Source organism: Agrobacterium sp. 10MFCol1.1 (genome assembly GCF_000381165.1).
Taxonomy (GTDB): domain Bacteria; phylum Pseudomonadota; class Alphaproteobacteria; order Rhizobiales; family Rhizobiaceae; genus Agrobacterium; species Agrobacterium tumefaciens.
The window spans coordinates 115,344-172,183 of the sequence record NZ_KB906081.1 but is presented as its reverse complement, the minus strand read 5'-3'; the positions used below and the strand labels follow the sequence as shown (position 1 = coordinate 172,183).

Genomic DNA, 56,840 nt, shown 5'->3' with positions numbered 1-56,840 from the left:
ATATCAGTCACAAAAGCGTTTTCTTCCGCCGCCGGAACGCCAGCAAGTCGCCGTTTGGTGCGCGCGCAGAGCATGTCGATGCCGGCAAGCGTCATATTGTCACTCAGCGGTGCGCGTTCGGCAGCATTGATGGCGAATGCGAGCATGTTCATGGCGTGTCCTCATTCTTGCGTGGCCCCGGAAAGAAGGCGTTGACGCGGTTTTGCAGGGCGCGGAATTTCTCTCCGCGTGATTTCAGCATGTGTTCTTCGAGCGGGGGAATGCCGGAGACGTGGACGAGCAGCCAGTACATCATGGCTGGCGCAGCAAGCGACAACCATGACCACGGCTGCGCATGGATGGCCAACAACGGAAAGCCGCACCAGAAAAGCCACTCGAAAAAGTAGTTGGGATGACGCGAATAACGCCACAGACCAGTCTCGCAGACGCCGGTTTTGGCCTCCGGGGTTTTTCTGAACTGTGAAAGCTGTGCATCGGAGGTCGCTTCTCCAACAAGCGCACCAGCCGCGACGATCAACGCTATCGCATCGATAATGCTTGGAAGTGGCAGAGGATTGCTGGCGGCAAGATAGACGGCGAGAACCAGCACAAAGGCGGCAACGGCCTGAATCTGAAGAAAGGCGAATAGCCGCAACGAGGCATTGCTGCCCCATTCTTCTATAAGCTTCGCGTAACGTGGATCTTCGCCACCTCCCCTCGTCCGCATGCCGATGTGTCCCGCGAGCCGCAGCGACCACACCAATACGAGAAAGAGAACCGCTCCCCGGCGCCAGCTATCTCCATCGGAAAACAAGACGGCAACCACGCCGCCGACCCCGACACTCGCAGACCAGACGGTGTCGATCCAGCCACTCGATCCTGTGTAACGCTGCAACGCCCAGGCTGCCGCCATCAGAAGCGACATCAGCACGGCAAGGGCCACCACAACAGACATCAAAACCATTCCACTCACTGTATTCGAAGGACTTCAGACCAAGTTTCCAGTGGCAACTACGGGCGAGACGGCAAAAGAGTTTCAAGCGCCTGACAAAATTCTGAAAAATTTGCGCGCCGCTGAAACTTATCGATCCGCTCCTTCGTATCTGTCGCAGGCCGTAAAACTGAATTGTGAATGCAATAGCGAGGAACCATGTTCGATACCGAAGCCAAAAGAAAAGACAGCCGGCGAAACATCGCCGTGATCGGAACAGGCATTTCCGGTCTGTCTGCGGCCTGGCTTTTGTCGAAACGGCATGATGTCACGGTTTTCGAGGCTGCGGACCGCGTCGGCGGCCACAGCAACACCGTGACGTTCAAAACTGAACAGGGTGTGGTGTCTGTCGATACGGGGTTCATCGTCTATAATGAGGTGACGTATCCCAATCTGACGGCACTTTTCAAAACGCTGGGAGTGACGACCGCGGCATCCGACATGTCCTTTGCCGTTTCACTGGATGATGGCGGTTTCGAATATTCCGGCGGCTCTGGCTTTGGCCTTTTGGCGCAAAAGAGAAATGCCGTTAGACCGCGCTTCTGGGCAATGCTTGCCGACCTCTTGCGCTTTTATCGCAATGCCCCGCGCGATCTGCCGATGATGGGCGACATGTCGCTCGATGAGTATCTTTCTCAAAACAACTATGGCGACGCCTTTCGCAACGATCATCTTTACCCGATGGCAGCAGCCATCTGGTCTACCCCGGCCATGGAAGTCGGCCGTTACCCGGCAGCACATTTCGTGAAGTTCTGCAGCAATCACGGCCTGCTGTTGCTCCGCAACCGGCCCGTCTGGCGCACCGTTGTCGGCGGCAGCCGGGAATATGTGAAACGACTCACTGCGCCATTCGCCGATCGCATTCGGCTCTCGACACCTGTGACGCGCATCCACCGCCTGGCGGACGGGGTCGAGATCGCCAACACTAACGGCGAATTCGAACGGTTCGACGATGTGGTGATTGCCACACACGCAGATCAGGCGCTGGAGATGCTGACGGACGCGACGCAAGCCGAACGGCGCATTCTCGGCGCGTTTGGCTATACGAAAAACAGGGCGTTACTGCACACGGACAGCAGTTTCATGCCCCGCAGGCGCACCGCCTGGTCAAGCTGGAACTATGTGGCCGATACACGCATTGAAACGGGGCAGCCGAGCATCACCTACTGGATGAACAAGCTTCAGCCTCTGGGTGCAATCCCTGACACCTTCGTAACGCTGAACCCGACACGCGAACCGGAAAAGGGAAAAATCATCACCGAGGAAACTTACCACCATCCTGTTTTCGATGCCGGCACCGAGCAGATGAGGCAGGAACTGTGGGCCTTGCAGGGTTTGAGAAACACCTGGTTCTGCGGCGCCTATTTTGGCTCGGGTTTTCATGAAGACGGCATTCAGGCAGGGCTTGCCGTCGCCGAGGATCTGGGCGGCCTGTCGAGGCCCTGGAAGGTTACCGATGATAGCGGCCGGATCGTCCGTCTGAATTTGGCTTCGCGGAAAAGAACGATCAAACTCGTTGAGGCGATCCCATGACGTCTCATTTCTCCTCCGCGCTTTTTCCCGGACATGTCATGCATGCGCGCTTCAAGCCGAAAGCGCACCGGCTCGCCTATCGCATTTACTCGCTGCTTCTCGACCTTGATGAACTCGATGCGCTTGACCGTAAGCTGCGGCTGTTCTCCGTCGATCGTTTCAACCTGTTTTCCTTTCACCGCCGGGACCGCGGCGACGGGAGCAAGATGGAATTGCGCAACCAGATCGAAAACGCCATGACGGCCGCAGGCATGACCGTCGATGGTGGTCCGATCCGTCTGCTCACCATGCCGCGCATCCTTGGCTGGGCCTTCAATCCACTCAGCGTGTTTTTCTGCCACGGCCGGAACGGGTCTCTCAAAGCCATTCTCTGGGAAGTCGACAACACGTTCGGCGAGCGGCATTCCTATCTGATCCCGGTGGAGACAGAAGGTGCGGCCGAGATCGTCCAGCGCTGCGACAAGGCCTTCTATGTCTCGCCCTTCATGGACATGGATCTCCGTTATGTATTCCGGGTCATACCCCCCGGCGACAAGCTGAAGATCGTTATCGATACATTTGACGACGAGGGGCCAGTCCTGACTGCAAGGCATCTGGCGCGGCGTGTCGAGCTGACCGATGGCGCGCTGCTGAAGGCTTTTGTCACCATCCCCTTTCTTACCCTCAAGGTTGTTGCCGGCATCCATTGGGAAGCACTTAAAATATGGCGCAAGGGTGTGCGGTTAAGAAAACGACCGCGTCCACCTTCTGCCCCTGTCTCCTTCATTCACCCATCACCATCGCAAATCGAGGCCAAACTTCATGACCCCGTTTGACAATCTCAACGAACTATCGCTGGAAAACACGCAGATGCGGCAACGCACCGGTCCCGAAGGCTGGCTCATGGCCAAGCTCTTGAACAACGTCTCCAAAGGCAGACTGCGCGTCATGCTGCCCGGTGGCGGCGTGATTGAGAAATCCGGGGAACATGAGGGCACCGAGGCGACGCTTGTTCTCCATCGCTGGCGCGCGCTACGGCGGCTCATCCTCAATGGCGACATCGGTTTTGCCGAGGGTTACATCGAAGACGACTGGTCCACACCGGATCTGACCGCCCTGATCCGTTTTGCGGCACAGAACAACGACGCTTTCGGGGGATCGACGCGCGGTAGCCTGCCCATGCGCCTCATCAATCGCCTTGGCCACCGCCTGAACGCCAACACAAAGCGCGGCAGCCGCCGCAACATCGAGGCCCATTACGATCTCGGCAACGAATTCTACCGGCAATGGCTCGATTCCTCGATGCTCTATTCGTCGGCGATTTTCGACGATACGACGCCAACGCTTGAGGCGGCCCAACTCAAAAAACTCAACCGCATCGTCGACAAGCTGCAATTGAGCGGCGGTGAGAGCGTATTGGAGATTGGCTGCGGCTGGGGCGCGCTTGCAATCCACCTCGCGACCCAGGCGGATGCCAACGTTACCGGCCTTACCCTTTCGCCATCTCAGTTGAATTGGGCAAAGGCGGCAGCGGAGAAAACCGACAAGGCTGAGCATATCGATCTCAGGCTCGAGGACTACCGCGATGTCGAAGGCAAGTTCGACCGCATCGTTTCCGTCGAGATGTTCGAAGCGGTCGGTGAGGCCTATTGGCCGAGCTATTTCGAAACACTGAAACGCTGCCTGAAACCCGGCGGGCGCGCGGTGCTGCAAATCATCTCCATTGAACCTGCCCGGTTCGATAATTACCGGCGAAACGCGGACTTCATCCAGAAATACATCTTTCCGGGCGGCTTCCTGCCATCTGACGAAGCCCTTGAAAGAGCAATCGGCAGGGCGGGTCTGAGCCTCGCCGATACCGAGCTTTTCGGCCAGTCCTATGCCCGCACGCTGGCGGAATGGCGCCAGCGTTTCCATGCGCGCTGGCAGACAATCTCGCTGTTGGGTTTCGATGACCGCTTCAGGCGGCTCTGGGATTATTACCTCTGCTACTGCGAAGCCGGCTTTACCGAGGGCACCATCAATGTTGGCTTCTACACGATCGAGCACAAATAAGGCGGGCAACAACTGCGGAGAAAGACGATGAAAATCAATCCCTTGATAATCGCATCTGTCCTGGGTCCGATGCTTGCGGCCTCTGGTGCCGGAGCAGCCGACATCGACGGAAACTGGGCGCGCGGCGACGGCAACGCGAAAGTGCTAATCGCACCCTGCGGCGACAATATTTGCGCCACCAATACCTGGATCAAGCCGGGCACGCCCGAGGAAAAGACCGGTGACCGGCTGATCATGACCATAAAGCCAGATGAAACAGGCGTCTATTCGGGCACCGCCTTCGATCCGCAACGCGACAAATCCTACAAGATAACCGTGACGGTTGATGGCAACAGCATGACTACCAAGGGCTGCATTGTCGCTGGTCTCCTGTGCAAAGGCATTACCTGGGCCCGCATCAACTAGACTCTGGAAAGGACAAACCGATGAAGACCTATATCTCAGCCTACTTCTTCACCCTCATCGCCTTTCTGGTGATTGACTTCATCTGGCTAAGCACCATGGCGTCGCGGCTTTATCGCCCGGCGATCGGCGATCTTCTGGCTGAGAACTTCCGGCTGGCCCCGGCGATCATCTTTTATCTCATCTACGCGGCCGGACTGACCTTTCTTGCGGTTCGTCCAGCCCTCATATCAGGCCAGTGGACGACCGCGTTGGTTTATGGTGCAGCCGTCGGCTTCATGGCCTATGCCACATATGATCTCACCAATCAGGCAACGTTGAGAAGCTGGTCCACGACGTTGACCATCGCTGATCTTCTGTGGGGCACCTTCGTGTCCGCAGCCGCTGCCATCATCGGTTACCTCGTCACCGTACGGCTGGTCGGTCCACTGCAAAATCCGGCAGGTGTGTTATGACATCGACCATCCCTGCCGGCTGCTTCCACCCGGCCAAATTATGGCCGGGAAGACGTGAACTTCATTTCGCGCATGCCTTGCCTTCCCACAAAGGACAACCCTATATAGGAGGCGCAAGAAGGGATGTTCGAATGCAGGGTACAGAGATAGCAACGCTCATAAACCGCGTCGGCATGGGCGATCGCTCGGCATTCGTTTCCCTCTATCAAGCCACCAGCCCGAAGCTTTATGCGATCTGCCTGAAAATCCTGCGTGACAGGACCGAAGCCGAAGAAGCGCTTCAGGAAGTCTATATCAAGATCTGGCAACGAGCCCTCACATTTGCAGCAAGCGCCGGCACACCGTCGACGTGGCTCGCCGCAATCGCCCGAAACCATGCGATCGATACGATCAGGGCCCGCAAACCCGTGGGCGACGACATTGACGAAGCCTATGACCTTGCCGATGACAGCATCCGCAATCCGGAGCAGCAGGTCGTTCTCGCCGATGAGGGTCGCAGGATCGACAATTGCATGCAGGAACTTGAAACCGTTCATGCGCAGGCGGTGCGTCGGGCCTATATCGAAGGGCTGAGCTATATCGAACTCGCCAAGGAATTGCGGGTGCCACTCAACACGGTCAGAACCTGGTTGCGGCGAAGCCTTCTCAAACTCAGAGAGTGCATGCAGCGATGACAACGAGCGAAAACAGCGAGGGCATGCATTCGCGCGACGAAATCCTCGCTGGCGAATATGTGCTCGGCGTGCTGCCGTTTGAAAAGCGTCGTGAGGTCGAGCGGCGCATGCAGGACGACAGGGTCTTCGCGCAGCTGGTCCACCGTTGGGAAAGCGAATTTTCAGACTTCAACGTGGATTACGAAGAACAGGCGCCGAGTGCGGCCATTCTCGCCCGCATTGAAGAACGCCTGTTCGGCAGCAAGACCAGCAACGCCAATGGCAGCCTGTGGAGTTCCGCATCCTTCTGGCGATGGATATCGGTCGCCACGAGCGCGGCTGCCGTGGCAGCAATCGTTTACGCCGCATTTCCCGAAAAATGGCAGGGCACAGCTCCGCTGGTAGCAGAACTTTCGACAACGGACAGTCAGGTCAACCTGCTTGCATCCTATGATGCAGAGACCGGCAGGATGCACATTATACCGGTTGCGACCGGCAAGGCCGATGAGAAATCACTGGAATTGTGGCTTGTGATGGATGGCGGCAAGACCCGTTCGCTCGGTGTCTTCCAGCCCGGAACGAATGGCGATCTCATTATCCCGGCGGATATGCGTAACAACATTTCGGAAGGCACGACCTTCGCGATCAGCGTGGAACCCTTCGGTGGCTCACCAACTGGTCAGGCAACCGGCCCTGTTATCGCGATCGGCACCGCACGAAGGCAGCTTTAAGGCGTCACGCCTTCATGCGCTTTTGCCAACTGCTGAATCATGAGCTCAGTCCGCGCACCGTTTAGTGGTTGCGCAATCATCGAGCATTGCCAGCGCGTTCTTTATTGCGGCACCGGAGGCGGTATTGTCGAAAACGCACCAGGATTCGGCGGAAAGGCGTTTTTTAAACGAGAGGATTTCGGCGGCGCTGTAGTCGGAATAATAAATCCGGGGAGCGCCGTGCAGCCGGACATATTTGGGCGGCTCGGAAAAATCACTCGCCGGCCAGACCGGTGCAGGATCGGCCAGCACACGATCAATGGCAGAGCGTTGCAGAACCTCTTGCGCTGAATGCGTAGCCCAACTTGTGTGACGCGGTTCGAGTACCAGCATGCCGGGAAAGGTCTGACGCATAGAATCAAACGCGGCCTCCGCGTCGGAGGCATCAAATATGAGATTGGGTGGCAACTGGCACAATAAGGGTCCAAGCTTGCCATCCAGCGCCGCAAGTTCCCCAACGAATGCCTTGAAGACTTGTCCGATTTCCCGCAACCGGCGCTCATGCGTGAACTCGCGCGGCAGCTTCACGGCGAAGCGGAAGTCATCGGGCACCGAATTTGCCCAACGCTCGAACGTCGTTGGCCGGTGGTGGCGATAAAAGGTGGAGTTGATCTCGACGCCGTTGAATACGGCAGCATATCGGCTAAGCCCACTTCCCGTTTCGGGAAAACGGTGTGCCACAGTCTTGGGGATCGACCATCCAGCTGTTGCAATGACCGGCACTTTCACCTGCCCCCGAGGCTATCAAAGAGAAGGCCGGCATATGCCGACCTTCCCTGTTTCTAATGCTTAGCGTCTGTAACGCAGACGTTCCTGTTCGATTTCAGTGGGCTCATAAGGATCGAGCGTGTCGTCAAACCGTGACCAACCGTCTTCGGCATAGGCCGCGCGCCGCTTGTCCGGATCAACCCAGTTGGACTGGCGCAGGACTTCTTCGGCGTCCGTGTAAAGGCTGTCCTCGACCTTCGCGGTCACGAGCGTGCCACCCCGGCGAACGCCTTCTGCGTAAACATGGGCATGGTCTTCGGAAACGCCGGCGTCCGTCAGCGCGCCGATAAGGCCGCCGGCGGCGCCGCCTGCGACGGCACCGGCAACAGCGCCTGCCGCCGTCGCGGCAAGCCAGCCTGCCGCAACCACCGGTCCGACGCCGGGAATTGCCATGATGCCAAGGCCTGTCAACAGGCCGCCAACACCACCGACAGCAGCGCCGATGCCGGCACCCGTGCCTGCGCCTTCAGCAGCTTTTGAATCATTGCCATGGCGTTCGTCTGCATTGTTGGAAACAATGCTGATATCTTTAGACGGGACGCCGCGTTGTTCCAGTGCAGTAACGGCGGCGCTGGCATCGGAGTAGTCGTCGAAAAGTCCGGTAACGGTCTTCATAGGATTCTCCCAAAGATTGAATTAGTTAGCGACAATATTGCCCTGATAGTCGAGCGCCACGTTTACAGACTTGCCGTCCTTCGAGGCCTTGGCCTGCCACACACCCTTGTCGTCGAGCGTAAGACCGGTCACTTCGGCATATCCGGCGTCCATAAGGCGTTTATTCGCCTGTTCCTCGGTAAAGCTGTTTGCGCCTTCTACAGGCGAAGTCGCATTCTTGGTGTCCGGCGTGGCGACGGCAGGCTTGCTGCCATCTGTGGCTGGAGCGGTGGACGTCTGAGCGAAGGCGCCAAGGGTCGACGCGCCGAGAAGCGCGGCGGCTAAAAGAAGCTTTTTCATGATTTTTCCTCGTTGTAGCCTTCAGTGCAGGCTCGACAGGGAAACAACATGTCGGGCCTCATGGTTCCGCCAATCTGAAAATAGAATTTGCTGGCCTTGCCGTTCCATCATCGTCGAAACGCCACCGAACTATCTCTGCCGGATGAGGAACGTCCGCCTATTCAACCGGTTACTGGCATCGCTGTGATGCCACCGCGCACCGGAATGTGAATTCTTTTCCCGCAGCAGGAACATCGTCTCCACTCAGGGGTTGTCCAAGTACATCATTCAAAGTTGATCGGATTCCCACATGCCTGCGGAAACTACATTGCATGACCTGTTCCTCGATACGCTCAAGGACATCTGTCTCGCCGAACAACAAGTGCTGAAGGCTCTGCCAAAGACCGTGCGGGGACCCTTCCAAGCTCAGGCCGCCTTTTAGGGCGGCTTTTTCATTTCCGGGTCGAATAGGCCCCTTCAAATTTCAGGAGCCACACCATGGCCAAGACCACCTCCACATCACCAAGCGACAAGACCGAAACCGTAACGATCCATGACCAGAAGCTGGAGCGCGGTGCTGGCGGCGAGCTGCATCAGACGGCGGAAAACGACGCGCCGGTGCTGACGACCGCTCAAGGGGGGCCGGTCGCGGACGACCAGAATTCTCTAAGGGTCGGGCCGCGCGGTCCGCTCGTCGTTGATGATTTCCATTTCCGCGAAAAGATCTTCCATTTCGACCATGAGCGCATTCCCGAGCGCGTCGTGCATGCTCGCGGTTACGGCGCGCATGGCTTCTTCGAGACCTACGAGTCCTTCTCCGCATACACAAAGGCGGATTTCCTGCAGCGCGCCGGCGAAAAGACACCAGCCTTCGTCCGTTTCTCGACGGTTGCGGGCAACAAGGGCTCAGCCGACCTTGCGCGCGACGTGCGCGGTTTCGCAGTGAAGCTCTATACACAGGAAGGCAACTGGGATCTCGTCGGCAATAATATTCCTGTCTTCTTCATTCAGGACGCCATCAAGTTTCCCGACCTGATCCACGCCGCCAAGCAGGAACCTGACCGGGCTTTCCCGCAGGCGCAGACGGCCCATGACAATTTCTGGGACTTCATCAGCCTGACGCCGGAAAGCATGCACATGGTCATGTGGGCCATGTCGGATCGTACCATACCGCGGTCTTTCCGCTTTATGGAGGGTTTCGGCGTTCATACCTTCCGTCTGGTCAATGCCAAGGATGAATCGACCTTCGTCAAGTTCCACTGGAAGCCGAAGCTCGGGCTTCAATCGGTCGCCTGGAACGAGGCGGTCAAGATCAATGGCGCCGATCCCGATTTCCATCGCCGCGATCTGTGGCAGGCGATCCAGTCCGGCAACTTCCCGGAATGGGAATTGCAGGTGCAGCTCTTCGATCAGGAGTTTGCCGACAGCTTCGATTTCGACGTGCTCGATCCGACAAAGATCATCCCCGAGGAAATCCTGAAGCCGCAGCCGGTCGGACGACTGGTGCTCGACCGTATGCCTGACAACTTCTTTGCCGAGACCGAGCAGGTTGCGTTCATGACGCAGAACGTGCCGCCGGGTATCGACTTCAGCAATGATCCGCTGTTGCAGGGTCGCAACTTTTCCTATCTCGACACCCAGCTGAAACGCCTTGGCGGGCCAAACTTCACCCACCTGCCGATCAATGCACCGAAGTGTCCCTTCGCGCATTTCCAGCAGGATGGCCACATGGCCATGCGCAATCCTGTTGGCAGGGTGAATTACCAGCCGAACTCGTTCGGTGAAGGCCCGAGAGAGTCGCCGAGCCGGGGGTATCGTCATTTTCCGGCAGAAGAACAGGGGATCAAGGCGCGGCTGCGCCCCGAGAGCTTTGCCGACCACTACAGCCAGGCACGGCAATTCTACATCAGCCAGACCCCGCCAGAACAGCGTCACATCGCGGCAGCCCTGACATTTGAACTGAGCAAGGTGGAAACAGCCGTGATCCGCGAACGCATGGTGTCGCATCTCATGAACATCGACGAGACGCTGGCAAACACCGTCGCGCAGAAGCTAGGTTTCAAGTCCATGCCGAAGCCGGCGGATGCCGCCATGCCGACACGTCAGGATCTGGAACCCTCGCCGGCGCTCAGCATCGTCGAGCGTGGTCCGAAACGCTTCGAAGGCCGCAAGCTTGGTATACTCGTCACCGATGGTGTCGACGCCAAATTGCTGAACGGCCTGATGTCGGCGATTACCAAGGAAAAAGCCGTCTGCGAATTGATAGCCCCGAAGGTCGGTGGCGTCACCGCCTCAGACGGGAGCTGGATTGCGGCCCATCACATGATCGACGGCGGGTCATCGGTTCTCTTCGATGCGGTTGCACTGTTGACTTCTGCCGAGGGGATAGACGATCTGGTCAACGAGGCGACGGCGCGTGACTTCGTGGCCGATGCTTTCCAGCACTGCAAGTTCATCGGTTACGACCAGTCGGCGCTGCCATTGCTGGAAAAGGCCGGTATCGCAGGCGATCTTGACGAGGGCACGATTATCCTCCCAGGTGAGGAAGGCCTCGCTGGCTTCGTGTCGAACCTTGGCAATCTGCGTGTCTGGGGACGGGAACCTTCCGTAAAACTCGGCAAGGCTTCACCGCCAGTAAAGTGAAATCACAGGCGGGCGCGGCTACAATGCCGCGCCTTGATGACGCACGATCGCCCGCCCGAGGGCGTGAAAGCGTTTCAGCGTGAACAACATCAAGATGGCTCATAAAGGATGTACTGAATGAAGATTCGCGCCGGGTTCGATATTGCTTATGAATGCGAGAATGAGACGGCAATGCTGCTTGTTCTCAATCTCCACCCCAGCCGGCGCGCAGACCTGCTCACCGAACAGGTGCTGACCTTCGACAGGCCAATCGAGGCCTGGGGTTATATGGATATCTTCGGGAACGCCTGCAGCCGCATAACCGCACCGCCAGGTGTGACGACGATCTCGACGCGGTTCGACATATATGACGGCGGCCTGCCAGATCCCGTTCCTGAAAACGCTTTCCAGCACGATATCAAGGATTTACCAGACGATGTTCTAGTATTTCTGCTGGGCAGCCGTTACTGCGATACCGACCGCCTGGCGGATTTCGCCTGGAAAAACTTCTCGGCAACACCGCTCGGCTGGCCCCGTGTGCAGGCGATCCTCGATTTTGTGCATTCCCATATTGTCTTCAACTACGAGAAAGCCGATCCGCTCAGGACCGCATATGGCGGCTTCATCGACCGGAACGGGGTTTGCCGCGATTTCGCACATCTTGCGATCACACTCTGCCGTTGCATGAATATCCCCGCTCGCTATTGCACCGGCTATCTCGGTGATATCGGCGTGCCGAAAGACCCCAACCCGATGGATTTCAGCGCCTGGTTCGAAGTCTATCTCAGCGGCCGCTGGTATACGGTCGATGCCCGTCACAACAGGCCTCGCATCGGACGCATCTTGATGGCGACAGGACGAGATGCGACCGACGTCGCCCTGTCCACCGCCTTCGGGCCGGCTATCCTGAAGCGGTTCGAAGTCATTACGGAAGAACTGGCCGGATAGCGACGGGCAGCGTCAAGACGCTCAGGTCTCGCTCAACCTAGACCGACGCGACCTGAATGACCTCGGGAGCGGAGCCGTGTGTCGACTTGTTCTTACGGTGAAAGGCGATGAATTCATCGGTTGGAAGCGGCCCCCCTGTTGAAGTTCAGTCCCGGTGCGATTACGATGCGAAAACAAAGCGTTCCAGTTTGCCGAGCGTCTGCTGACCCAGTTCGATAGCCCCAAAACCCTTCGCGTCCTGGAACTCGGATTCCGTGCTGAACACCATGCCGAGCACGACCTTCGTCGCGCCGTCCTGATCCTCGAACGAAGCCCAGGCGTCGGCATGTTTCGGCCCGTTTTCGCCCCAGAGCAGCGTGTAGCCGATCCTCTCCTCAGGCCTGACCTCGATATATCGATGATGGTTCGGGAAGACAGTGCCGTCAGGTCCGATCATGTCGAACACCCACTCGCCGCCGGTTCGCAGATCGATCCTCTTCGTGCGACACGAAAACCCTTCCGGTCCCCACCATTGCGGCAGCGTCTCGGAATTCATCCAGGCCTTCCAGACGATGTTGCGCGGCGCCCTTATCGTTCGCTCCAGCACCATTGTTCGTCTGGCCACCTCGGCCAGATTGTTAAGACCGGCACCGAAGCCCTGCCGGTAACCCGCCTGCATATCCGCAGCCAATGAGGAAAGCTGCACGGTTACGACAACGCGACTGCCCTGCTCCGTCGCCGAAAAATCAGCGGTCACCAGCGCCGCAGACTGCGTCACGTCACCGGACGACACCACCTCGTAATTGACGCTGCGCAAGGCTGGCTGCAATTCCAGCCACCCGCATTCGGAGCGAATATCCGGCTGCCCATCGACCTTGCAGAGCGAAACTTCGCGTCCGCCAACTCTGGTATCGGCTTCCAGAAACTCCACGGTCACGGCGGGCGTGGGCGCTGCCCAGACAGCCCGCGCGGCAGGCGACGTCCACACTTGCCAGAGGACCGACAATGGAACAGCGACCACCCTTTCGAAGCTCAGTGTTGCAAAGCGGCCATCGCCAAGATGGGGTTCAGCACGGGTGCCGTCCTGATTGAGTTTCGACATCATTCCGTGCGCTCCTTCGCAGCCTGCATTGCAAATGCCTCCAACCGGTCGAGCCGGCTCTCCCAAATGGCCCGCTGTTCATCAAGCCAGGTTCGCACCGGCTCCAGAGCCTCGGGCACGATAGCGCAGGTGCGCACCCGCCCATCCTTTGAGGTGCGGATAAGCCCCGCCTCCTCCAGTACCGAAAGATGCCGCATCACGGTCGGCAGACGCAGCCCCGTGGGAGCGGACAATTCCATGACGCGGGCAGGCCCTTGCGCGAGCTTCGTCAGAACAGACCGGCGCGTCGGATCGGCCAGAGCCTGAAAGATCAGCGATAGTTCGGGCGAATGCTTAGTCATATTGCTAACTATCATGTAGTACGGCTCTAACGCAAGGGAAACTTCGTCGATTAGCTAAGTGTTCGTCCGTGAGCATTTGTTACCCGCCGCGCAAAAGAAAAACGCCGGAGCATTGCCCCGGCGTTTCATTTTTTAAGCCACCAGACCCTTGGTCAGTTCCAGCGCCTGCCGCTCGAATAGCCGGCGATAGATGCCGTCGTTCAGACGGATCAGCGCCTGGTGGTCGCCCTCTTCGACAATCTTGCCCTTGTCGAACACCAGCAGACGGTCAAGCGCCCGCACGGTGGAAAGCCGGTGCGCAATGACCAGCGTGGTGCGGCCATCCATCAGGCGTTCCATGGCCTCCTGGATCTGCACTTCGCTTTCGCTGTCGAGGCTCGATGTCGCCTCGTCCAGAATCAGCACCGGTGCATCTGCGAGGAAGGCACGGGCAATGGCGACACGCTGCCGCTCCCCGCCAGACAATTTCACGCCGCGCTCACCCACCATCGTCTCATAGCCCTTGGGAAGGGACTTGATGAAGTCATGGGCGCTTGCCTGCCTCGCCGCCTGCTCGATCTCACGCCGCGAGGCGCTCGGCCGGCCATAGGCGATATTTTCCGCCAGCGTGCGGTGGAACAGGATGGGTTCCTGCTGCACGATGGCGATCTGGCTGCGCAGGTTTGCCTGCCTGGCCTTGGCGATGTCCTGGCCGTCAATGCGGATCGAGCCGGAATTCACATCGTAAAGCCGCTGGATAAGCTTGACGAATGTCGTCTTTCCCGACCCCGAATGCCCGACCAGCCCCACACGCTCACCCGACCTGATGGTGACTGAAAAGTCCTCATAGAGCGGGCTGGGATGCGCGCCATATTGAAAAGTGACGTTGTCAAAAACGATTTCGCCCTTCTCTATCCTGATCGGCCTGGCATCCGGCCTGTCTTCGACACCCAAAGGCATCTTGTCGAGCAACACCAACTCTTCCATGTCGTTGACGGCACGTTGCAGATTACGGATGTGTTGACCGACATCACGCAGATAGCCCTGCAGGACGAAGAACATCGCCAGCACGAAGGTGATGTCGCCCGGCGTCGCCAGTCCCTGCTGCCACATGACAAGGCCTGTTCCCAGAATACCGGCCTGCATGGACACCATCATGAAGCCCTGGATCGTGCCGTTCAGCGTGCCGCGTTTCCATGTCCTTCGCGTACGGTTGTCCCATTTGGCCAGCACATGGCGCAACCGCGCCTCTTCGCGAGTCTCGGCGCCGAAAGCCTTGACCACCGAATTGCAGCTGACGGCATCCGCCAACGCGCCACCAAGCTTGGTATCCCAGGCGTTTGCAAGTCTTGCCGCCGGCGATACGAAGCCCATGGAGAGCAACACGGTGACGCCGACATAGATCAGCGACCCCGTGCCCACGATCAAGCCCATGATCGGCCAGTAACTACCCAGCACGACGGTGGCGCCCACCAGCATGACGATGGAGGGCAACAGGGCGATAAGAAGCACGTCATTGAGTGAATCAAGCGCCCACATGCCACGCGTGATCTTGCGAACCGTTGAACCGGCAAAGCTGTTGGCGTGCCAGTCGGTTGAGAACCGTTGCACCCGGTAGAAACCGTTATTCGCCACATCCGCCATGGTTTTCAGCGTCAGCCTGATGATGCCGTTAAACACGAACCAGCGCAGGACTACGCTGGTCAAGCCCAGCGCCACGACGACGACGAAGGCGCGCAGCGCCCGGTCAGCCCCGTTGCCGCCGGCAATGGCATCGACGATCTGGCCGGAGAAAACCGGCACCATGACTTCGGCCAGCGTGCTGGCAATCACCAGCACAACAATAAAGCCCACCAATGCCCGCCGGTGGGTCCAATGGTGGAAAACAAAGCCGAGCACATGGCGATAGGCATCGGCGCGGAAATCGAGCTTCTTGCGAGACATTTTAACCAGCACGGCGCCATGCGTTCGGCAACCGGTCCTCAAAAACGGAAGTTGGATGGCACAGCCCGGGCGGAAAACAAAAATTATCCCGTCAGATCAATCGGGCTATGAAGGAAAACAAAACCGGATGTGGGGCGCGCTCTGGGCGGGCCACGAATGGAAATGACCTAGTGTCGGTTCATTCCACGCGGGAGGAACTTGATGAATGATGATGTCATGCAACGCCTCCCTATGTTCGATCTGACGCGGTGAGAAATTTGTACCTGAGCTGTTCGCCGTTGCCAACCGGGTAATTGCAACCTTATGGCAAGTGATGCGAAAACGACACATCAGCTGGTGTGACGGCAACGAACGTGGCCGATGCCAATGAAAGCTTCGGCCACGGTTTTTGCGTGGTGGCGCTTCCCGCCGCACCCAGGCTCCGGTGCGCGGCGAGAACATATCTGGTCAATCCATCTGGACGTTTGCGTTCTTGACGACCGGTTCCCATTTGGCGATTTCGGCTGCAACGTGGCTTTTCAGCTCATCGGGCGAAGAGCCGACGATCTTGGCGCTGAATTCGGCCATGCGGGCCGCCACACCCGGATCGGCAAGCGCTTTCTTGGCCGCCGCATTCAGTGTGTCCACCACATCGGCCGGCGTGCCGGCAGGCGCAAACAGCGCGTTCCACGTGTAGGTTTCATAACCGGGTACGGTTTCGGCAATGGTCGGCAGATCCGGGAATGATGACGCCCGCTCGGCGGTCGTTACGCCAAGCGCCCGCAATGTGCCGGATTTGATGTGGCCGGACGACGACGGCAGATTGTCGAACATGATCGAAATCTGGTTGCCGAGAAGATCGTTGAGCGCGGGGCCGGCACCTTTATAGGGAACGTGCTGCATGCTCACACCGGTCATGCTCTTGAACAATTCCCCTGAAAGATGCAGCGGCGTGCCATTGCCGGACGAGGCATAGGCATATTTGTCCGGTTCGGCTTTCAGAAGCGCGATCAATTCCGCGACGCTGTTGACGTTCAGCTTCGGATTGACAACAAGCACATTGGGAACCACGACCAGAAGCGAGACCGGGGCAAAATCCTTTTGCGGATCATAAGGCTTTGTCTTGAGAATGAGCGGGTTCAAGGCATGGGTAGCAACGGTGCCCATCAGGATCGTGTAACCGTCAGGCTCTGCGCGTGCGACACGGTCGGCACCGAGATTGCCGCCAGCACCGGCAACATTTTCAACGACTATCTGGTGACCAAGCTCATCACCCATTTTCTGTGCGATGACGCGCGCAACCACGTCGGTTGAGCCACCTGCCGCGAAGGGAACGACCAGCGTAATCGTTCGATCAGGAAAACCCTGCGCGCTCGCCGTCAGTCCCATCATGCAAAACGAAGCAGCCGTAGCCGCAAGTTTCACCACCATACGCCGTTTCAAAGACCGGTAATTCATGAACCCTCCTGTAGAATGGCCTCCCCGCCATCAGCGCATAGTAGCTCAAATGGACCTGAGAGCAAGCAACCGGCATCGCAAACCATGCGGGAAGGCCACGCGACACGCCTGCCCTGCAACGCTTGGCGGAACCGCGCGTTATAGCGGGCACAAAGCATCGAAATACCGGGGGCAACATGGACGACAACGTAGACATTCCCAAGATCAACCGGCTCGTGTTGCAAAACCTTATAGCTGGCCTCAGCGACGGGTTGATCCTGCTCGAAAACGACGGAACGATAGCCTGGGCCAACAAGGCCGCCCTTCAGATGCACCGTATAGAAGCGATGCCTGAGCTTGGGGAGGATGCCGCTGCCTATCGGCGAAATTTCACGCTTCGATACCGCAACAACCACCTGCTTGACGAGGGGCAATATCCGCTTGAACGGCTTCTGGCGGGCGAGACCTTCGAAGATGTGACGGTAGAGATATCGCCAAGCGGCGATGAAGCGGAATGCTGGGTCCACACGGTGCGCGGGCTCGTTCTTGAAGATGCTGGCGCAAAACCGGATGTTCTGGTCCTGATCATCCGGGACGAAACGCCGCGTTTCGAGGCGGAGGCGCGCTTCGAGAGCGCCTTCAATGCCAATCCGGCGCCGGGACTGATATGCCGGCTGGAGGACAAGCGTTTCATCCGCGTCAATCAGGGTTTCCTTGAGATGACCGGGTTCAGCCGTGAAGAGATCATCGGCATCAGTGTCGAGGAACTCGGACTGTTTTCCGAGTGCGATACAGGCGAGGACGCCCTGAAAAAGCTGGAGGATGGCCGGCTCATCCGTCAGCGCGAGGCGCTCATTCCCATCCCCGGCGGCGACAGGCTGGTTATCGTGGCCGGCGAAACGATCGCCGTTGCCGAAGAACCCTGCATGCTGTTCACCTTCGCCGATCTGGACGGCCGCCGCAAAGCCCAGAACGCCCTGCGACAGAGCGAGGAGCGCTTCTTCAAGTCCTTTCGCCTGTCGCCTGTCCCGGCAGCGATTTCGAGGCTGGACGACTTCGTGCTGATGGAAGTCAATGACGCTTTTCTGGTCCTGTGCGGACGCAACGAGGCCGAAGTCGTGGGCAAGACGGCCAGCGAATTGCGGCTGTGGGAGGACGCGGGCGCGCGCCGCGATCTCGAAAAGCGGCTGAAGGACAACATCCCCATCCGCGATGAGAACATGCGCATGAATCTTTCCGGTGGCGGTTTGGCCGAATGCATCGTTTCCGCCGAACGCGCCGAGATCAACGATCAGCTCTGTGTCATCTGGGCGATACAGGACGTGACTGAGCGGCGTAGAACCGAGAACGAACTGATTGAAGCGATCGAAAGCGTCATGACCGATACATCGTGGTTCAGCCGGACGGTTGTCGAGCGGCTGGCGGGGCTGCGGCAGAACTCCCGCGGCACAACGTCTTCAGCCTCCCTCAAGGATCTCACCGAGCGCGAGGAGCAAATCCTGTCACTGATCTGCGATGGATGCAGCGACAAGGAAATGAGCGACAGGCTGAACCTGTCCAAGCATACGATCCGCAACCATATCGCCTCACTCTACGGCAAGATCGGTGTCAACCGCCGCACCGCCGCCGTGATCTGGGCACGCGAGCGCGGTTTTACCGGCCATAGGGAAAAATAACCGCAGCCGAACGCGAAAATAGGTCAGTTTGTACCAGTTCAACTAGTAGCTATTGCTCTGCAAACTGTGATTTTTCCGAACTACCTTACCATCATGCCGCTACCAACAGCGGCACCCTCTAACGATGGAAGGAGTTCGTCATGGACAATAACCGTATCGAAGGTATCGCCCGTCAAGCCAAGGGCACCATCAAGGAAGCAGCCGGCAAGATCACCGGCAACGACAAGCTTCAGGCAGAAGGCAAGGCCGAGAAACTGGCTGGCCAGGCGCAGGAGAAGCTCGGACAGGCAAAGGACGCCGTCAACAAAGTTCTCAAGTGAACCATCTATGTTCAAGGCAGGAGGTTTCACGATGATGCTCTCGTGCGATGCAAACCAGGTGTCAAGCTGCGATCCCCAGGAGATCAGCCTGTGCGCCGCGTTGCAAGCCGTGATCGCCTATGCGGACGGGCAGGAAAAAAGCTCGATCTCCGTCACCTCCGTGGAGGGCCGTATCGTGCTCTCCGGCGAGGTGGAAACACTCTCTGCCTTCGAACATGCGGTCATCATCGCAGAATGTTTCGCGTCGCGGCCCATCATCGCCGATCTGGCGATACGGCAGCGGCCTTGCACCTATCTGGAGACGCCGTCCCGGCGCATCCATCTAGCGAATAACAACAGGAGTGAAAAACAATGAAGACATTCGTTCTCGCAACCGCGATTGCAACCCTGGCCCTTGCCCCGATTGCTTCAGCCGAAACGAAGCACAATGCAAAGCGCCCCATGGAAACCGCGCAGAAGGAACGCGTCGGCACCCTGTCGTGCGAAATTGCCGGCGGCGTCGGCCTTGTGGTCGGCTCCAGCAAGAGCGTGGCCTGCGAGTTTCGCCAGCGCTCCGGCAAGACCGAGCGTTATACCGGCACGATCGGCAAGCTCGGTCTCGATATCGGCGTAACCGGCAAGACCTATATGAGCTGGATCGTGCTGAACACCGCAGCCAGCCGCGTGGGTGACGGTGCGTTGAGCGGCAACTATGTTGGTGCCTCCGCTGCCGCATCGGTCGGCGTGGGCTTGGGCGCCAATGCACTGATCGGCGGCAATGCCAAGAACTTCGCGCTTCAGCCGCTCAGCGCCGAAGTCGGCACCGGCGTTAACATCGCTGCGGGTGTCTCGCGTCTGCAGTTGAAGCGTGCGGGCTAAACCTTAAAAAAACCGGCGGCGCGGGCTCGGGACGGTTATCGTCTTCGAGCCCGCGCCGTCTGGCGCAGATCAGGCCCCAATATCAGGGTTTGGGGTGAGGCATCATCTCGCCCATCGGGCCGTCGCCTTTTGGCCCGCGCATCATATCCTCTTTAGGACCATGATGCGGCGGACGGCCTGCCGGTCCAAGTGCCTCGATAGTGCCATCCTGACGGACGACATAGCTTGCCCGCAGGATACCCCTGTCGAAACGGCCCTGAACGCTGACCGCTTCATCGACAGTCACGACCTTCCCATTATCGCCCTCGGGGCCGGTATCGATGAGTGCGCGGCCGCTATCATCCTGAACGATGAACTTGTTGCCGAAAATCTCGGCGACCTTGCCCTTCAGGGTCACGAGATTTCCTTCCTTGACGGTGGAAATGGCAACGGGTGTCATCGGCGCCATCTCGGGTGTCGGGCGTGTCAGCTTCACCGCACCGGCTCCGGCAGCGGCTCCAACGGCCAGCATGGCAACGGCCGCAAAGGCGAACGCGGCGGTTTTACAGCGATGTTTCCGGTGCGGCGGCACGGGAGTGTCAGAAGTGGCCTTCGGTGCTGCGATTTCGTTATTCTCTTCAGAGTGGGACATGGTGGTCTCCTGTTTGATTGACAGGGCCTTTTTACCTGCCAGGCACCACCAGCAGCCTGAACCTTGTGGTTCAGGTTGAGTTAAGCCTTCCGGGCCTAGTTAAAACACCGCCCACGAAACCGAAACGGCAGGATCATGCGCATACTTCTCGTTGAAGACGATACCGATCTTTCCCGGCGCATCGCAGCCAGCCTGCGGGCGGAAAATTTTGTCGTCGACATCGCGCAGAATGGCGAGGATGCCGAACATGCCGGGCTTACCGAACTTTACGACGTGGCCGTTCTCGATCTGGGATTACCGAAAATCGATGGCGTATCGGTTCTGAAATCATGGCGGGCAGCGCAGCGGAACCTGCCCGTGCTCGTTTTGACCGCGCGTGACGGATGGCCGGACAAGGTGGCGAGTTTCAAAGCGGGAGCAGACGATTTTCTCACCAAGCCGTTCAAGGTAGAAGAACTGGTGCTGCGGCTGCGTGCACTCGTTCGCCGCGCCACCGGCCACGCCGCCTCCGCCATCACCTGCGGTTCGCTCATCTTCGATGCGCAGCTTGGAACCTTCGAACAGGACGGCTTGCCGCTGAAGCTGACCGCGCTGGAGTGGCGGGTCCTCTCCTGCCTCATCCTGCGCAAGGAAGTGGTGGTCGACCGCCGCGAACTCATCGAACGGGTCTATGAGGGCGATGCGGAAGTGGATTCCAATTCCATCGAAGTGATCATTGCCCGCCTGCGGCGCAAGATCGGTGCCGGGCATATAGAGACCGTTCGCGGGCGCGGTTACATGCTGAAGGCAGAGCCATGAGGGAGTTTTCGGCCATTCCGGGTTCGTCGATCTCGCGCCGCCTCACGGTTTTTTCCGTGGTTTTCGTCACCGCGACCGTGATCGTCGCCTCGATCATACTCTATCTCATCGTTGCCGGCGTGGTGCGTGAACAGATCGACCAACGGCTCGACACGCAGATAGAGGGATTGCGGAGCGCACTCTCCGGCAGCGCAAGCGGCGGCGTGACACTCAACGCCGCGCTGGACGGCCCGCCATTCGACAGGCGCGGCTCCGGCTGGTACTGGCAGATCACCGGCGAGGGCGTAGCTATCGTCTCTCGGTCGCTCGCGGGGCAAACCATAACCAACCCGCCCTCCCCGTTCGAATGGCGCAAAATGATGGGCCACGGCCCTCGTCCCGGCGCGAATACCGATTTTCACGGCGAGAAGCTCTATCTCAGATCCATTCAAACCATGGTCGGACAGCGCCTCGTCGAAATCACTGCCACGGCGCCGCAATTCGCGCTGGTTGCACCCGCCCGCAGCGCGCTTCTGTGGTTGATACCTGCCATGACCCTCTTGGGCGCGAGCCTCGTCGGCGGTATTTTCCTGCAGGTCAGATATGGTCTGCGACCACTGCGGCAACTCACCGGCGATATTTCCTCGATTTCGGCAGGCACACTCGACAGGTTGCCGGAGGCGGATGTCGAGGAACTGCGTCCCGCCTCGAGCGAAATCAACCGTCTCGTGGAGCAGAATAGCGAGAGGCTTGCGGAAACACGTCTGCACTTTGCAAATCTCGCCCACGGTCTGAAAACCCCGGTGACAAGCCTCTACCTTGCGCTCAACGAAACCAACGACCCGGATCGCGAAATGCGTGCGCTGGTGGACAGGATCGACCAGCGCATCCGCCACCATCTGGCAAGAGCCCGCAAGACCGCGGCAGGCGGCACGGCCACGGTGACCGCCCTCAAACCGAGAATAGACGATATCGTTGATATCATGTCGCGTATTCATGCCGACCGGGGGATTGTCGCTACAGTCGATGTGGACCCCGAGTTGCTATTGCATGTCACGCCTGAGGATCTGGACGAGATCGTTGGCAATATCATCGACAACGCATTCAAATGGGCAAAAAGCGCGGTTCGTATTTCCGCGAAAAAGACCGGACGCGACGTCTGGATCGTGATCTCGGACGATGGACAGGGCATCGAGGATGCCCGCATTTCCGAGGCTTTCCAGCCGGGCAGACGCATGGACGAGACCGTTCCGGGTGACGGCTTCGGTCTTACCATCGTCAAGGAACTTGTGGAGCTTCATGGCGGCAGCATCAGGCTGGAGCGCGGCGAAAATGGCGGGCTTACCTGTTCGCTGGCCCTGCCGGCAGGATCTTGAGGAAAGCCCGCCTTTCCCTTTGTTGACCCTGCTGCGCAGCAGCGGTAGATACAGGTTTCGAAGCAGGGAGATTTATGCGCAGAGGTTGAAAATCTGACCGCCCATCGCGGTTTCAGCCGGCTCTGAAAACGGAGCTGACCCTTTGGCATGTCTAATTCTGCGGAATTTCCATGAATATCAAATCTATCGACATCCGGCCCTTTGACGCGGCAGCGGATACGCAAATCCTGTCACGCATCTGGCTCGATGCCTCGCTGCTGGCACATCCCTTTATCGGTACGCGGCGTTTGCGCGAGCAGCAAAGGCTGATCGAAGATACCTATCTGCCGCTATCGGAGACTTTCGTCGCGGCGCAGGCCGGCGACCCTGTTGGCTTCATCAGCCTGCTCGACAGTTTCATCGGAGGCCTGTTCGTCGCACCGGCACAACATGGCAAGGGTATCGGGCGCAGGCTCATCGCCCACGCGCTTGATCTCAAGGGTGAATTGTCGCTTGAGGTCTATACCGCCAATGAGCAGGCGATGCGGTTTTACCGTTCGCTCGGCTTCTTTGAAGTCTCGCGCAGGTCGACTGACGATGACGGCCTGCCCTTCGAGAATGCCCGCCTGTCACTGAAGGCCTGAAAACAAATCCGGGCAGCCACAGGGCTGCCCGGACGATCTGATGCTTGTCGCAATCAGCCAAACAGCACAAGGCTGCTTTTGACCGTGACCCACACGCCCCAGAGAAGTGGTATGCCGACGGCTGCCCAGGCGAGTGCGGCCTTGGCGTCCAAGCCACCCCTGCCGATACCGAAGGAACCGGTGGGCCCTGCATTGGCAGCTGCAGTCTTGGCCTGAAGTGTCGCAACCTCCGCATCCGACATGAACCATTTCTCCGGCAACGGCCGGACAAACGCGTTGGCGATGAGGCCGATCGCGAGCATCCCCGCCAGGATGTACATGGTGCTGGTATAGAGCGCGGGACCCGGCGCGACACCGGCCGCGATCTGCGCTTCGCGGATGTAATTCACGACAACAGGCCCGGCGATACCGGCCGTTGCCCATGCCGTCAGCAGACGGCCATGGATCGCGCCGACGAACTGTGTGCCGAAGATGTCGGCAAGATAGGCGGGAATGGTTGCAAAGCCGCCGCCATACATCGACAGGATGATGCCGAGGGCAAGAACGAAGAACGCCTTGGAACCCATCGTTGCCAGCGTCGGGGCCAGCGCATAAAGAATGATGCCAAGCACGAAGAAGCAGAAATAAGTGTTCTTGCGGCCGATCTTGTCGGACATGGAAGCCCAGAAGAAGCGGCCACCGATGTTAAACAGCGACAGCAGGCCCGTGAACCCGGCCGCGATGGCGGCGATCGATGCTTTCTGCTCGATATTGAGGTCAGCAAAGCCAACGCCGGGCAGACCGATCAACGACCCCGCGAAAATCTCCTGCAACATTGGCGATGCCATGCCGATCACGCCGATACCCGCCGACACGTTGAGGCACAGAACCGCCCAGATGAGCCAGAACTGCTTCGTCTTGTGCGCATCACGCAGATGAACGTGACGATTGGTGATCATGGCACTTTTGGCCGCCGGGGCCGTCCAGCCTTCCGGACGCCAGCCCGCCGGTGGAATGCGGTAACCGAAGGCACCCGCCATCATGAAGACGAAATAGATCAATGCCATGACGACGAACGTTTGCCAGACACCGACTGAAGTATCCGTCTTGAAGGTATTCATGAGCAGATTGGCAAGCGGTGCGCCGATCATAGCGCCGCCGCCGAAGCCCATGATGGCCATGCCGGTTGCCATGCCGCGCCGGTCCGGAAACCATTTGATCAATGTCGAGACCGGCGAGATGTAACCGAGACCAAGACCAACGCCGCCAATGACACCTGCCCCGACCCACATCAGCCAGAGCTGATGCGTCATCACGCCAAGCGCTGCAACCAGAATGCCGCCGCACCAGCAGCAGGCGGAAACGAAGCCGGCCTTGCGCGGCCCGACCCTTTCCAGCCAACCGCCCCAGATCGCCGCCGAGCATCCGAGCAGGACGAAGAAGAGCGTATAGATCCAGCCAAGATCGGCCACACGCCAGTTGCACTCGGTGGTGAACAGCGCCCCGACAAGGGTAAGGCTGGAGCAACTGGGGTCCGTTGCCGGCAATGCCTTCGACAGCGGCAGCCAGAAGACGCTGAAGCCGTAGGCCATGCCGATACACAAGTGAATGGCCAGAGCCGCCGGCGGCACCAGCCAGCGGTTGAAGCCCGGTTTTGCTATGATCCGTTCGCGGTCCAGAACCCCGGCTTGCGCCGGCCCTCCCGCAGATACGCCTGCTACTGCCATCGACACTACCTCCCTCGTGAATGTCTGGACAACCATGATACGCCCGCATTGGCCGCATCGACCGGGCGTTACCGAGATCGCCGGAGGTCCCCCATCCGGCAATACCTGTTTGCGGCGTGTTACCGCCTGGCTTTACGTGGTTTCGGGAATGCTCGGTTCGGACAAGGACTCGCCCGCAGCAACGCCCTTGCCCTCCGGCGTTCCCGTGGCATCCTTGCCAAGCCCGACCGCATCGGCGGCGGGCACCCCGGGCCTCTTGATCTTGAGCGCTGCTGCGAGCACCAGCGGCAAAAACTCCCCGGCACCGGCATCAACCATCTCGAAAAACCGTTTGCGCATACGGGGTTCCCAGAATTTGTTAATGTGCGTGGCGACCCCCTCAACGCGGATATCCTCCGGCTGGGAAAGGAAAAAAGTCGCGATCTGGTTCGCCATTCTCACCAGTTTTTCGTCGGTGTGATTAAGCAACATGGCTGTTTTCCTCGCGCCGCCTGACGGACGACGTTCACGTTTTCAAAAGGCCGGGATTGCCCCGGCCTCGATTATTCGGCCGCCTCGAGCTTGCCTGCGATCCGCCGCGAACGGCGGCTGAGCGCGTCATATCCTTCCTGCCATTCGGTCGGCCCGTTCGAGGGCGAGACCTGAACCGCGGTGACCTTGTATTCCGGACAGTTCGTCGCCCAGTCCGAGTAGTCGGTGGTAATGACGTTTGCCTGCGTGCCCGGATGGTGGAAGGTGGTATAGACCACCCCCGGCGCGACACGATCGGTGATCAGCGCCCGTAGCGTCGTATCGCCCGAACGGCTGGCGAGCTTGATCCAGTCACCATCCTTGACGCCACGCTGTTCGGCATCATGCGGATGGATTTCGAGACGATCCTCCTCATGCCAGACGACGTTTTCGGTGCGCCGTGTCTGCGCGCCGACATTGTACTGCGACAGAATGCGGCCGGTGGTGAGCAGCAGCGGAAAGCGCGGGCCGGTACGCTCGTCCGTCGCCACATATTCGGTGCGGATGAACTTGCCCTTGCCGCGCACGAACCCGTCCACATGCATGATCGGCGAGCCTTCCGGGAATTTTTCGTTACACGGCCACTGCACCGAGCCTCTGCTCTCCAGATAGTCATAGGAAACGCCGGCAAAGCTCGGCGTCGTCGCCGCGATTTCATCCATGATCTGCGACGGGTGCGTATAGCTCCAGTTCAGCCCCATGGCCTGAGCCAGCTTCTGGGTGACCTCCCAATCCGAATAGCCGTTTTTCGGCGACATGACCTTGCGCACACGATTGATGCGGCGTTCGGCATTGGTGAACGTGCCATCCTTTTCGAGGAAGGTGGAACCCGGCAGGAAGACATGCGCGTAGTTCGCCGTCTCGTTCAGGAACAGGTCGTGCACGACAACACATTCCATCGCGGCAAGACCGGCTGAAACATGCTTGGTGTCCGGGTCCGACTGGAGAATGTCTTCGCCCTGAATGTAGATGCCCTTGAAACTGCCATCGACGGCTGCATCCAGCATGTTGGGGATGCGCAACCCCGGCTCGTTGTTGAGGGTAACGCCCCAGAGCTTTTCGAATATTTCCCGGGTGGCATCGTCGGATATATGACGATAACCGGGAAGCTCATGTGGGAAAGACCCCATGTCGCAGGAACCCTGCACATTGTTCTGGCCACGCAGCGGATTGACGCCGACACCGGGGCGACCAATGTTTCCGGTCGCCATGGCAAGATTGGCAATCGCCATGACGGTCGTGGAGCCCTGGCTGTGTTCGGTAACGCCAAGCCCGTAATAGATTGCGCCATTGCCGCCCTTGGCAAAGAGCCTGGCGGCACCGCGCAGCTCCTCGGCGGGAACGCCGGTAAAGATTTCGGTTTCCTCCGGGCCATGCTGCGGTTCGGCCACGAAGGCGGCCCAGTCCTCAAATTCCGACCAGTCGCAACGCTCGCGGATGAAGGCCTCGTCGAACAAACCTTCGGTGACGATGACATGGGCAAGGGCCGTCAGCACCGCAACATTCGTTCCGGGCTTCAGCGGCAAATGGAACGACGCCTCCACATGCGGCGTGCGAACGAGATCGATGCGGCGGGGATCGATGACGATCAGCTTGGCGCCCTGGCGCAGCCGCTTCTTCAAGCGTGAGCCGAACACCGGGTGCCCGTCCGTCGGGTTGGCGCCGATGACGAGGACAACATCCGAATGTTCGACGGAATCGAAATTCTGCGTTCCGGCAGAGGTGCCGAACGCCTGCCCCAACCCGTACCCCGTCGGCGAATGACAGACGCGGGCGCAGGTATCGACATTGTTGTTGCCGAAACCGGCACGGATGAGCTTCTGGACCAGAAAGGTCTCTTCATTGGTGCAGCGAGAAGAGGTGATGCCGCCGATGGATTCGCGGCCATACTTGCCCTGAATTCGCTGGAATTCGGAGGCGACATGGGCAAACGCCTCGTCCCACGTCACTTCGCGCCACGGGTCGCTGATCTTTTCACGGACCATCGGGTTGAGAATGCGGTCGCGGTGGCTGGCATAACCATAAGCAAAGCGACCCTTGACGCAGGAATGGCCACGGTTTGCCTGACCGTCCTTCCACGGCACCATGCGAACCAGCTCCTCTCCGCGCATCTCCGCCTTGAACGAACAGCCGACACCGCAATAAGCGCAGGTGGTGACCAGCGAATGTTCGGGCTGGCCGATGTCGATCACCGATTTTTCAGTCAGCGTCGCCGTCGGACAGGCCTGCACGCAGGCGCCGCAGGAAACGCATTCGGAATCAAGAAATGCCTCGTGGGCGCCGGGCGAAACGCGGCTTTCGAAGCCGCGCCCTTCGATCGTCAACGCGAACGTTCCCTGCACTTCCTCACAGGCGCGCACGCAGCGTGAACAGACGATGCACTTTGACGGATCGTAGGTGAAATACGGGTTGCTCTCGTCCTTGGGCATCCAGTTGGCGTTGAGGTCGCCATCGCCGGCACGGGCCTTCACATGGTTGTCGCCATCATAGCCGTAACGCACGTCACGCAGGCCGACGGCGCCGGCCATATCCTGCAATTCACAGTCGCCATTTGCGGCGCAGGTGAGACAGTCGAGCGGGTGGTCGGAGATATAAAGCTCCATCACGCCCTTGCGGATCTGCTTCAGGCGTTCCGTCTGGGTGTGGACGACAAGACCGGCCGCCACTGGCGTGGTGCAGGAGGCGGGGGTGCCATTGCGGCCCTCCACCTCGATGAGACAGAGGCGACAGGAACCGAAGGCATCGACCATATCGGTGGCGCAGAGTTTGGGAACATCGATGCCCGCTTCTCTCGAAGCACGCATGATGGACGTTCCCGCCGGCACGGTGATCTCGCGGCCGTCTATCGTTAGCGTGACCATCTCTGTCGAGGTGGATTTTGGTGTTCCGTAGTCGATTTCAGATATAAGGGCCATGGTCTTACTCCGCCGCTTCGACACGTGGGATGGGTGCAAAATCCTGCGGGAAGTGCCTGAGCGCGCTCATCACGGGATAAGGCGTGAAACCGCCTAGCGCGCAGAGCGAACCGAACTTCATCGTCTCGCAGAGGTCTTCCAGCAGTGCCGTATTTCGCTCTGCTTCTATTCCAAGGGAAATCTTGTCGACCGTCTCGACACCGCGTGTCGAACCGATCCGGCATGGCGTACACTTTCCGCAACTTTCGACGGCACAGAATTCCAGGGCAAAACGCGCCTGGCGCAGCATATCGGCGGTGTCGTCAAAGACGACGATGCCCGCGTGACCGATCAGGCCGCCTGCGGCGGTAAATGCTTCGTAGTCGAACAGCGTATCAAACAGCGACACTGGGAAATAAGCGCCCAATGGGCCACCGACCTGAACCGCTTTGACCGGCCGGCCAGTAATGGTGCCGCCACCGATTTCGTTGACCAATTGCCCGAGCGGCAGACCGAAAGCGGTCTCGTAAAGCCCGCCATGTCTGATGTTTCCGGCAAGCTGGATCGGGATTGTGCCGTGCGAACGACCAATGCCGAAATCCCGGTAGAACGCCGCGCCGCGATCCATGATCACAGGGATCGAAGCGAGAGAAATGACATTGTTGACTACCGTCGGCTTGCCGAACAGCCCCTGCAGGGCGGGAAGCGGCGGCTTGGCGCGCACCGTGCCGCGCTTGCCTTCGAGACTGTTGAGAAGCGAGGTTTCCTCACCGCATACATAGGCTCCGGCGCCCATGCGCACCTCGAGATCGAACGCGCGACCCGAACCCAGCACAGACGCGCCGATCACCCCTTCTCGCAGGGCAATGTCGATGGCTTTTTCCATCGTCCTAACGGCATGGGGATATTCGGAGCGGGTGTAGATGTAGCCCTTTGTTGCACCAACCGCGAGGCCGGCAATGGCCATGCCCTCGATAAGGACAAAGGGATCGCCTTCCATGATCATGCGGTCGGCAAAGGTGCCGCTGTCGCCCTCATCCGCATTGCAGACAATGTATTTCTGATCGGCGGTGGCATCCGCCACGGTTTTCCACTTGATACCGGTCGGAAAACCGGCGCCACCCCGCCCGCGAAGGCCGCTATCGGTGACCTGTTTGACGATCTCCGAGGGGGTGAGTGCAACGGCTCTCTCCAGCCCCTTCATGCCCTTGTTGGCACGGTAGTCTTCCAGCGAAAGCGGATCGGTCACGCCGCAGCGCGCAAACGTCAGTCGCGTCTGATTCTTCAGGAAAGGGATTTCTTCGGTCAGCCCAAGACAGAGCGCATGATCGCCGCCATGAAGAATATCCGCATCGAACAGCCCGGAAACATCAGAAGCTTTGACCGGTCCATAACCAACGCGGCCATGATGGGTGTCGACCTCTACCAGCACTTCAAGCCAGAGCAGGCCGCGCGAACCGTTGCGGACAAGGCGAATATCAAGATTTCGGGCCGCGGCCTCACCCTGGATTGCTTCGGCAACGCGGTCGGCACCAACGGCGAGTGCTGCGGAATCGCAAGGCACGAAAACGGTCACGCTCATCGACGCACCTCCGCCAGAATGTCGCCAAGACAGTGCTCATCCACTCTGGCATGAACCTCGCCATCCAGCATCAGCGCGGGTGCCTGAGCGCAGAGCCCGAGACAGAAGACCGGCTCGAGTGTGACCGAGCCATCCTTTGCAGTCTGGTTCCAGTCGAGACCAAGTTTCCCCTTGATGGTGTCGGCAAGAGACTCGCAGCCCATCGACTGGCAAGCCTCGGCCCGACAGAGCTTCAGCACATGGCGCCCGCCGGGATGGTCGCGGAAATCGGGATAGAAGCTCACAACACCATGCACTTCGGCACGCGATACGTTGAGGGCCAGGGCGATCACCTGTTTGACGCTATCAGGCACATAGCCGAATTCTTCCTGCACCCTGTGCAGGATGGGCAGCATTGGCCCTTCCATATGCAGACAGTCGTCAATGATAGCCTGCACACGCGTCGCCTCATCTGCGGCGACAGCACGAATACTCATGAGCCAGTCCTCCCAAACCGACAGGTGGCGGGCGTTTGAACCGGAGGACCTCCACATCCTTGTCCGGCGCGCCGCGCTGCCTGATGGCGAAAGAATGGCGAGCGGAGCAAGATCAGGTCAATATCGTCTTTCCGTCAGTCGATAGAAAATTTCTATCAAAAGCGGAGGCCGCGACGCGCAATCGGGCCTCATGCAGCAGTGCGGAAACAAGTGGCGTATGCGGTTCACGATAGGTGGCGATGAGGCCGACAAGATGCTCGGCATCGGGCTCGACAATGGGAATCATTCGGATCTGCTTTGGAAAACCAAACGATTCCGCGATGTTACGCGGCATGATTGAAGCCCATTGTCCGGTTCGGATATGGGAAAACAGTACAATCATCGAATTGGATTCGAGCGTGGGTTTCGCTTCAACACCCGCTTCGGCCATGTGCTTGTTGATAATGCGGCGGTTTTGCATGTCGGAAGTCAATAGGCAAAGCCGAAGACCCGAAACCTGCTTCCAGGTCACGCTCTCTTGATCGGCAAGGGGCGTTCCTGCAGCCGCAATCAGGTGATATCGCTCCGAGTAAAGCGGAACCGTCGTCACCCGGCCCAGAGGTTCGTTGTCGAGATAGGTGATTCCCGCGTCGATTTCGAGATTTTCGATCTGGCTGAGAACCTGCAACGACGTGCGGGAGGTGACGGAAAACGTGACTGCCGGGTGACGCGCCTGAAAGGGTTCGGTGAGCCTGGGCACCATGGCGAGAGCGGTGGGGATGACGGCCAGCCGGATATGGCCGGCGAGACCTTTACGCGCAGCGCGCATTTCCTCCCGCATCGTGCGTGTATCGGCAACGATGCGCCTTGCCCATTCGAGCACCCGCTGCCCCTCCGGCGTCAGGCCCTGATATCGGGCCGCGCGCACGACGAGCACGACACCGAGCTGATCTTCCAGTTGCCGGATGGCCGCAGACAGCGTCGGCTGCGAGATGCCGCACTCCTCCGCGGCCCGCCCGAAATGCTCCGCGCGCGCAAGTGCAATGAAAAACTCCAGCTTGTCGATCATCCTGCCTCCCATCCCGCGCGGCCATTCTGCGGACCGGCGCGAAAGCAGACACTAGAGCGAGGCGGGCTTTGTCGCAAACGCCGTGGAGGCGCTTTGCCGCACCCGCCTTTCCCGGTCAGGCGACGAGCTTGGTTTCTTTCACCCGCGGATAATCATAGGCATTGACCTTGGATGTCACGTAACCCGCACCCACCAGGGCTTCGGCCAGCTTGACGGCGGCCGTGACACCATCGATGACAGGGACGCCGGTTGCCTCGCGCAGCCTGTCGCACAGTGCGGACATGCCGGCGCAACCGAGGATGATGGCTTCTGCCGCATCTTCTTTCTTGGCCGCTTCGATTTCGCGGATCAACATCGCCTCGGCTGCAAGCGGATCCTCTTCAAGACCCAGCACCGGCAGATTGATGGCACGAACCCTGCGGCAATGCCGCTGTGCACCGTAGCTATCGACGAGATCTTCGATAATGGGGATGGAGCGCGGCAGCGTTGTGATGATGGAAAAGCGGCGGCTGATCGTCATCGCCACCTGAATGCCGGCCTGGCAGATGCCGATCACGGGACCACGCGCGACTTCACGCGCCGCATGCAGGCCCGGATCATCAAAGCAGGCAATGACATAGGCATCGACGCCCAGCCGCTCACCCTTGCGGATTTCCTCCAGCATGCCGGGAACAGCCAGCGCCTCATCGGCCCCGCCTTCGATACTGACCGGCGTATCGACAGGGTTTGCAGCGGAAATCTTCGTATCCGCCTGCCTGACGCGCAAGGCGCTCTCGAGCGCCTGCGCCGTCATCGAGGCGGTTGAGTTCGGGTTGATCAGACGAATATGCATTCAGGTCAGCCTTTCGGGACTGTCACTTGCCATCTGGCTTGATGAAGTCTGTAATGGGTGGCGCCTTCAAGACGAACTGGCGATCCGAGGTAATGTAATTGTCGGCATGGAGGCGTGCGATCGGCTGGTATCGGTCCGGATCGACATAATGCCCCTCCTTGTCGAGGCAGTCCCTGTGGACATGCATGTGCACTACCTCCCCCAGCACCAGCGTCCGGCGCGGATAATCGATCAGACGCTCCACCCGGCACTCGAAGGCGCAGGGCGATTCCGCTGCAAAGCTTGCATCGATCTTGTTGCAGGGCGTCGGCGTCAGCTGCGCCATGGAAAGTTCGTCGACCTCGCTGTCGAAACCGAGGCCGCAGACAAGCATATGTTCGGAAATAGTCATATCGACCATGTTGACGACAAACTCGCCGGTGCGGCGAATATTGGCCATCGTGTCCTTCTCCTCGCCATTCAGACGCGGCTGGATTCCGAGAACAACGATGGGCGGATCATGGGAGAAGACGTTGAAAAAGCTCATCGGCGCTGCATTGTTGTGGCCCGCTTCCGAGCGGGTCGTGACAAGCGCTATCGGCCGTGGACCAATAAAATTCGTCAGCAACCGATAGCGGCTCTGTGGCTCAAGCGTGGTGAAGTCGAATTCCATGACATTGTCCCGTTTATAGTATACAATATTGTTTCATATTGTTGACAATTATGCAACCAAAACCCTGTTGAAACAGTTGACTTTTTCGGCGGCATCACGCTTTTCTAACCCTAATGGAGAGCGAACAAAATGACCGAGCAGAACGGCCAGTCCACACAGCAAATTGTCGAGAAAGTCTGGCTGTCCATCGCTGAGCGGCGGCTGCGTCCCGGCGTGCAGCTGAAGGAAGAACAGCTGGCGACAATTTTCAGTGTCAGCCGTGCACGTATCCGTCAGGCCCTGTCCGTTCTGGAGCGCGACGGTCTCGTTACCATCGTTCCCAATCGCGGCGCCTTCGTTTCGAAACCATCGGTCGAAGAAGCCAGAGACGTGTTCTTCGTGCGCCGTACCGTGGAGCAATGTGTCGTTGAACGTCTGTGCAAATCGGCCACCAAGGCCGATCTGAAAAGGCTTCGCGACCATGTCGCCAAGGAGCGCGTGGCCAATGCTCACAACATCACCACCGATATCATCAAGCTCTCCGGCGGGTTCCATCTGCTGCTTGCGGAAACGGCCGGTTCCGATTTCCTGTTCACCACCATGCGCGACCTCATTTCGCGTTCCTCTCTCATCACCGCCGTTTACCGCAACACCGACCGCTTCAATTGCGGACCGGACGAGCATGCGGAAATCGTCGATGCGATTGCCAATAACGACCCGGCGAAAGCCACGCATCTGATGACCCACCATCTGGAACATGTGGAAGCGGAACTCGATCTCAGCGAAATCCGCGACCTTTCCCACGATCTGCGCGCCGCACTCGCCTGACCCGACGGTCAGACGAGTTCTCTTTCCTTCACAACCAGCTCTTCTTCGTCCGCCACGAGATGGCAGGCGACACGTGTGCCGCCGGCAAGCGTGCGCACCTTTGGCACCTCCGCCGAACAGCGCGCCGTTGCAAGCGGGCAACGCGGATGAAACGTGCATCCCGATGGCGGTTTGAGCGGGCTTGGAACTTCACCGGCAACCAGTTCCCGGTCACGGCGCGGCGCGTCGATATTGGGAATGGTCTGCAGCAGAAGCTGGGTATAGGGGTGACGCGGGCGGGCGAACAGCTCCTCCGTGTCGCCCTCCTCCACAATGCGGCCAAGATACATGACCGCGATGCGATCCGACATGTGGCGAACCACGCTCATGTCATGGCTGATGAACAGGTAGGTCAGCCCCAACTCGTCCTGGAGGCGTCGCATCAGGTTCAGCACCTGCGCCTGCACCGATACATCGAGTGCCGATGTAGGCTCGTCACAGACCAGAAACTCGGGCTCACTTGCCAAAGCGCGAGCAATGGAGATGCGCTGACGCTGGCCGCCTGAAAATTCATGCGGAAACTTTTCGCCGTCCGAAGCAGACAGACCAACCGTCAGCAACAGTTCCTCCACCCGTTCCATGGTCTCGGCCCGGGTCGCACGAAGCTTCAGTTCGCGGATGGGTTCGGCAATGATATTCTTCACCCGCCAGCGCGGATTGAGCGAGGCATAGGGATCCTGAAAGATCATCTGCGCCGAAAGCGGTGTATCCTTGCGACCCTTGGCGAAGTGGAAATCACCCGCGCTTGGCCGGAACAGCCCGGTCACCAGACGGGCAACCGTGGACTTGCCGCAGCCGCTTTCCCCTACGATGCTGAGACAGCCGCCCGCCGGAACCGTAAAATCGATGTCGTTTACGGCCTGGACGAATTGCCGGGGCTTGCGCTCAATGATCCGGTTGAGCCATGGGGCAGAGACATCGAAGGTCTTGGTGAGGCCCTTGACCGTCAATGCGGGTGTTCTTTGAACGGGCGTGTTCATGCTGTACCTCCTGCATTCATCCAGCAAGCGCTGGCGCCATCACCCACCGCTTCCAGTTCCGGCCGCTCGCGAAGACAGCGCGGTCCTGAGAAGCCGCAGCGCGGATTGAAGGCGCATCCGGGCGGGATGGCGTCGAGACGCGGCATGGCCCCGTCGATCTGGTTGAGCCGTTCCACTCGCGCGCCGAGCGAAGGAATGGAGGCCATCAGGCCCTGCGTATAGGGGTGCCTAGGCGCATGGAGAACCTGTTCGACCGGCCCCACCTCTATCAGCCTGCCGGCATAAAGCACGGCAACGCGATCGGCCGCTTCGGCGATGACGCCCATATCATGGGTGACCAGCATGACAGCCGTCTGCTTTTCCTTGCAGAGCTTGCGCAGCAGCGAGATGATCTGCGCCTGAATCGACACGTCAAGCGCCGTCGTCGGTTCATCGGCGATGATCAGTTTCGGCGACGCCGCAAGTGCGAGCGCTATGACGACGCGCTGGCGCATACCACCGGAGAACTGATGCGGATGGTGATCGACGCGCTCTTCCGGAGATGGAATACCGACATCACGCAAAAGCTGGACTGCGCGTGCCTTTGCATCCCTTTTCGAAAGCGGCAGATGCTGGCGGATCGTCTCCACAAGCTGCGCGCCAACCGTGAATAGCGGATTGAGTGAGGTGAGCGGATCCTGAAAGATCGCGCCGATTTCCCGGCCACGGATGCTTTCCATGGCTCTGTCATCGAGTTGATCGATACGACGCGACCCAAGCCATATTTCGCCATCCGCGATGCGGCCCGGTTTTTCGAGCAGGCCCTGTATCGCAAGGCCGGTCATGGATTTTCCGGCACCGGACTCCCCGACCACACCGAGGATTTCGCCGGGGCGGATGGAAAGGCTGATATCCGAAAGTGCCGTCACCGTTCCCCGGCGGCCAGGGAACTCGACTTTCAAATTGCGGACATCGATAACCGACTGGTTCATGTCATCCATTGGTATTCACCTCCACCGGGTAGCTCGGGGGGAAGATTTCCGAAACGGGCGGATTGGCCCAGCTTCGCTCGGGATATTTCGCGATCAGCCCATCGAACTGTGCCTGCGCCTGAATGCGGGCGCTCGCCATGTCGATGTTCGCGACCTGTCTTTCCCGCATGGAGAGACGACCATCGACAAACACGGCGCGCGTGATTTTGCCTGAACCGCCGGTGACAATTGTTGTGATCGGATCGAGGCTCGGCGCCATGACCGTGTCATCCAGATCGAAGACCGCGATATCGGCGCGCGCACCCTTGGAAAGATGCCCGAGATCGGAGCGACCCAGCGCCCGAGCGCCGCCGAGTGTGGCGGCGTCGAACAGATCGGCTGAGCGGACCTTATCGGGAGCACCGTCATTGATGCGGCAGGTTATGAGACCGACAAGCAGGTTCATCAGCATGTCGGCGGGCGCCGTATCGGTGCCCATCGCAATGTTTATTCCAAGCTGCCGGCACGCGGAGAAGGACGACAGCGTACTGCCGCTTCTGGCCGACACCAGCGGACAGTGGACGATCGACACGCCGTTTTCCGCATAGAGCGCCAGATCTTCCTGCGTCGCATTGGTGGCATGCGGCGCGATAAGGCGGTCGCTCAACAGGCCTGCTTTTGCGAGCCATACCGGCGCGGTTGAGCCATGCAGCTTGCGAACCGTGTCAACTTCCATGGTGCCCTGCGCCATATGCAGCCGGAATTTGCAGCCGAGATCACGGGCGGCCGCATCGGTTCTTTCCAGCAGGGTGAGCGTCGATGTTTCTACCCGATCAGGTGCCAGAAGGCCGCGGACGAGGTCGCCGTGTCTTCCGGTCTGCCGTTCGATGAACGACACTGCTTCCTTCAGCCCCTGAAGACCTCGTTCCTCGTCGAACACTGGCACCATGCGTCCCGGCTCTTCCAGCACCATGCCGCCGGAGCGGAAGGCGGGGCTGAGATAGACCCGGAGACCAAGTTCGCCGGCAGCATCGGCCGCAGCCTCGAATTCAGCGACCGTTTCTCCCCATTCACGATAAAACAGCGAGGCAATGGGTGCCGCCGTGGTGATGCCGTTGAGGAGAAGCTGGCCAAAGGCGAAACGTTTCTGGAAGGCGAGCTCATCCTCGGAATACATCTCGTAAGGACCGGCCTCGACATAGGAGCGCGGCCATACACGGCCCTTCGCCCAGCCGGGGTGATTGTCGATCCCCAAAATAGTCGTATCGAAATCGGAAAGCGCATCGAGGTCGATCAGGCCGGGGCTGATCAGGGCATTGCCGAAATCGACGCGGCGCGCGACCTCGCCCGGAAAGCCATGGCCGACAAAAAGGATTTCGCCGTTCTCGAAAACCACTTCGCCGTTTTTCAACAGCCGGTGAGACCCGTCCTTATGACCGACCACCCAGCTCGCGGTGAGCAGCGTGCGACCGGAGGGGCGTTCACCGAGAGCGATAGACTGTAGCGGATTGTTCATCATGGCGCCTCCACCACCGCCTTGCCGCCTCTGGCGGTCACGCGTCCGCCCTTTACGACCAGCGGCCGCGGCGCGACATCGACAACGGCATGGGCCAATGTTTCGCCCGTCAGCAGCGTGAAGTCTGCGGCACAGCCAACCTCAAGACCGTAATCCTTGAGGCCCATGACATCGGCACCGCCCTGCGAGACGACATGGAGGACATGCGCAAGCTCGATATCCGAGCGCAAGCCGTTCTTCATGCCGATGATCTTGGCCCGGTCGAGCATATCCGGCTGGCCCCAAGGTCCCCAGGTATCGCGAATGCCGTCACAACCGCCGCCAACGCGAACGCCGGCTTCCTTCAGCCGCATGACCGACGGCACGGTTGCCGAGGGCGCGCCTGTCGTCAGGATCGCCACATCGAGCCGGGCGATTTCATCGATAAGCTTGCCGACCCTGATGTAATCATTCATGCCCAGCGCAAAGGCGTGGCTGATTGCGACCTTGCCTTCCATGCCATTGGCACGAATACGCTCGAAGATCAGCTCCATCGTGAAGGCGCCGAGATCGGCAGCCTCATGCAGATGAATGTCGATCGGCACGCCGTGCCTGACCGCGAGTTGAAAGAGAATATCGAGCTGGCCTTTGGGATCGCGATCGATGCCGCAGGGATCGATGCCGCCAAGGACTTCGCAACCCTGTTTCAGGGCCTCGTCCAGCAACTCCACCGTGCCGGGCATGACCATGACGCCGGACTGCGGAAAGGCGACAACCTCGATGTCGATGATACCTTTCAGCTTCTCACGTGTTTCCCATATGCCTTCGACAAGCTTCAGGCCGTGGGTCGGATCGATATCCACATGGCTGCGGATATGCGTGCCGCCGTTTGCAGCAAGGCCGATGGCGTGGCGCATGGACTGGCGGTGCGGATCGATACCGATCTGGCTGCGGTTCTCGCGCTCGAAATCGATCCGTCCGCGCAGGATGGCGGCACGGTTGTTCTCATGCCAGGGCATGCCCCATGTCGTCTTGTCGAGATGGGTGTGTGCATCGATGAGACCGGGCGCGACGATTGCGCCGTTGCCATCCTCGACCGCCATGCCGGGTTCGGCTTCGAATTTTCCAAAACCGGCAATCTTTCCCTGTCTTACCAGAATATCGCAGGTGTCGCCCGCCATGGGCCTGACGTTGCGGAGCAGAAGATCGTACATGGAACTCACCTCAGTTTCGGATTGAGCGCATCGCGCAGCCAGTCACCCAGAAGGTTGACGGTGACGACGAGCAGGCAGAGCTGGAAAACGGGAAACAACACGATCCACCAGGAACCGGAAAACAGGAACTGGTTGCCGATGCGGATCAGCGTTCCGAGCGACGGCTGGCTGGGTGGCATGCCGATGCCGAGGAACGACAACGTCGCTTCGGTCAGGATCGCCATGCCGAAGTTGAGCGTGGCGGCAACCATGATCGGCGTCAGCGTATTGGGCAGAATATGGTTTGCCATGATGCGGCGCGCGGGAACGCCGATCAGCTTCGCTGCCTGCACATAGTCCTTGCCGGTTTCGACTATCGCCTGGGCACGCACCGTGCGCGCATATTGCACCCAGGCGGAAAGCGCGATGGCGAGAATGAGCACGGCAGATGCGCCGACCTCGCGAAGATTGTCCGGGAGCATCTGTCTGACGACCGTGGAGACGAGAATTGCCACCAGAATTGTCGGAATGGAGAGCGTGATATCGCCGATGCGCATCAGGAGATTATCGGCAAAACCGCCAAAATAACCGGCCACAAGCCCGGCAGTCATGCCGATGACCAGGGAAAGCGCCACCGAGGCGACACCAATGACGATCGATATGCGCGTGCCGTAGAGGATAGCGGAGAGCATATCGCGCCCTTGCGTATCCGTGCCGAGGAGAAAGGGCCATTCGCCGCCCTCCTGCCACACCGGCGGCAGTTCGGCCTTCCACATGTCGAGCGAAGCGCCGTCATAAGGATTCTGCGGTGCGATCAGGGGCGCGAAAACGGCGGCGAGGATTAGGACTGCAAGGATCAGCGCGCTGATCTTGGCCGATCTGCTGTGGCTGAACGACCAGTAGAGATCGCTGTTGCGTATGCGCTTGATGAGCGACGGGCGGGCAGCTTTTGCCGTTTGCGGAAGGTCTGTGGCCATGAAACCGGCTCCCTTCGGTTAGCGCGCAGTGCGCAGACGCGGATCGATCACCGCATATGCAATGTCGACGAACGTGTTGAGGACAACGAAGATGAAGGAAATGATGCAGAGATAGGCCGCCATGACGGGGATATCGAGAAACGTCACCGCCTGTATGAACAGCATGCCCATGCCCGGCCACTGAAACACCGTCTCGGTGATGAGCGCAAAAGCGATGAGCGAACCGACATTCATCGTCGTCAGCGTCACAACAGGCATAAGACAGTTGCGCAGCGCATGGCGGAAATAAATGCGCCAGCGGGGAATGCCGCGTGCACGGGCGAACTTCACGAAATCGGACCGCAGCACCTCCAGCATCTCGGCGCGGACCAGACGCATGACGAGCGTGATCTGGTAAAGCGAGAGCGCGATGGCAGGCAGAATGAGTGCGGCACGCCCCGATGAGGTGAGCAGGCCGGTGGACCACCAGCCGAGCTGCACGACATCACCGCGACCAAAGGCCGGCGCCCAGCCGAGGCTGACCGAAAAGACGAGAATAAGCAGAATGCCGACAACGAAGCTTGGCAGCGAGACGCCGACAATCGACAGGAATTGCAGGCCCTCCGTATACCATTTTCCGCGCCTGATCGCCGTCAGCACCCCGAGCGGCAGGCCGACGACAAGCGATATGATCGTGGCCACCAGAACCAGTTCCAGCGTGGCTGGAAACCGCTCCGCGATCAGCGGCAGCACCTGCTGGCCGTTGCGATAGGAAACGCCGAAATTGCCCTGGGCGGCATCTTTGACAAACCGCAGATATTGCGTTGGCAGACTGTCGTTAAGACCAAGACGCTCACGCAAGGCGGCGCGATCTTCCTGCGACGTCTGCTCCCCCACCATCAGCTCGACCGGGTCTCCGGCAAGCCTGAAAATGAGAAATGCAATAAGCGCGACGGAAAGCATGACCAGAATGGCATTTCCCATACGCTTGATGATGAAAACCAGCATTGTAACCTCTCGGATGCAAACCCGTGGCCAAAAGGCAGGCAGGTTTGCCCATTTTTGCAAGAGACGGGGTACGGGCCGCATGCGCCCGTAACATTGTCAACAATTGCACCGGCAGCGGAGCATTCAGGGAGGCGTTCAGCGAAATGCCCAATGCCTCCCTGATATTCCGGATTACTTGCCGACCTGAGTCAGCCAGTGGCGCGGCTTGTTGTCGGCGCGGAAATCAACGCTCTTGACCTTTCCGAGCATGGCCCAGGCGATGGGCTGCTGGTGCAGCGGAACAAGCATCGTCTCGTCCTTGGCTATTTTCAATGCAGCTTCTTCAAGCGCGAGACGCTTGGTATTGTCCTGCTCGTGTGCTGCCTGATCCACCAGCTTGTCGATCTCGGGGTTAGACCAGCCGCCATAGTTGGATACGCCCATCGCGCCCTTGCGGGTCGACAGGATCTGCGACAGGAACGAGAAGGCATCGAGCGTGGGCTCGTTCGCCCAGCTAAGGTTGAAGACATCGGCCTTGCCACCATTGCGCTTGGGAGACTGTACCGAACGCGGGGCGATGTCGATTGTCGGCTGGAACCCGCCGCGCTTGAGCATGTTGGCAACGCCGGAGCAGATGTCTTCCTCGTTGATGCTTTCGTCATTCATGCAGGTATAGGTGAATGCAAGGTTCTTCATACCTGCATCGGCAAGCAGCTTCTGCGCCTTTGCCGGATCGGCAGGCTGATAGGTATCAAGCGACTTGGCGTAACCCGCAATCTCAGGCGCAATAAGCGAGCCGGACGGTCTTGCAAGATCGCGCATGACCTTCTTGTTGATGAGATCACGATCGATCGAGGCCTCGAATGCCTGGCGAACGCGAAGATCGTTGAAGGGGTTGGGCTTGCCGTCTTCCAGCTTTTCGCGGCGATTGAAGCCGATGAACAGCGTGCGCAGCTCGGTGCGCTTCTTCACCGTGATGTTGGGCGAGGATTCCAGACGCGGCAGATCCTGGATCGGCGCGGAATCGATCAGGTCGATTTCGCCGGAGAGCAAAGCTGCAACGCGGGTTGCGGCCGAGGCAATCGGCACGAATTCGATGCGATCGAGATTGTGTTTTTTCTGATCCCACCAGGAATCGTTCGCGACAAGAACAGTTTTGCTATCGGGAACGCGGCTCTCAAGCTTGAACGGGCCGGTGCCGTTGGTATGCATCGTCGTGTAGCCATCGACCTTGGAAGCGAAGTCGGTCGGCTTTTCGCTGTTGTTATCTTTCAACCACTTGGCATTGAAGATGAAGATATTGGTGATGTCGTTGAGGAAAAGCGAGGTGGGCGCGGTGACGTTCAGATCGACGGTGTAATCATCGACCTTCTTCACGCCCGCAAAAACCGGAATATTGCCGCGCAATGGCGAGGTGGCATCCGAAGCGCGCGTGAAAGATGCAACGACATCGTCAGCGGTAAACTCAGCACCGTCGTGGAACTTCACACCTTTGCGCAGGGTGAAACGCCATGTTTTTTCATCAACAAGTTTCCACTCGGTCGCAAGCGCCGGCTCAATCTTGAAGTCCGGCCCGTAACGCACCAGCCCTTCATAGATATGATTGAGAAAGGCGAGGTTGGAGGTGGAAGGCACCGAATACGGATCAAGCGAGTAAAGATCCGCGCGGCCGCCCCAACGCAAGGTTTCTGCGTTTGCGGGAACGGCAATGGCGGCGGCGGCCATGGCGGCCAGAACGAAACTTCTAATTCGGGACATTTGATCCCCCCTTTTTATAAATCATTGGATAGCCGGCAGACCTACCGGCCGGACAAGGCGGAGTATTGTTTCGCACAGGCGTATTGTCAATAATATTGTTGACAATTATCGTATCCAAAATCGCGAGGTTCTGGATACAAGCTGCACTTCAATGAGGGAGAGGACGAAATGGGGAATTTTCTGCTGCTGCACGGCACGATGGTGACGGTGGATCGCGAAAGACGCATCATCGAGGATTGTGGCCTTGCCATTAAGGGCGACCGTATTGTCGACATCGGTACAGCAGCGCAGCTGGCGCCACGTCACACCGACAAGCAGATCATAGATTGCCAGGGAAAACTCATCATTCCCGGCCTCATTGACGCCCATGGCCATGCAGGGCACGCGCTGATCCGCAGCATTGCGGCCGACACCAACGCCATGTGGATGAAGGTCGTGACGCCGACCTACTATCACTACGTCACACGCGATTACTGGTATGCGGACGGCCTGGTCTCCGGCATCGAGCGGCTTCGCGCCGGCGTGACGACCGGTACCAGCATCATCACCTCGATGCCACGCGCCGACGACCCCGTCTTTGCCATCAACCACGCCCGCGCTTATGACGAAATCGGGCTTCGTGAAATCATCTGCGTTGGACCTTCCGGCCTGCCCTGGCCGCACCCGGTGACCCGATGGGAAAGCGGCTCTCCGGAGCGCCGAAATGTAAGCTTCGAGGAAATGATTGAGGGCAGCGAAGCCACGATCGACGCCCTGAACGGAACGGCAGACGGACGCATCAGTGTTTTTCTGACACCCTTTACCATCGTTCCCTCGGTGGAACCCTCCAACGCTTCAAGCCCCGACCAGGCGGTGAAACTGACGGAAAACGACCGCATGCAGGCACGCCGAATACGCGAGACGGCCCGGAAAATGGGCGTCAGGCTACACTCGGATGCATTTGCGGGACAAATCCGCATGGCGTTTCAGGATAAGGAAAATGCGCTTCTCGGCCCGGATATCCACCTCCAGCATTGCTGGGGCATCTCGCATGAAGAAATCGACATTCTGGCGGAAACCGGCACGCGCGTGACCCACGCCCCGCCGGGCCGCTCAACGCCGATCATGGAAATGATGTCCAAGGGGATTCGAGTAGCCATCACCACCGACGGCGCGGCACCCAGCCGTCACTTCGATATGCTCCAGACCGCCCGTCTGGCGCAATTCACGCAGCACCTGCTGCACAATCACGATCGCTACCTTTTGCCGCCGGGCAAGATATTCGAAATGATTACCATCGACGCCGCCCACGCCATCGGCATGGAAGATGAAATCGGCTCGCTCGAAATTGGCAAAAAGGCCGATGTCGTCGTCATCGACATGCGCAAGCCACATCTGATGCCGATGTGGATGCCGGTGCACCGTCTCGTGCATCAGGTTCTGGGAAGCGACGTCGATACCGTTTTCGTCGATGGCAAGATGCTGATGGAAAACGGCCTTGTTCTGACGACTGACGTCGATACGGCTCTCTCCTTTGGACAGGAAGAGGCACTGGCGCTTGCCGCCCGCGCGGGTCTTGAAGCGCATATGCATGATCCGGGCTGGGGCCGTTTGCTGCGAACCTTCGAAGAGCCAGTGCACCCTCCCCAGCCGCCGGTACCAATGCCTGGCGAGCGATAGCGCAACCTGATCTCCAGGACCGGCAACCCGCCAACCCAGCGACCCGCCCGCAAATGCCCGCAACGACATTGTTGACAAAAATCTGCCGGAACTTTCCTCAAAACAAAATCTCCCCGGCCTGGAGGGGTCCGGGGAGCAAACCTGACATCATGTCAGGAACTTTTACTGGAGCTGGCACTCACCCGCTCAAGAGCGGGGTGGATCTGAGTTATCTAACCAGGTTTATGCTTTTTTCTTGTGTCGGGTATTAGAACGAACGCTCGAGACGAAGGAAGCCGGTCCAGCTGTCGCCACCGCCGTTTACACCCTTCTTGCCGTCCACGTCCTGATAGGTCACTGCAACCTTCGTGGAGAGGCCGGAGGTGATCTTGTAGTTTGTCGCTACGCCAGCGCGCCATGCATCGCGGTTGCCAACGAAGTCGTTGTTAGCACCGATATCGATCGTGCCGAAGTACTGGAAACCGGGGGTAATGGTCAGCTTGTCAGTTGCCTTGATTGCGTATTCAGCGGCAACCGACCATTCGGATTCTTCGTAGTAGTAGTTGGCGCCGGAAGCCCATACGCCGGAGAGGCCAAGGGTGCCCGGACCGATGTCAGCCGTGACGATTGCACGGATTGCACCGTTTTCCTGGTTGGTGTCGTAAGCGCCGAGCAGGTTGGCCTTAACGCCGCCGAACTTGCCGCCGATGATGGCGCTTACGCCGACATCGTTCGTGTTGGTCTTGAACTTGCCGCCCTTTGAAACGCCAAGCTCAGACGTGCCCTTGCGCGAGCCTTCCAGCTCTTCAGCAGCGGCACCAACGTAGAAGGAGCCTGCGTCGTAGGTGTAACGGATGGCGTTCAGACGGGTGCGGTTGGAGCTGAGCTGGTCATACTCGCCAGAGAGGCCGTCATCCCACCAGTTGTAGTAGAAACCGACCTTCAGGCCGCTGAGTTCGATGAAAGCCTGATCGAGAACGATGTTACGGTCAGTGTCGTTGTCGGCCTGGCCACGAAGACCGATGTAACCACGCAGAGCGCCGAGTTCGGTGTCGGTGCGGGTGTCGATGTTGAACTGACCGCGCGTCGTGGCATCCCAGTCGGAAGTGCCGGACTGGTTACGACCGAAGTCGGTCTGGAAACGAACGTAACCGTCGAACTTCAGGCAAGTTTCGGTGCCGGGGATGTAGAAGAAGCCGGTGCCGAAGGCGTCGCAGACGCGAACATATTCCATGGGCTCGGGTTCGGCAGCGACGATAGCGTCAGCGGCCTGTGCGCCGGATACTGCTGCGAGAGCGGCAGCGGAGCCGATGAGGAGGCTCTTGATGTTCATTTTTAATCTCCAGTCAAAAAATTTTTCAACGAATGCGCAAAACTGAGGGCTGGTCTTTTCCCTGCCGCCCGCTTCTCTGCGCTGATTCAGCAAATGGCAGAAATTACGGAAGACTCGCAATTCAAATCTAAAGAATACAAATACACTTAGAGAATACATTCAAATCACGTAGTAAAATTACAACAAATTAATAGTTTAATATATAATATATAAATGTTTTATTTGGTTATTTCGATATTTATTACTTAGTTATAGCGCAAATTAGTTCTAATATTTTTGAATTATAATACCAGAACAAACTTGCGACCAATCCCGCAATCGCTTGGGAAAGGCATCAAGTGTCATGGATGAAGATGAAGGGATGCGGGCTTTCAATGCCGCGTGGGGTCGCAAGAAGGGTGATATAGCCGCACTCCCTCCCGACGCCACTATGCGGCAAAGACAGCGCAACGTGCCTTCCGCCAATTCGCGCCCGGCGAATCCGGTTAGAGGCAGGCCACCGAGGTGGGAATTATTGCATGTCGTTCGATAGACCAGCGGGGAAAGTCATCATATTCCCCAACATTGCCTCGATCGCATCCGCCTGCACCGGGCGGCTGAAGTAATAACCCTGCCCATAGGGGCAGCCGGCAGCGCGCAGAAACGCTGCCTGCTCGCCGGTCTCGACGCCCTCGGCAATGACATCGATGCCCAGAGACCCCGCAAGCTGGATCATGATGGAGACGATGGCGCTGTCCTTGGTTTTTTCCGGCAGATGGGTGAGGAACGACCGATCTATCTTCATGCACGATAGGGGGAAGGTCTTGAGCATGCCGAGACAGGAATAACCGATGCCGAAATCATCCAGTGCAAGGCTGACGCCCATCTCCTTGATGACGCGCATGATCCGCACGGATGTTTCTACATCCTGAATGATGAGGGTTTCGGTGATCTCAATTTCCAACAGAGACGGTGCAAGGCCGGATTGCGTGAGCGCAGACCTGATCTGCTCCACAAGGCCGCCCTGAAATTGCCTGGGTGAAATATTAACCGCCATTTTGACGGGCGGCAGCCCGGCATTGCACCATGCCTGCGCCTGAAGGCAGGCTTTCTTCAGAACGCTTTCCCCAAGTTCAACGATGAGGCCGGTTTCTTCCGCAAGGCCGATGAATTCCGCGGGGCCGAGCAGACCTTCCGCCGGGTGCTGCCAGCGCACCAGCGCCTCCACGCCGCTGATGCGACCGGTCAGAAGGTCGACCTGCGGCTGATAGTGTAGAACGAACTCGTCCCTTTCCACCGCCTTGCGCAATTCCTCGATGCGGGTGAACTTCTTCCTCAGATCATCCGCCATGCGCGGCGTGAAGGTTGCAATGCCATCTCGCCCGCTATGCTTGGCCTCATACATCGCAAGATCGGCCGCAGCGACAATTTCCGCCGTGGTTTCCCCGTGCTCCGGGAAAAATGCCATGCCAATGCTGCATGTGACCTTGATATCGTAGTTGCCGAGGCGCAGCGGCTGCGAGACCGCAGCCCGGATATGTTGCAGGCGGCTTTCGAAATCGTCCTTGTGCTTATGCAGAATGATGACGAACTCATCCCCGCCCACCCGCAGCACCAGATCGTTTCGACCGAGACTGCGCGAGATGCGCTCAGCCGTTTTTGACAACAAAGCATCGCCAACGCTGTGTCCGAGCGTATCGTTGATCTGCTTGAAATTATCGAGATCAAGAAAGCCGATGCCGACATGCCGCTTCGCTTTTGCCGATTCTGCCAGTATTTCCGGCAATCTCGTATCCAGAAAGCGGCGATTGGGCAGCCGTGTCAGCATGTCGTGATCGGCAAGAAACGCGATATGTTCCGCCGCCCGTTTGCGATCGATCGCAAGACCCGCCATGCGCGCGGCGGCGGCGATGAACTCCAGAAGCCCCGCATCCGGTGTGCGGCCCGCCAACATGCACCAGACGAAACCGTGCGCATTGCCTTCGCTGGCGGGAATATCGAAACTGAAGGCCACATTACCGGCGGGATAGGTCAGGCTTTCGGGATCGCTGACGCTGGAGATGAGCGCGACCACCCCCGCATTCTGTGCAAGCGCCGGTGAGGCATAGACCGAGGGTTCGCCGGCCGCGGCATCGAATACGCGAACAGCGCAGGCAAGACCCGTAGCGAGGTTTTCGATGGCTTTCACGAATTCTTCGAGAAAATCCTCGATACGCGCCGCCCCAACAATCATTTCGAGAATATGCGCCTGCGCCTGAAGCAGTCGCTCCGAGGCTTTCTTCTGCGTAATATCCCTGGATGCACCAACCACACCGATGATCGCGCCGTTCTTGTCCTTAAGCGGCACGCGCGACATCATCAGCCAGCGGTCGATATCGCCGCGCATTGCGCGTTCCTCAAAACCGAGATCCGGCTCTCCCGTGCGCATCACCCGCGCCTCGGTCTCTGGAATGCCGGCACGCTGCGCCGCATCGCCGTTAATATCGTAATCGGTGAGACCGATCAGTTCCTCGACTGTGTCGAAGCCGTTTTCGGTGACGATGGCACGGTTGGCGAAAAGAAAGCGGCCTTCCAGGTCCTTGGCGTAGATGAAATCCGGCACATGATCGATCATCGCTTCAAGCAGCGCATGCCGGTCGGATGTCGGCGCATCGGACTTCGTCCGCGGCGGCCGGTTCTGCAAGCGTGACTTCGGGCCTTTGGAACGCAACTATCCGCCTCGTTACTGTATAAGGAAGCAGAATAGTAGGATTATACATATTATATAAATATGAACGGCGGCGGGGGATTGAAGCGAAATGGCGCGACAAATACCGCGCGATCAGATTGTCGGCAAAGGCAAAACCTCTCCTGCAACATGCCAGCCTTGAGCCGGCATTGAGCCACGGCGCATCTGCGCCGTGAAACAAGCTTTTCCCATTCAATACTTCATAGCACTGAACCGTGAGCTGCAGGACTTCGTAGTCAATCTCATGCAGCTGCAACGGCTGCAGCGTTTGACTGCAACCGTCAATTGCTTATCCATCACACGACAGGTGTGGGGAGCTCTTTACCGGCAAAATGCGCGTCGAGATTGGCGAGAACCAGATCGGCCATGGCGCGCCGGGTCTGGTGCGTGCCGCTGCCGATATGCGGCGCGAGCGTGACGTTTTCGAAGGTGAAAAGCGCCTCCGGCACACGTGGCTCATCTTCAAAGACGTCAAGCGCTGCGCCACCGATCGTGCCACTCGAGAGCGCCTCGACCAGTGCCTTTTCATCCACAAGCGAACCACGCGCCACGTTAACGAGCACACCCTGGGGACCGAGAGCCTTCAGCACATCCGCATTGACGATATGACGCGTTTCGGCGGTGGCGGCGGCGGCGATGATCAGCACGTCGCAATTGGCGGCCAGCGCTTCGATGCTGTCGTGATAATCATAGGGAACATCGCGACGGTCTCTGGCGGTGTAGGAAATGCGCGCATCAAAGCCTTCCAGTCTTTTGGCGATCGCCTGACCGATGCGGCCAAGGCCAAAAATGCCGTAGCGGCGGCCGGCCACACGGGTGGAAAGACCCATATCACCCTTCAGCCATTGCCCCGTGCGCACATGCTGGTCAGCCTGCGGCAGCTTGCGCGCCTGCGCCAGAACAAGACCGAGCGCGAGGTCAGCGACATCCGCCGTCAGAACATCCGGTGTGTTGGAAACGCGGAAACCGCGTCGCTTGGCTTCCGCCAAATCCACCTTGTCGAAACCGACGCCGTTGATGGCGACGATCTCGAGATTGGGGAGTGCGGCGCCAATATCCGCCGGCAGGCCGATATGGCCACCGGTGACGACGCCGCGGATTGCAGCACCCTTTTCAGAAAGGAATGTCACCTTGTCTGCCGCCTCAAACAGGCGATGAACAGTGAAGCGCTGCGCGAGTTCTTGTTCCAGTGCCGGGATCAGCGGGCACAGTTGTACGATTTCAGTATTCATGGATATGTCCTTGTGGATCAGGCGCTATTTCACATCGGCCTTGACGAATTGCCGGAGTTCCGGTGTTTGCGGATCGGCGAAGAGTTCTGCCGAGCGGCCCTGTTCCCAGATCTTACCCTTGTGCATAAAGATGGTTTCGGTCGCCACACGGCGTGCAAAGGCCATTTCATGGGTAACAAGGATCATGGTCATGCCACCCTTGGCGAGGTTTTCCATGACCGTCAGCACTTCCTCCGTCAGTTCGGGATCGAGTGCAGAGGTCACCTCGTCGAACAGCATCACCTTCGGCCGCATGGCAAGCGAACGGGCAATCGCCACGCGCTGCTGCTGGCCGCCGGAAAGCTGGTCGGGATAGGAATCGAATTTCTCCGACAGGCCGACGAGTTGCAGAACCTCACGGGCAATGTCCTTCGTTTCCGACTTTGCCACGTCCTTGACGATGCGCGGAGCGAGCATGATGTTTTCGCCGACCGTCAGATGCGGGAAAAGATTGTAGCTCTGGAAGACGATACCGACATCGGTGCGCAGCTTGCGCAGCGCCGTGGCATCTCCGCCCAGCGCATGGCCGGCAATTTCGATGCGGCCCGAATTGATCTTCTCCAACCCGTTCATGCAGCGCAGCAGCGTGCTCTTGCCCGAGCCGGAGCGGCCGATGAGGGCGAAAACTTCACCACGGCCGACCGTCAGCGACACGCCTTTGAGGACTTCCAGAGCGCCAAAGCTCTTGTGAACGTTTTCAACGATTACTTCCGGCATGAAGCCTCCTTTCCAGCCAACGAGACAGCTGGGACAACGGGTAGCAGACGATGAAATAAAGCACGGCCACCGCGACGAAGACGCGGAACGGCTGGAACGTGGCATTGTTGATAAGCTGCCCCGCTCTCGCCAGTTCGACGAAACCGATGATTGATGCGATGGACGTATTCTTGACGACCTGAACGGCAAAACCGACGGTCGGCGGCAGGGAAATGCGGATCGCCTGCGGCAGGATGACGTAGCGATATTGCTGGACGCGGGTGAGAGCCAGCGACTCGGACGCTTCCCATTGCTGCTTCGGCACCGCCTGGATGCAGCCGCGCCAGATTTCGGCGAGATAACCCGACGTATAGATCGTCATCGATGCGCCGGCGGCAATCAGCGGTGGCAGTTCAAGTCCGGCAAGGCTTAGGCCGTAATAGGACAGGAACAGGATCATCAGCACCGGAATGCCCTGGATAACCTGGATATAGGTGCCGGCAGCGATACGCAGCGCCTTCAGATCCGAGGTGCGGGCAAGCGCCACGAAGAAACCGACGAGGCCGCCGCCGATGAGCGCAATGATCGTCAGAAGCACGGTCCATTGCAGGGCGGTGAGCAGGAAGCCGAACTCGTTCCAGCCGAAAGTTCTGAGTGTCATGACTGCACCTCCGGCAAGGCGGTCATCGTCTTGCGCGCCACGCGGCGGCCGAACAGCCACATGCCGACAAGGGCAAGGATGAGCCGCAGGCTGAGCGCCAGCGCAAGATAGATGAGCGTGACGACGATATAGACCTCGAAGGAGCGATAGGTCTGCGATTCCACGAAGGCAGCGGCGGCCGCAAGCTCATGGGTGGAGATGGCCGAACATATGCTCGATGCCAGCATCATCAGCACGAACTGGCTGCACAGCGAAGGATAGACCTTGGCGATGGCAGGCACGATGATGACGTGACGATAGATCTGATATTTGGTGAAGCCCAAAGCCTCGCCCGCCTCGATCTGCGACTTGTGCACCGCCTCGATGCCGGCGCGGATGATTTCCGTGGAATAGGCGGCAAGATTGATTGTCATGCCGATCAGAGCTGCCGTATCGGCTCCAACGCGAAAGCCGAGCCCCGGCAGACCGAAATAGACGATGAAAAGCTGCACAAGAAATGGCGTGTTGCGGATCACCTCAACATAGCCGTCCACGATAATGCGGACGATGCCGCCATTGATGGAACGCAGCGAGGCTAAAAGAATGCCGAAAGCGCAACCGAGCACGATGGAGAGGACCGATAGCTTGATCGTCAGCCATATGCCGCTCAACAATTCGTTCTGATATTGGGCAAGCGCGCCGAATTGAAATGTATAGGACATGCGTCACTCCGTGGACATTTCCCGGCCCGCCGGAATTTCTCCCGGCGGGCGCGTTGAATGGCTCAATCAGAAGCTTGGCAGTTGCGGCAGCGGACGGCCGGTCCACTTCACCGAGATGCGGTCGAGATCGCCCGACATCTTCATGAGATAGATGGAGGTGTTCAGCCACTGACGCAGCTCGAAATCCTCAATCTTCGTCGCCATGGAATTGCCCTGCTGGAAGAAGGTGAACCCGACCTGCAGACCGGCTTCCGGACGCTGCTTGATGATCGCCTCACCCACCGTGGACGGCAGGGCGACGGCATCCACCTGACCGGCAAGCAGAGCCTGGGCGCTGGTGGAATCGTCTTCGTAGACGACGATTTCGAGACCTTCGACATTGGCCTTGCGCAGCGCGGTTTCCTGCGAGGAACCGCGATTGACTGAAACACGCTTGCCCTTGAGGCTATCAAGATTTTCGAATTTCTGGTCCTTGCCGGAGATGATGTCCATGTTGAAGGCGCTGTAGGGCTGCGTGAACATGACGGTCTTGGCGCGTTCACCGGTCGGAGCGAGCGTCGCGACAAGGAAATCGACCTTGCCGGTCTGGAGCGCCGGAATACGGGCCGGCGGCGTCAGCGGCACCAGTTCGACCGGCAGCGACAGGTAAGAGCCGATCAGATTGGCGACATCAACGTCATATCCGGAAGGATTGCCCTTCTCGTCCACCATACCCATCGGCGGCGCGCCGGTGAGAACGCCGATCTTGACCTTGCCGCGCGCGGTGATCTCGCTGAGCGAGACGGCATGGGCCGAAGTGGTCGCGGCAAGCGTTGCTGCGGCAACACCGACTGCGACGGTCATGTTCTTCAAAAATCTGGAAATGCTCATGGTTTCTCCTCCAACCCTTTATTTGCCGTCCGCACGGGAACAGCGGCCTTTGCGCAAACCGAAAAATGTTCTCGATAACATTTCAACCCGGTTTGCAAAAAACTCCTCCCAAGAAGACGCGAAGATCCAAAACCGTTAGAATTTCCCATGAAATTCAATGATTTTGGCTGGTTATCGATTTTCCTCTGGTCGACACCATTTCGCGTTCTTGGCAGGATCAATAATGCATGTTATCGGTATCATTGCAAGTCCGATCTACAGAACTGTTGCATCGGGCATTCATTCGGGAGGGAACCATGTATACACGCTCGGCAATTTTTGAAGGCAAGATCCACGCCGGTCGGGAGGAGGAGTTTTTCCGCATCGTCGAGGAAAAGCTTCTGCCGGTCTGGAAACGCATGCCGAACGCGCAGGCGGTGCGCGTCATGCGCACCGAGCGTACGGACCCCGACGCGGCGGCCATCATTATGGTGCAGGAAATCGACTATCCGTCGATTGAGGCTGTGGAAGAAGCGCTGGTTTCGCCGGTCAGACTGGAAGGCCGGGTGCTGACGGACGAGATGATGAGCATGTGCGACGGGCGTTTCTATCACCTCGTCTACCGTCGCATCGCATAAATCCGGTGCACGCCGCACCGATCTGCAATCATGCGGCGTGCTTTCCCTTGATATCTTCGTGTATGTCTTGTCCTGAACCGGTTCTAATTCAGGGAGACATGCTTTGGTGGAGCGCACGCCCTTGGCCGCAGCGTTAGTCACGTCAAAAAAAGCAACCATGAGCGACGTCTCGAAACTCGCGGGCGTCTCCAAGATGACCGTTTCGCGGGTGCTGGCCGATCCGGCGCTGGTGTCTGAGGACACGCGCCAGAAGGTGATGAAGGCCATCGAGAAGCTGGGCTATGTTCCAGATAGAATCGCCGGTTCGCTGTCTTCCCGGCGCACCAATTTCATCACCGCCATCCTGCCGACGCTCACCAACTCCAACTTCGCCGACAGCGCACAGGGACTCGCCAATGCTCTGCGCGCCGCCGACTACCAACTGCTGATCGGCTATACCATGTACGATCTCCAGGAGGAGGAGCGCGTCATCCGCACCATGATGGAGCGCCGGCCCGACGCCATAGTCGTTGCCGGAACGGTGCATACCAAGATGGCGAGCGAAGTTTTGATGCGCGCCGGCATCCCGATTGTGGAAATCTGGGACGTTCCCGAACATCCCATCGACCATGCGGTAGGCTTTTCCAACTACGAAGTGGGAAGAAACGCCGCCAAATATTTAATATCGCTTGGATTTAAGAGAATTGGCGCACTGGGATCGCGTGCGGATGGCGACGTGAAGGACTGGCGCGGCGAAAGCCGTCTGCTCGGTTTTGGTGCTGCACTTCGCGAAGCCGGCATTGCCGACGACCTCATCATCCGCGAGGGCAGCGCCCCAGTCTCCTACGACCATGGGGCCAAAACGCTCGGCTCGTTGCTGGCGAAGGCGCCGGATGTCGAAGGCATTTTCGCGGTCTCCGATATTTCCGCCGTCGGCGCACTGATGGAGTGTCATCGTCGCGGCATTCGCGTTCCCGAACAGATTTCCATCCTCGGCTTCGGCGATTTCGACATCGGCCGGCAATGTTATCCGGCGATTTCAACGATCCGTGTAGACGCCCAGATGATCGGCCGCAAAGCGGGCGAATTGCTGCTTTCCATATTGGAAGCGGAAAAAGGCGCTGCCGTTCCCGAAGGTGCGCGGGTGGATGTCGGGTTCGAGTTGATCGTCAGGGAGACAACGAAGCGGGTGGGCGGGTGAGGAGTTCCCTCCCTCATCCCTGTGCTGGTCACAGGGATGAGGGAAGTACGGTGTATCGTCCTTATCGAGCGCCCCAAGTGTCCGTCAGACGATACCCTTCCGGCCATGGATCGGAAGGATCGAGCATGTGCTGGTGAATGCCGGTGATCCAGCCACGGCCGGAAATTTCCGGCAGAATGGCCGGGCGGTCGCCCACCGTTGTCGTTCCCAGAATGCGCCCGGTAAAGGTGGAGCCGATGAGCGACACGGCCGTCAGCGTTTGGCCTTCTTTCATCTCACCGCGTGCATGCAGCACCGCCATGCGGGCCGAAAGCGCCGTACCGGTCGGTGAGCGATCCACCTTGCCCGGCTGGATGGCAACGGCGGCACCTGCCCGCAGGCCCTCAGCGGTGCGCTCCACCTTGCCCGCAAACAGGCAGAAGGAAAAATGACGCCAATCGGGGTTTTCGGGATGCTCGAAACCCAGAGCCTTGTTGGCGGCATTGGTGATGCGCACGCCGAGACGGGCAATCTCGTGCGCTTCATCCGGCTTCAGGCTGAAGCCCATCGCCTCGGCGTCGACGATGACGAAACTGTCGCCGCCATAGGCCGTATCCACCTTCAACGTACCGAGACCCTCGACCTCGAGTTCTACATCGAGCTTCGCGGCAAAGCTCGGCAGGTTCTGCACGAAAATGCGTTCGGCCTTGCCATTGCGGCATTCGGCACGCACCTTCACAAGCCCGCCCGGCGCTTCAAGCAGCATATGGGTTTCCGGCTCCTGCATTGGCACGATACCGCCATCCAGAAGCACGGTGGAAACGCAGATGGAGTTGGAGCCCGACATGGGCGGGGTATCTTCCGGCTCCATGATAATGAAGGCGGCATCCGCGTCAGGATGTTTTGGCGGCACCAGAAGATTGACATGGCGGAACACGCCACCGCGCGGCTCGTTGAGCACGAAATTGCGCAGGGCCTCATCGCGGGCGATGAAACGGCTCTGTTCCCAGATCGTCTCGCCCGGCGGCGGCCTGACGCCGCCCACGATCACATCACCCACCTCGCCTTCCGCATGGGCGGAGATGACGTGAACTGTCTTGATACTGCGCATTTAGTGCTCCTCAGGAAAGCCAGGATGGAAGACGGGAAATAGCACGACCGGTCAGTGCGCTTTCAACACAGTCGGCAAGGCTGCCGAAACGCACCGCGCGGCCGCTGAGGCCAGGACCGTAGTGGGCGTACTTGCCCGAATTGGTCATCAGCGCGCGCGTCCTGGTCGGAAAGACCGGTTCGGAAATCGAGCACCAGCAGAGATCAGGCAGTACCTGGACGCCACTGTCATGCAGGCTTTGCAGGGTGCCGTCCCGTTCTGCTGCGTCGATGACCTGCTGTCCGGCAGTGACGATGACGGCAACATTTGCATGACGCCTGCGTCCGTTGAAGGCGGACGCCAGCGCGCGGCATTCCTCCAGCGAGGCATGCGGGCTGCCGATGGCAACCAGTTGCACATCCTCTGGTCCCTCATTCAGAAGCGACCAGCCTGCGGCCATATCAGCAAGCGAAACCGTGACGGTTTCCGCCGTTTCGACCGGCTCCAGTCCCGCTTCCGGGGTGACGCCCTCGATATGCAGCATGGGAGCCGCAGACGTGGTGCCGAAAGCGGCGCAGAGCGCCTTCAGATCATCCCGTGAAGGCTTTGCTGCGCCAAGACCGCGCAGAAGCGGAATGCAATCGGGGGCTGCCTTCCCAGCGAGATAACCGATGAGCGGCCAGAAGGCGTCATTGATATCCTCAGGCAAAGCGACATCGACAATGCGTTGCGGTCGGCGGTTTTCCTCAAGATAGACGCCGGACAATGGCGCCCTGCCCGTCAAGGCAATGCAGAGATCGAGAAAATCCGGATGTTTAGCCGTGCGTGCGCCGAGAACCGTATTTGCGAAAATCACGGCATTCGATTCGGCCCAGGCGATCATGTCGCCGGCCTGCGGCGCGCTGTCGAGCAGATATGGCGAACAGGTGAAGGTGGGGCGACAGCCCATGTGTACATAGGCATCTGCCAGCCTTGCGGCGGGATCGCCGAAATCCTCCGGCACGCCCTGCGCGCGCCAATGCGCCTTGTCGACCGAGATAGCGTTCATGGTCGTCGGCACGCGCACGCTTGCGCCCATCTCCGCCATCTTCTCCGCAAAGGTGAGATTGGCTGGGCTGGCATAAATGCAGCCGTCAATATGACCCTGCGTGACATCGACGAGCGCTGACGCCCCCTGCTGGGCGGCCATGGCGACAATGATGCGCATTGCCTGCTGCACGGCAATGCCATCGCGGCCCTCGAGCATTGCCCTGTCGTCATTCTTGAGATCGAGATGCGTCGTCGCAGGCGGCGCTATCGCGAGGGAAACGCCATCAGCCTCAATGGTATTTTCATCGATACGCACATGAGAGGCTTGGGAGAGCCGCGCGAAATTCTCCGCGTCCAGGCGCAGCACCGGCAGGGGCTTGCCGAACATTTCCGAAGCGATCAGCGCGCCGAGCGTCAGCACGTCTTCGGCCTCGCAGAAGACAAGCGCTGAGGGTGCGCGGCCCGTCAGGATAAGATCGAGCAAAACGCCAGAACCGGTGCAGGAGCCACGGCTTGACGGCATGAACAGCACACCGCCGGTGAGACAGACGCCGTGCAGCGGGTGGTGCACGTCAATCACCTTGCCTGTGGCGGGATCGACACCGCCCCAGAAACTCAGCGCCTCAGTCGTGGCGATCACCACGCCTTCAGCCGCGCCCGGCAGGATGCTGCGCGCCTGAGGAACGGCTGTTGTCGAACCGGAAGAAGACATCGAAAATCTCCCCAAAAGCATTTCCAGTAAAAGTGCGTAGCGGTTTTACGTCTGGAAAATGCGTAAAAAAACTAGAGAATTTTTGCGTTTCGGAGAAAAGCCAAAATTCTCTAGAAACGTTGTGGCGAAAATGCCCTTGTATCGATGGCGGGTTTTTGCCCCGTCAGTAGATCGGCGACGATGCGGGCCGTGCCGGCCGATTGCGTCAGCCCCAGATGGCCGTGACCGAAAGCATAGACCACCCGCGCCGTGTGGCGCGCCGCACCAATCGCGGGCAGGCTGTCGGGCAGCGAGGGGCGAAAACCCATCCATTGCTTGCCGCCTTCGGTTTTCAGGCTTGGCAGAAAACTTGCCGCCTTGGCGAGAAGCGCCTCGGAGCGG

55 protein-coding genes and 1 pseudogene (2 of these 56 cut by a window edge) are annotated in these 56,840 nt (G+C 59.0%); 21 read left to right on the top strand and 35 right to left on the bottom strand.

All coding sequences use genetic code 11. The features are described 5' to 3' along the window. Both F617_RS0122080 and F617_RS0122075 read right to left on the bottom strand, forming a co-directional pair. Positions 1-152, bottom strand: the start of a protein-coding gene (locus F617_RS0122080) for a cyclopropane-fatty-acyl-phospholipid synthase family protein (RefSeq protein WP_013761034.1). Its footprint begins 874 nt before the window's first position; 152 of the gene's 1,026 nt are visible here — the first part of the coding sequence; the start codon lies at positions 150-152; the stop codon falls past the left edge of the window. After that, on the bottom strand, positions 149-943 hold the full coding sequence (locus F617_RS0122075; protein ID WP_019566748.1) for a DUF1295 domain-containing protein: 795 nt from the start codon (positions 941-943) through the stop codon (positions 149-151). The genes F617_RS0122080 and F617_RS0122075 overlap by 4 nt, the downstream gene beginning before the upstream one ends. A gap of 186 nt (positions 944-1,129) precedes the next feature. Here F617_RS0122075 and F617_RS0122070 point away from each other — a divergent pair, with 186 nt between their 5' ends. The 7 genes from F617_RS0122070 to F617_RS0122040 all read left to right on the top strand — a co-directional run bounded on the left by F617_RS0122070 (position 1,130) and on the right by F617_RS0122040 (position 6,778). Then, positions 1,130-2,503 (top strand): NAD(P)/FAD-dependent oxidoreductase, encoded by a 1,374-nt coding sequence (locus tag F617_RS0122070; protein WP_019566747.1) that lies wholly within the window; start codon positions 1,130-1,132, stop codon positions 2,501-2,503. Beyond that, on the top strand, positions 2,500-3,318 hold the full coding sequence (locus F617_RS0122065; RefSeq protein ID WP_019566746.1) for a DUF1365 domain-containing protein: 819 nt from the start codon (positions 2,500-2,502) through the stop codon (positions 3,316-3,318). Before F617_RS0122070 ends, F617_RS0122065 begins: the two co-directional genes overlap by 4 nt. Then, a complete protein-coding gene (locus F617_RS0122060) occupies positions 3,305-4,537 on the top strand; it encodes a cyclopropane-fatty-acyl-phospholipid synthase family protein (protein ID WP_019566745.1) in 1,233 nt (410 codons plus the stop codon). Before F617_RS0122065 ends, F617_RS0122060 begins: the two co-directional genes overlap by 14 nt. 27 nt (positions 4,538-4,564) lie before the next feature. Then, positions 4,565-4,942: a DUF2147 domain-containing protein gene (locus F617_RS0122055; RefSeq protein WP_019566744.1), complete on the top strand. Its 378-nt coding sequence runs from the start codon at positions 4,565-4,567 to the stop codon at positions 4,940-4,942. A 20-nt stretch (positions 4,943-4,962) separates the two neighbouring features. Further along, positions 4,963-5,394, top strand: coding sequence for a DUF2177 family protein (locus F617_RS0122050; RefSeq protein WP_019566743.1), 432 nt, complete (start codon positions 4,963-4,965; stop codon positions 5,392-5,394). A gap of 131 nt (positions 5,395-5,525) precedes the next feature. After that, positions 5,526-6,068, top strand: a complete 543-nt coding sequence (locus F617_RS0122045; protein WP_004431393.1) for a sigma-70 family RNA polymerase sigma factor — start codon at positions 5,526-5,528, stop codon at positions 6,066-6,068. Continuing rightward, the gene (locus tag F617_RS0122040; protein WP_004431391.1) at positions 6,065-6,778 is read left to right on the top strand and encodes an anti-sigma factor domain-containing protein; all 714 of its coding nucleotides are present in this window, start codon (positions 6,065-6,067) and stop codon (positions 6,776-6,778) included. The genes F617_RS0122045 and F617_RS0122040 overlap by 4 nt, the downstream gene beginning before the upstream one ends. Before the next feature lie 45 nt (positions 6,779-6,823). Here F617_RS0122040 and F617_RS0122035 read toward each other — a convergent pair whose 3' ends face one another. From F617_RS0122035 to F617_RS0122025, 3 genes are all read right to left on the bottom strand, one after another. After that, positions 6,824-7,540, bottom strand: coding sequence for a DUF72 domain-containing protein (locus tag F617_RS0122035; RefSeq protein ID WP_019566742.1), 717 nt, complete (start codon positions 7,538-7,540; stop codon positions 6,824-6,826). Positions 7,541-7,606: 66 nt separating this feature from the next. Continuing rightward, a complete protein-coding gene (locus F617_RS0122030; protein ID WP_019566741.1) occupies positions 7,607-8,200 on the bottom strand; it encodes a general stress protein in 594 nt (197 codons plus the stop codon). A 21-nt stretch (positions 8,201-8,221) separates the two neighbouring features. After that, positions 8,222-8,539 carry a PepSY domain-containing protein gene (locus F617_RS0122025; RefSeq protein WP_019566740.1) on the bottom strand — a complete coding sequence of 106 codons (318 nt, stop codon included), beginning with the start codon at positions 8,537-8,539 and terminating at the stop codon, positions 8,222-8,224. Between the two features lie 289 nt (positions 8,540-8,828). On the opposite strand from F617_RS0122025, the pseudogene F617_RS28455 reads away from it, so the two are divergent. The 3 genes and pseudogenes from F617_RS28455 to F617_RS0122010 form a co-directional block, all read left to right on the top strand. Beyond that, positions 8,829-8,930, top strand: a pseudogene (locus F617_RS28455) (DUF892 family protein); the annotation flags it as partial. 86 nt (positions 8,931-9,016) lie between these two features. Then, complete coding sequence (catE, locus tag F617_RS0122015) at positions 9,017-11,161, top strand: catalase C (protein ID WP_019566738.1); 2,145 nt, start codon at positions 9,017-9,019, stop codon at positions 11,159-11,161. Between the two features lie 117 nt (positions 11,162-11,278). Beyond that, the gene (locus tag F617_RS0122010) at positions 11,279-12,088 is read left to right on the top strand and encodes a transglutaminase family protein (RefSeq protein WP_019566737.1); all 810 of its coding nucleotides are present in this window, start codon (positions 11,279-11,281) and stop codon (positions 12,086-12,088) included. A gap of 160 nt (positions 12,089-12,248) precedes the next feature. Here F617_RS0122010 and F617_RS0122005 read toward each other — a convergent pair whose 3' ends face one another. The 4 genes from F617_RS0122005 to F617_RS0121990 form a co-directional block, all read right to left on the bottom strand. Beyond that, a complete protein-coding gene (locus tag F617_RS0122005) occupies positions 12,249-13,172 on the bottom strand; it encodes an SRPBCC family protein (RefSeq protein ID WP_019566736.1) in 924 nt (307 codons plus the stop codon). Next, a complete protein-coding gene (locus F617_RS0122000) occupies positions 13,169-13,510 on the bottom strand; it encodes a helix-turn-helix transcriptional regulator (protein WP_019566735.1) in 342 nt (113 codons plus the stop codon). The genes F617_RS0122005 and F617_RS0122000 overlap by 4 nt, the downstream gene beginning before the upstream one ends. Before the next feature lie 132 nt (positions 13,511-13,642). Then, positions 13,643-15,433 (bottom strand): ABC transporter ATP-binding protein, encoded by a 1,791-nt coding sequence (locus F617_RS0121995; protein WP_019566734.1) that lies wholly within the window; start codon positions 15,431-15,433, stop codon positions 13,643-13,645. Positions 15,434-15,880: 447 nt separating this feature from the next. Next, positions 15,881-16,870 (bottom strand): tripartite tricarboxylate transporter substrate binding protein, encoded by a 990-nt coding sequence (locus F617_RS0121990; RefSeq protein ID WP_026331010.1) that lies wholly within the window; start codon positions 16,868-16,870, stop codon positions 15,881-15,883. Positions 16,871-17,046: 176 nt separating this feature from the next. Between F617_RS0121990 and F617_RS0121985 the strand changes: the two genes are divergently transcribed. The 4 genes from F617_RS0121985 (at position 17,047) to F617_RS0121970 (ending at position 19,703) form a co-directional block, all read left to right on the top strand. Further along, positions 17,047-18,525, top strand: coding sequence for a PAS domain S-box protein (locus tag F617_RS0121985; RefSeq protein ID WP_019566732.1), 1,479 nt, complete (start codon positions 17,047-17,049; stop codon positions 18,523-18,525). Between the two features lie 140 nt (positions 18,526-18,665). Next, positions 18,666-18,845, top strand: coding sequence for a CsbD family protein (locus tag F617_RS0121980; protein ID WP_004431371.1), 180 nt, complete (start codon positions 18,666-18,668; stop codon positions 18,843-18,845). 31 nt (positions 18,846-18,876) lie between these two features. Beyond that, the gene (locus tag F617_RS0121975) at positions 18,877-19,200 is read left to right on the top strand and encodes a BON domain-containing protein (protein ID WP_004431370.1); all 324 of its coding nucleotides are present in this window, start codon (positions 18,877-18,879) and stop codon (positions 19,198-19,200) included. Beyond that, positions 19,197-19,703, top strand: a complete 507-nt coding sequence (locus F617_RS0121970) for a DUF992 domain-containing protein (RefSeq protein ID WP_004431368.1) — start codon at positions 19,197-19,199, stop codon at positions 19,701-19,703. Before F617_RS0121975 ends, F617_RS0121970 begins: the two co-directional genes overlap by 4 nt. A gap of 82 nt (positions 19,704-19,785) precedes the next feature. On the opposite strand, the gene F617_RS0121965 is transcribed toward F617_RS0121970, so the two are convergent. Further along, on the bottom strand, positions 19,786-20,334 hold the full coding sequence (locus tag F617_RS0121965; protein WP_019566730.1) for a hypothetical protein: 549 nt from the start codon (positions 20,332-20,334) through the stop codon (positions 19,786-19,788). A 135-nt stretch (positions 20,335-20,469) separates the two neighbouring features. On the opposite strand from F617_RS0121965, the gene F617_RS0121960 reads away from it, so the two are divergent. The 3 genes from F617_RS0121960 (at position 20,470) to F617_RS0121950 (ending at position 23,110) form a co-directional block, all read left to right on the top strand. After that, on the top strand, positions 20,470-21,132 hold the full coding sequence (locus F617_RS0121960) for a response regulator transcription factor (protein WP_019566729.1): 663 nt from the start codon (positions 20,470-20,472) through the stop codon (positions 21,130-21,132). Then, positions 21,129-22,487 carry a HAMP domain-containing sensor histidine kinase gene (locus F617_RS0121955; protein ID WP_019566728.1) on the top strand — a complete coding sequence of 453 codons (1,359 nt, stop codon included), beginning with the start codon at positions 21,129-21,131 and terminating at the stop codon, positions 22,485-22,487. The genes F617_RS0121960 and F617_RS0121955 overlap by 4 nt, the downstream gene beginning before the upstream one ends. A 170-nt stretch (positions 22,488-22,657) precedes the next feature. Next, complete coding sequence (locus F617_RS0121950; RefSeq protein WP_019566727.1) at positions 22,658-23,110, top strand: GNAT family N-acetyltransferase; 453 nt, start codon at positions 22,658-22,660, stop codon at positions 23,108-23,110. A 53-nt stretch (positions 23,111-23,163) separates the two neighbouring features. Here the strand turns inward: F617_RS0121950 and F617_RS0121945 are convergent, their stop codons facing one another. The 8 genes from F617_RS0121945 to F617_RS0121910 form a co-directional block, all read right to left on the bottom strand. Then, positions 23,164-24,816, bottom strand: a complete 1,653-nt coding sequence (locus F617_RS0121945) for an OFA family MFS transporter (protein WP_013761061.1) — start codon at positions 24,814-24,816, stop codon at positions 23,164-23,166. Positions 24,817-24,948: 132 nt separating this feature from the next. After that, entirely contained in the window at positions 24,949-25,287 is a 339-nt protein-coding gene (locus F617_RS0121940; RefSeq protein ID WP_019566726.1) for a formate dehydrogenase subunit delta, read from the bottom strand. A 71-nt stretch (positions 25,288-25,358) separates the two neighbouring features. Then, positions 25,359-28,241 (bottom strand): formate dehydrogenase subunit alpha, encoded by a 2,883-nt coding sequence (gene fdhF / locus F617_RS0121935; RefSeq protein WP_026331009.1) that lies wholly within the window; start codon positions 28,239-28,241, stop codon positions 25,359-25,361. Between the two features lie 4 nt (positions 28,242-28,245). Then, a complete protein-coding gene (locus F617_RS0121930) occupies positions 28,246-29,802 on the bottom strand; it encodes an NADH-quinone oxidoreductase subunit NuoF (RefSeq protein WP_019566724.1) in 1,557 nt (518 codons plus the stop codon). After that, a complete protein-coding gene (locus F617_RS0121925; protein WP_019566723.1) occupies positions 29,799-30,278 on the bottom strand; it encodes a formate dehydrogenase subunit gamma in 480 nt (159 codons plus the stop codon). Before F617_RS0121925 ends, F617_RS0121930 begins: the two co-directional genes overlap by 4 nt. Before the next feature lie 112 nt (positions 30,279-30,390). Continuing rightward, positions 30,391-31,326: a LysR family transcriptional regulator gene (locus F617_RS0121920; RefSeq protein WP_004431358.1), complete on the bottom strand. Its 936-nt coding sequence runs from the start codon at positions 31,324-31,326 to the stop codon at positions 30,391-30,393. A 115-nt stretch (positions 31,327-31,441) separates the two neighbouring features. Beyond that, the gene (locus F617_RS0121915) at positions 31,442-32,158 is read right to left on the bottom strand and encodes an aspartate/glutamate racemase family protein (protein ID WP_013761066.1); all 717 of its coding nucleotides are present in this window, start codon (positions 32,156-32,158) and stop codon (positions 31,442-31,444) included. A gap of 22 nt (positions 32,159-32,180) precedes the next feature. Further along, a complete protein-coding gene (locus F617_RS0121910; protein WP_004431356.1) occupies positions 32,181-32,810 on the bottom strand; it encodes a flavin reductase family protein in 630 nt (209 codons plus the stop codon). Between the two features lie 129 nt (positions 32,811-32,939). Here F617_RS0121910 and F617_RS0121905 point away from each other — a divergent pair, with 129 nt between their 5' ends. Beyond that, positions 32,940-33,617 carry a GntR family transcriptional regulator gene (locus F617_RS0121905; protein ID WP_004431355.1) on the top strand — a complete coding sequence of 226 codons (678 nt, stop codon included), beginning with the start codon at positions 32,940-32,942 and terminating at the stop codon, positions 33,615-33,617. 8 nt (positions 33,618-33,625) lie between these two features. Here the strand turns inward: F617_RS0121905 and F617_RS0121900 are convergent, their stop codons facing one another. The 7 genes from F617_RS0121900 to F617_RS0121870 all read right to left on the bottom strand — a co-directional run bounded on the left by F617_RS0121900 (position 33,626) and on the right by F617_RS0121870 (position 41,975). Next, a complete protein-coding gene (locus F617_RS0121900) occupies positions 33,626-34,636 on the bottom strand; it encodes an ABC transporter ATP-binding protein (RefSeq protein WP_019566722.1) in 1,011 nt (336 codons plus the stop codon). Continuing rightward, the gene (locus F617_RS0121895; protein WP_004431353.1) at positions 34,633-35,616 is read right to left on the bottom strand and encodes an ABC transporter ATP-binding protein; all 984 of its coding nucleotides are present in this window, start codon (positions 35,614-35,616) and stop codon (positions 34,633-34,635) included. Before F617_RS0121895 ends, F617_RS0121900 begins: the two co-directional genes overlap by 4 nt. Beyond that, positions 35,609-37,102 carry an amidohydrolase family protein gene (locus tag F617_RS0121890; protein ID WP_019566721.1) on the bottom strand — a complete coding sequence of 498 codons (1,494 nt, stop codon included), beginning with the start codon at positions 37,100-37,102 and terminating at the stop codon, positions 35,609-35,611. The genes F617_RS0121895 and F617_RS0121890 overlap by 8 nt, the downstream gene beginning before the upstream one ends. Continuing rightward, complete coding sequence (locus F617_RS0121885) at positions 37,102-38,295, bottom strand: amidohydrolase family protein (protein ID WP_019566720.1); 1,194 nt, start codon at positions 38,293-38,295, stop codon at positions 37,102-37,104. The genes F617_RS0121890 and F617_RS0121885 overlap by 1 nt, the downstream gene beginning before the upstream one ends. A gap of 5 nt (positions 38,296-38,300) precedes the next feature. Then, positions 38,301-39,251, bottom strand: coding sequence for an ABC transporter permease (locus F617_RS0121880; protein ID WP_019566719.1), 951 nt, complete (start codon positions 39,249-39,251; stop codon positions 38,301-38,303). A gap of 18 nt (positions 39,252-39,269) precedes the next feature. After that, complete coding sequence (locus tag F617_RS0121875; RefSeq protein WP_004431345.1) at positions 39,270-40,238, bottom strand: ABC transporter permease; 969 nt, start codon at positions 40,236-40,238, stop codon at positions 39,270-39,272. Between the two features lie 171 nt (positions 40,239-40,409). Continuing rightward, a complete protein-coding gene (locus tag F617_RS0121870) occupies positions 40,410-41,975 on the bottom strand; it encodes an ABC transporter substrate-binding protein (RefSeq protein ID WP_025594912.1) in 1,566 nt (521 codons plus the stop codon). A gap of 168 nt (positions 41,976-42,143) precedes the next feature. On the opposite strand from F617_RS0121870, the gene F617_RS0121865 reads away from it, so the two are divergent. Further along, positions 42,144-43,634 carry an amidohydrolase family protein gene (locus tag F617_RS0121865; RefSeq protein WP_019566717.1) on the top strand — a complete coding sequence of 497 codons (1,491 nt, stop codon included), beginning with the start codon at positions 42,144-42,146 and terminating at the stop codon, positions 43,632-43,634. A gap of 247 nt (positions 43,635-43,881) precedes the next feature. Here the strand turns inward: F617_RS0121865 and F617_RS0121860 are convergent, their stop codons facing one another. The 7 genes from F617_RS0121860 to F617_RS0121830 form a co-directional block, all read right to left on the bottom strand. Then, the gene (locus tag F617_RS0121860; protein WP_019566716.1) at positions 43,882-44,946 is read right to left on the bottom strand and encodes a porin; all 1,065 of its coding nucleotides are present in this window, start codon (positions 44,944-44,946) and stop codon (positions 43,882-43,884) included. Positions 44,947-45,457: 511 nt separating this feature from the next. Continuing rightward, positions 45,458-47,608: a bifunctional diguanylate cyclase/phosphodiesterase gene (locus tag F617_RS0121855; RefSeq protein WP_019566715.1), complete on the bottom strand. Its 2,151-nt coding sequence runs from the start codon at positions 47,606-47,608 to the stop codon at positions 45,458-45,460. Positions 47,609-47,949: 341 nt separating this feature from the next. Then, the gene (locus F617_RS0121850; protein ID WP_019566714.1) at positions 47,950-48,885 is read right to left on the bottom strand and encodes a 2-hydroxyacid dehydrogenase; all 936 of its coding nucleotides are present in this window, start codon (positions 48,883-48,885) and stop codon (positions 47,950-47,952) included. Between the two features lie 24 nt (positions 48,886-48,909). Then, positions 48,910-49,641: an amino acid ABC transporter ATP-binding protein gene (locus F617_RS0121845; protein ID WP_026331007.1), complete on the bottom strand. Its 732-nt coding sequence runs from the start codon at positions 49,639-49,641 to the stop codon at positions 48,910-48,912. Then, positions 49,622-50,281 (bottom strand): amino acid ABC transporter permease, encoded by a 660-nt coding sequence (locus F617_RS0121840; RefSeq protein WP_019566712.1) that lies wholly within the window; start codon positions 50,279-50,281, stop codon positions 49,622-49,624. The genes F617_RS0121845 and F617_RS0121840 overlap by 20 nt, the downstream gene beginning before the upstream one ends. Continuing rightward, on the bottom strand, positions 50,278-50,982 hold the full coding sequence (locus tag F617_RS0121835; RefSeq protein WP_004431329.1) for an amino acid ABC transporter permease: 705 nt from the start codon (positions 50,980-50,982) through the stop codon (positions 50,278-50,280). Before F617_RS0121835 ends, F617_RS0121840 begins: the two co-directional genes overlap by 4 nt. A gap of 66 nt (positions 50,983-51,048) precedes the next feature. After that, complete coding sequence (locus F617_RS0121830) at positions 51,049-51,852, bottom strand: transporter substrate-binding domain-containing protein (protein ID WP_004431321.1); 804 nt, start codon at positions 51,850-51,852, stop codon at positions 51,049-51,051. A gap of 296 nt (positions 51,853-52,148) precedes the next feature. Between F617_RS0121830 and F617_RS0121820 the strand changes: the two genes are divergently transcribed. Both F617_RS0121820 and F617_RS0121815 read left to right on the top strand, forming a co-directional pair. Next, the gene (locus F617_RS0121820; RefSeq protein ID WP_004431319.1) at positions 52,149-52,469 is read left to right on the top strand and encodes a hypothetical protein; all 321 of its coding nucleotides are present in this window, start codon (positions 52,149-52,151) and stop codon (positions 52,467-52,469) included. Between the two features lie 157 nt (positions 52,470-52,626). Further along, on the top strand, positions 52,627-53,649 hold the full coding sequence (locus F617_RS0121815) for a LacI family DNA-binding transcriptional regulator (RefSeq protein ID WP_019566709.1): 1,023 nt from the start codon (positions 52,627-52,629) through the stop codon (positions 53,647-53,649). A 61-nt stretch (positions 53,650-53,710) separates the two neighbouring features. Here F617_RS0121815 and F617_RS0121810 read toward each other — a convergent pair whose 3' ends face one another. The 3 genes from F617_RS0121810 to F617_RS0121800 form a co-directional block, all read right to left on the bottom strand. Further along, positions 53,711-54,739 carry a proline racemase family protein gene (locus F617_RS0121810; protein WP_019566708.1) on the bottom strand — a complete coding sequence of 343 codons (1,029 nt, stop codon included), beginning with the start codon at positions 54,737-54,739 and terminating at the stop codon, positions 53,711-53,713. Between the two features lie 10 nt (positions 54,740-54,749). Then, complete coding sequence (locus F617_RS0121805) at positions 54,750-56,459, bottom strand: aconitase X (protein WP_019566707.1); 1,710 nt, start codon at positions 56,457-56,459, stop codon at positions 54,750-54,752. Between the two features lie 110 nt (positions 56,460-56,569). Next, positions 56,570-56,840, bottom strand: the final stretch of a protein-coding gene (locus tag F617_RS0121800) for an FAD-binding oxidoreductase (protein ID WP_019566706.1). Its footprint extends 971 nt past the window's final position; only the last 271 of its 1,242 coding nucleotides appear in the window; its start codon lies beyond the right edge, outside the window; its stop codon occupies positions 56,570-56,572.

Bases quoted from the DNA above. Each gene is read 5' to 3' on its own strand.
- F617_RS0121885 (WP_019566720.1), bottom strand. From the start codon at position 38,295: ATGTACGATCTTCTGCTCCGCAACGTCAGGCCCATGGCGGGCGACACC.
- F617_RS0122030 (WP_019566741.1), bottom strand. From the start codon at position 8,200: ATGAAGACCGTTACCGGACTTTTCGACGACTACTCCGATGCCAGCGCC.
- F617_RS0122000 (WP_019566735.1), bottom strand. From the start codon at position 13,510: ATGACTAAGCATTCGCCCGAACTATCGCTGATCTTTCAGGCTCTGGCC.
- F617_RS0121910 (WP_004431356.1), bottom strand. From the start codon at position 32,810: ATGGAATTCGACTTCACCACGCTTGAGCCACAGAGCCGCTATCGGTTG.
- F617_RS0121950 (WP_019566727.1), top strand. From the start codon at position 22,658: ATGAATATCAAATCTATCGACATCCGGCCCTTTGACGCGGCAGCGGAT.
- F617_RS0121810 (WP_019566708.1), bottom strand. From the start codon at position 54,739: ATGCGCAGTATCAAGACAGTTCACGTCATCTCCGCCCATGCGGAAGGC.
- F617_RS0122075 (WP_019566748.1), bottom strand. From the start codon at position 943: ATGGTTTTGATGTCTGTTGTGGTGGCCCTTGCCGTGCTGATGTCGCTT.
- F617_RS0121995 (WP_019566734.1), bottom strand. From the start codon at position 15,433: ATGTCTCGCAAGAAGCTCGATTTCCGCGCCGATGCCTATCGCCATGTG.
- F617_RS0121905 (WP_004431355.1), top strand. From the start codon at position 32,940: ATGACCGAGCAGAACGGCCAGTCCACACAGCAAATTGTCGAGAAAGTC.
- F617_RS0121915 (WP_013761066.1), bottom strand. From the start codon at position 32,158: ATGCATATTCGTCTGATCAACCCGAACTCAACCGCCTCGATGACGGCG.
- F617_RS0121990 (WP_026331010.1), bottom strand. From the start codon at position 16,870: ATGAATTACCGGTCTTTGAAACGGCGTATGGTGGTGAAACTTGCGGCT.
- F617_RS0121975 (WP_004431370.1), top strand. From the start codon at position 18,877: ATGATGCTCTCGTGCGATGCAAACCAGGTGTCAAGCTGCGATCCCCAG.
- F617_RS0121940 (WP_019566726.1), bottom strand. From the start codon at position 25,287: ATGTTGCTTAATCACACCGACGAAAAACTGGTGAGAATGGCGAACCAG.
- F617_RS0121835 (WP_004431329.1), bottom strand. From the start codon at position 50,982: ATGTCCTATACATTTCAATTCGGCGCGCTTGCCCAATATCAGAACGAA.
- F617_RS0121920 (WP_004431358.1), bottom strand. From the start codon at position 31,326: ATGATCGACAAGCTGGAGTTTTTCATTGCACTTGCGCGCGCGGAGCAT.
- F617_RS0121970 (WP_004431368.1), top strand. From the start codon at position 19,197: ATGAAGACATTCGTTCTCGCAACCGCGATTGCAACCCTGGCCCTTGCC.
- F617_RS0121860 (WP_019566716.1), bottom strand. From the start codon at position 44,946: ATGAACATCAAGAGCCTCCTCATCGGCTCCGCTGCCGCTCTCGCAGCA.
- F617_RS0122025 (WP_019566740.1), bottom strand. From the start codon at position 8,539: ATGAAAAAGCTTCTTTTAGCCGCCGCGCTTCTCGGCGCGTCGACCCTT.
- F617_RS0121965 (WP_019566730.1), bottom strand. From the start codon at position 20,334: ATGTCCCACTCTGAAGAGAATAACGAAATCGCAGCACCGAAGGCCACT.
- F617_RS0121985 (WP_019566732.1), top strand. From the start codon at position 17,047: ATGGACGACAACGTAGACATTCCCAAGATCAACCGGCTCGTGTTGCAA.
- F617_RS0121880 (WP_019566719.1), bottom strand. From the start codon at position 39,251: ATGGCCACAGACCTTCCGCAAACGGCAAAAGCTGCCCGCCCGTCGCTC.
- F617_RS0121830 (WP_004431321.1), bottom strand. From the start codon at position 51,852: ATGAGCATTTCCAGATTTTTGAAGAACATGACCGTCGCAGTCGGTGTT.
- F617_RS0121845 (WP_026331007.1), bottom strand. From the start codon at position 49,641: ATGCCGGAAGTAATCGTTGAAAACGTTCACAAGAGCTTTGGCGCTCTG.
- F617_RS0121820 (WP_004431319.1), top strand. From the start codon at position 52,149: ATGTATACACGCTCGGCAATTTTTGAAGGCAAGATCCACGCCGGTCGG.
- F617_RS0121955 (WP_019566728.1), top strand. From the start codon at position 21,129: ATGAGGGAGTTTTCGGCCATTCCGGGTTCGTCGATCTCGCGCCGCCTC.
- F617_RS0121875 (WP_004431345.1), bottom strand. From the start codon at position 40,238: ATGCTGGTTTTCATCATCAAGCGTATGGGAAATGCCATTCTGGTCATG.
- F617_RS0121890 (WP_019566721.1), bottom strand. From the start codon at position 37,102: ATGAACAATCCGCTACAGTCTATCGCTCTCGGTGAACGCCCCTCCGGT.
- F617_RS0122065 (WP_019566746.1), top strand. From the start codon at position 2,500: ATGACGTCTCATTTCTCCTCCGCGCTTTTTCCCGGACATGTCATGCAT.
- F617_RS0122045 (WP_004431393.1), top strand. From the start codon at position 5,526: ATGCAGGGTACAGAGATAGCAACGCTCATAAACCGCGTCGGCATGGGC.
- F617_RS0121840 (WP_019566712.1), bottom strand. From the start codon at position 50,281: ATGACACTCAGAACTTTCGGCTGGAACGAGTTCGGCTTCCTGCTCACC.
- F617_RS0121900 (WP_019566722.1), bottom strand. From the start codon at position 34,636: ATGAACACGCCCGTTCAAAGAACACCCGCATTGACGGTCAAGGGCCTC.
- F617_RS0122040 (WP_004431391.1), top strand. From the start codon at position 6,065: ATGACAACGAGCGAAAACAGCGAGGGCATGCATTCGCGCGACGAAATC.
- F617_RS0121815 (WP_019566709.1), top strand. From the start codon at position 52,627: ATGAGCGACGTCTCGAAACTCGCGGGCGTCTCCAAGATGACCGTTTCG.
- F617_RS0121850 (WP_019566714.1), bottom strand. From the start codon at position 48,885: ATGAATACTGAAATCGTACAACTGTGCCCGCTGATCCCGGCACTGGAA.
- F617_RS0121870 (WP_025594912.1), bottom strand. From the start codon at position 41,975: ATGTCCCGAATTAGAAGTTTCGTTCTGGCCGCCATGGCCGCCGCCGCC.
- F617_RS0121805 (WP_019566707.1), bottom strand. From the start codon at position 56,459: ATGTCTTCTTCCGGTTCGACAACAGCCGTTCCTCAGGCGCGCAGCATC.
- F617_RS0122060 (WP_019566745.1), top strand. From the start codon at position 3,305: ATGACCCCGTTTGACAATCTCAACGAACTATCGCTGGAAAACACGCAG.
- catE (WP_019566738.1), top strand. From the start codon at position 9,017: ATGGCCAAGACCACCTCCACATCACCAAGCGACAAGACCGAAACCGTA.
- F617_RS0121895 (WP_004431353.1), bottom strand. From the start codon at position 35,616: ATGGATGACATGAACCAGTCGGTTATCGATGTCCGCAATTTGAAAGTC.
- F617_RS0121945 (WP_013761061.1), bottom strand. From the start codon at position 24,816: ATGGCAGTAGCAGGCGTATCTGCGGGAGGGCCGGCGCAAGCCGGGGTT.
- F617_RS0122055 (WP_019566744.1), top strand. From the start codon at position 4,565: ATGAAAATCAATCCCTTGATAATCGCATCTGTCCTGGGTCCGATGCTT.
- F617_RS0122050 (WP_019566743.1), top strand. From the start codon at position 4,963: ATGAAGACCTATATCTCAGCCTACTTCTTCACCCTCATCGCCTTTCTG.
- F617_RS0122010 (WP_019566737.1), top strand. From the start codon at position 11,279: ATGAAGATTCGCGCCGGGTTCGATATTGCTTATGAATGCGAGAATGAG.
- F617_RS0121925 (WP_019566723.1), bottom strand. From the start codon at position 30,278: ATGAGTATTCGTGCTGTCGCCGCAGATGAGGCGACGCGTGTGCAGGCT.
- F617_RS0122005 (WP_019566736.1), bottom strand. From the start codon at position 13,172: ATGATGTCGAAACTCAATCAGGACGGCACCCGTGCTGAACCCCATCTT.
- F617_RS0121930 (WP_019566724.1), bottom strand. From the start codon at position 29,802: ATGAGCGTGACCGTTTTCGTGCCTTGCGATTCCGCAGCACTCGCCGTT.
- F617_RS0121980 (WP_004431371.1), top strand. From the start codon at position 18,666: ATGGACAATAACCGTATCGAAGGTATCGCCCGTCAAGCCAAGGGCACC.
- fdhF (WP_026331009.1), bottom strand. From the start codon at position 28,241: ATGGCCCTTATATCTGAAATCGACTACGGAACACCAAAATCCACCTCG.
- F617_RS0122070 (WP_019566747.1), top strand. From the start codon at position 1,130: ATGTTCGATACCGAAGCCAAAAGAAAAGACAGCCGGCGAAACATCGCC.
- F617_RS0121960 (WP_019566729.1), top strand. From the start codon at position 20,470: ATGCGCATACTTCTCGTTGAAGACGATACCGATCTTTCCCGGCGCATC.
- F617_RS0121865 (WP_019566717.1), top strand. From the start codon at position 42,144: ATGGGGAATTTTCTGCTGCTGCACGGCACGATGGTGACGGTGGATCGC.